The sequence below is a fragment of the Parashewanella curva genome, assembly GCF_003675895.1.
GTDB lineage: Bacteria > Pseudomonadota > Gammaproteobacteria > Enterobacterales > Shewanellaceae > Parashewanella > Parashewanella curva.
Window position 1 is genome coordinate 1 of the sequence record NZ_ML014755.1, and the last position, 57,671, is coordinate 57,671.

Here is a 57,671-nt window from a genome sequence, read left to right on the forward strand (position 1 = left end):
TAGGAAGTCGAGCATCAATGCGCTCAACCAGTTTGAGTTTATCAATCAATCCAGCGGCAATACCAAGATGGTCTATGTTCTGAATCGTTAACTGATCTTCATCCAGCATTTCAAAGGGAGATTAGGTTAGGAATTAGGACATTCTGCTTAAAAATTGAAAGTTTGTCTGTGATCTTTTAGCTATGGCTCAGTGATCTATTTGCCATAATTGTTGTGATCTTTGTGTCTTGATTAGCCGTGAGTGATTATTGTTAAGTGTTAGGAAATATCAGTGCGAAATGACGGGTATAAATAAAATTAAACCTATCTATCGATAACCTAGAGGCCGTATATGGTCTCTAGTCATTCACCGAATGGGTGAAACGCTCGACTCCCACAAGCTTGCTAAAATGCCCGCTAGCTACGTTGTAACTTTTGCAAATAGAAACGAAGTAACGCCAGTTTTGTATGGCGGTAACAACTACTTGCAGCAAGCTACGCCTTACAAGCAATCATTTTTTCTACGCTTGAGAACGTAGCCAACTGATGTTTTTAAGATTAAACACCCTTCATATAACTTCAATTTATGAAAATATTGTATATAACATAGGTAAAAGGCCTAAACAGTTTCTCAACAAATTATCAAAAACTGATTAGACTGCAAAACGGGGGATATTTAAGTCATGTAGGAAAGCATTGTCTTAAATATAGTTTCAAACGTAAGACTATAATGGTTTTACTAAGGATACGTTATGGTAACTTCAGTACGCTCTGGTATCGCTCCTTGTGAACGAGCCGTCGAGCTTGAGCCACGGAAAAGACGGGAAGCGAACTCTGGCTTTTTTGTTGAAGGAAAAGATTACTTTATCGAGAACCTGTTAGATGAAGATAAAGAGCAAGGAAGTAATAAGCAGTCACAACAAGAATTTGGTGGTTTTCACGAGTCTCTCGAACAAGGCGAGCCTTCATTTTGCCAAGCCTTGAAGCAAGGGTTCTCCATCAAACGACTGAGTGATGGATTCATTGCCAAAGCGCTAAAACGGTTAATACGCATTTAGCGAATATTCTGGGCAATAGACTTATTCATTTCTTGCAGCATGGTTTGCATACTGTTAATCATGCTGACACTAACATTATAAGTCTGCATAATTTTTTGTAGTTGTAATTGCGCTTGCGATACAAAATCAGAGGCTCGATTAGAAACATTTTCTAGCGCATCTTTTACAGCTTCTAATTGACCTTTATTTAATTTTACTTCTGCTAACCCATCGCTGCTATCGTCATAACCAAGTTCACTAAGGGATTGATAGTCAGGCACAGTCCCAGTATAGGTAACACCATCTTTTACGAGAGTTATCGGTTCCCCTGGATTATCTCCGGCTGAAAAGGATGTTATTTTTCCATCTTTGATTTTATCCGAAATTAAAGTATATCCCTTATCCCCATCCATAGAATACGTATAGTATTGTCCATTAGAATGTGTAATATCGAGCTTCTGACCGTCTGAAGACGTCAAATGAACGACAACATTCTTCATTGGACTTTGAGGGTGTTTAAGATAATCATCAATGGATTTTCCATCGACCTCTATGCCATTTTCACGCATATAATCGATCACATCTTGTGGTAACGGTTCTGCACCTTGATCACCTTCTTTTGAAACTTTAGCAATCACTTCATTAACTTCATTGGCTTTATCTTGAGCGTCACGAGAGACTTTGGCTTTTTCTTGCATCTCAAGATATTTTTGATTAGCAAGCTCTGATAGCAGATCCATAAACAAATAGAGAATAGCGATGCCACCTGATAATACGGAGTCACCGTTAAAAGCTAGAGTGTAATCAGTATCAGGACTCGGCATACCTAGTCCTACAGAAGCTCCAACGCCAAAATGTGAATTTACATAGTCAACATTGGAATGAGCAAGCACAGGGCCTCTAGATGAATCAGACATAGCATAACCTCATTGATGTATGGTTATGCCATTATGCTTATGTGACAATTAGAAAGATTTTAAAAAGAAGCAACTCCCCCACCAAACTGGTCTAACCAGCTAACCTAGTAGCGCCAAAATGGAATCCAAGCCTAAATGATTAATAGACACTTGCGCCTGCTGCTGCACCGCTGGTTTGGCATGAAAAGCCACACCCCCCCCCGCAGCTTTCAACATAGGAATATCATTCGCGCCATCACCCACAGCTATAGTCTGATTGATTTCAACATCATATTGTTCAGCTAATGCTGTTAAAATATCGGCTTTTGCTTGAGCATCAACCACTCTACCGATTACTTTTCCAGTTAACTTACCATCAATGATTTCTAATTCATTGGCAAAAGCGCCATCTAGACCTAGTTTGTTTTTTAAATGATTAACAAAAGGCGTAAAACCACCTGATGCAACAGCTACAACCCAGCCATGTGCTTTCAACTCCTTAACCATAGACTCCAAACCTTGAGTTAATGGTAATTCATCACACAACTGCTGAATTACACCAGCATCCAGCCCTTCTAACAATGCTACCCTCTGACGCAAGCTTTGTTCAAAATCTAACTGCCCTAGCATCGCTAATTCAGTCACGTCCGAAACCTTGTCACCAATACCCGCTAATTTAGCCAGCTCATCAATACATTCGATTTGAATAGCAGTGGAATCCATATCCATCAGTAATACACCTTTATGCTTAAGCTTAGGTGTCACTAATGACAATGCGGCCACTTCAATATCAGTATTGGTAAATCGACTCTCAATATTAATACCGCTTGAACAAACAATATCGATATAACCTACCCCTGATTGAGTTCTTCCATGATGTATTTCCTTAGCACCTTGTATTTGACATAGCTGAGCTTCAATTGCATCAAGCCCTGTACAATTTTGGTAAATCAGTCGGTAAGTTTCCGTGGTATTCATCTTATAGCTTTTTCCAAGTGTGTAATGGTGGGTATTGATGGAGATAAACACAATAACAAAATATTCATACTAATAGTAAAAACAATCAATTGGGCACACTGGATAATTACATTGATTTAACATTTAAGTTTTGATACTTTCGACGACAATAAATTCAATGGAATGCATCAATGAAAACTTGGACAAAGACAGCCTGTGCACTGGCTATTTTGGCTATTTCACAAACAGCTTACGCTGAAGAAGCCCCTCAATCTCAACGCGAGCTTTTCAATCAAGCTTACAGCCAATATAAAGAAGCTATCGCTGAGCGTAAAAACTTCAATGCAGTTAAGTTTGCTAAACAATCATATCTATTAGGCAAAGTGCTTTATAAAGATTCACCAAAAGATTTAGCCGCTCTTACAGTCAATTATGCGACTTCACTTTCTAATATTCGTCAATCCGACAAGAAAAAAAGAAAAGTGACTCATAAAAAAGCTAAGGCATTATTTGATGAAGCGTTAACCATATATCAAGGCATCAAGCCTGCTCAAACAACAGCCATTATCGACACTCACCTAAAAAAAGCGAAAGTGATGCCAACAACTGGTGGCACAAAAGATGAAATCGAAAAAGCGTTAGAGCTAGCTGAAAAAAATGGTGATGAAGTCTTTGTCGCAAAGGTAAAAATGCTTGCTTTCGATACGCTAAATAGAGGTAAATATACTCGTCACTTACGTGGGTTAACTATTGAAGCGTTAGACACCTTCCAAGAAAAATTACCTGAAAATGCTATTGATAGAGTAATGGCTGAATTCAATGTGGCGCGCATCTACCAAGACGAAAAAAAATCCAATAAAGCAGAGAAACTGTATTTAAACGTGATCAAACAATTCGATACTTTGGATTACAGCCACCCATTTAAATTAGGTGCTCATTCTCGCTTAATTTCTATCTATGAAAAACGTGGTGACAGTGATAAATCAACCGAACATTGTATTGCCATTGGTAAAATGAAGCCTTGGCAAGAGGATCAAGATCCTGTACCACTATATCGCACAGCTTTAGATTATCCGACCAACTATGCAATGCTAGGAAAAGAAGGACATGTAGTTTTGTCATTCACTATATCTAAATCTGGTACCGTAAAAGATATCGAAGTACTTCAGTCTGAAGGTGGACGTAAATTTGAAAAATCAGCTAAAAAAATGTTGGCTGAGTGGCGCTATGCCCCTAAGTTTGAAAATGGTGAAGCCGTTGATGCTAAGAATATGAAAATCAGATTGGATTTTACTTTGGGTTAAATTTTTCTTTCCTGCAAATAATAAAGGCCGCAAATGCGGCCTTTAATCTAGGACGTGCCCTAAACAACTTTAAGCAATTACAGTTCAGCAACCGCATCCAAAGTCATTTCAATCATTTCGTTGAACGTAGTTTGACGCTCATCAGAAGTGGTTGCTTCACCAGTACGGATGTGATCTGATACCGTTACAACACACAATGCTTTTGCACCATATTCGGCTGCAACACCGTAAAGGCCTGCTGCTTCCATTTCAACACCCAGAACGCCCATTTTTTCCATTTTGTCGAACATTTCTGGTTGAGGTGTATAGAAAAGATCCGCAGAGAATACGTTACCAACGCGGTGCTTAATGCCACGCTTATCAGCTGCATCAACAACAGCTTTTAGAAGACCATAATCAGCGATTGCTGCGAAATCTTGGCCACCAAAACGCATACGGTTAACTTGTGAATCAGTACAAGCACCCATACCAACAATAACGTCACGAACTTTAACATCAGTACTGATTGCACCACAGCTACCAACACGGATCAGGTTCTTAACACCGTAATCTTTAACAAGCTCAGTGGCATAGATAGAGCAAGAAGGAATGCCCATACCAGAACCCATTACCGATACACGAGTACCTTTGTAAGTACCAGTAAAACCAAGCATATTGCGAACGTCAGTCACTTGCTCAACATTCTCTAGGAAAGTTTCTGCAATGTATTTTGCACGTAGTGGATCACCAGGAAAAAGAACGGTTTCTGCAAAAGCGCCATCGGCCGCATTAATGTGTGGTGTAGCCATTGTTTATAACCCCTATATTTTTTAATGTCTTTCCAAACTAAATTAGGAAACTCTAAATTAATTTGGTGTAATTTAACGACTTTATTTATTTTTTTCACTTAAATACAGCCCAATTGCTGTCAATTGGACAGTCAGTATTCAAATTCAGCTAGCCAACGAAAGACGTGCCGTATTCCATTGGTTCTAATTGGTAATAAGTGGCAATGGATTGCCCCATATCAGCGAACGTTTCACGTCCACCGAGAGAACCAGCTTTTAGACCCGCACCCAAAGCTAATACAGGTACGTGTTCACGAGTGTGGTCGGTACCCGTCCATGTTGGATCACAACCATGATCGGCGGTCAGTAATAACAGATCATCATCTTCTAAAATTTCTAATAGCTCTGGTAAACGAGAATCAAAATATTCTAGCGCGCGAGCATAACCCGCCACGTCACGACGGTGACCGTAATGAGAGTCAAAATCTACAAAGTTAGTGAATACGATCGTACGTTCACCCGCTTGCTTAACTTGCTCTAACGTTGCATCAAATAAGGCTTCTAATCCATTGCCTTTCACTTTTTTAGTGATACCGCAATGAGCGTAAATATCAGCAATTTTACCGACACTCACCACCTCACCGCCTGCTTCTTGCAGCTTTTGTAATACGGTTTTTGAAGGAGGCTCGATTGAATAGTCACGACGGTTACCTGTACGAGCAAAGTTCTTCGCATCAGGACCGTTAAACGGACGAGCAATAACACGACCGATAGTGTATGGCTCTAACTCTTCACGAACGATCTCACATAATTTGTATAGGTTTTCTAAACCAAAGGTATCTTCATGACAAGCGATTTGGAATACTGAGTCAGCTGAGGTATAGAAAATTGGCTGACCGCTTTTCATGTGCTCTTCACCGAGCTCTTCAAGAATTGCAGTACCAGAAGCATGGCAGTTACCTAAAAAGCCATCTAATCCGGCACGTTCAAGAATTTTATCAGTCAATTCTTTAGGGAAAGAGTTTTGTTTATCGTGGAAGTAACCCCAATCAAACAATACAGGTACACCCGCGATTTCCCAGTGACCACTTGGTGTGTCTTTACCAGAGCTGATCTCTTTAGCGTAACCGTATGAGCCTGTTACAGTGATATCGTCACCAAAGCCCATCGGAAACTCACCCGTGCTTTCTTTAGCGGCATGAGCTAAGCCAAGCTTTGCAAGGTTTGGTAGCTTCAGCGGCCCTTCACGACCATCATTAGCGCGACCTTCTGAACACGCTTTGGCAATATGACCAAAAGTGTTAGAACCAACATCACCAAACGCTTCAGCATCACCGGCCGCGCCGATGCCGAAGGAGTCCAGCATTAAAATTACAGTACGTTTCATTTTATAAATCCTCTGCGCGAATGGCTTTGTATACTTCAACTTGTTTTTCAGGTCGAGTATCACTTACTTCAATCGCAGCTTTAACCGCAGCAGCGGCTTCTTCAAATCCAGCTTCTGTTTGTGCATGAACCATAGCTAATGGTTTATCTGCATTGATTTCATCACCTAATGCACAAACTTCTGTTAGCCCTACACTATAGTCTAACGCATCACCCGGTTTAAGGCGTCCGCCGCCTAACGTCACAACTGACAGACCTAATTCTCGTGTATCCATACTATGAGCAAAACCAGCTTTTTCAGCGTATACAGGACGAATGATTGATGCCTGTGGTAAATACTTATCGTACGCTTCGACAAAATCAGCAGGGCCGCCTAAACCAGACACCATTCTACCAAAAATTTCAGCCGCACGACCATTATCAAGTACTGCATTCAGTTTCGATCTAGCTTCAGCTTGAGAACTGGCAAGTCCACCCAGCAACAGCATTTCTTCACACAGTGCCATGGTCACTTCATATAAACGTGGGTTGCGATAACGACCTGTCAAGAAATCAATGGCTTCTTTCACTTCTACCGCATTACCCGCAGAAGATGCTAGCACTTGGTTCATATCAGTCAAAATAGCCGTAGTCTTAGTCCCAGCACCGTTTGCTACAGCAGTGATACTACGAGCCAACTCTTCCGATGCTTCATAGGTTGGCATAAATGCACCAGTACCCACTTTAACGTCCATCACAAGTGACTCTAATCCTGCTGCAAGCTTTTTAGAAAGAATCGAAGCAGTGATTAACGAAATTGACTCAACCGTCGCGGTATTATCACGAATCGAATAAAAGCGTTTATCCGCAGGAACTAAATCACCCGTTTGACCAATGATTGCAACACCCACTTCTTTTACCACTTTACTCAGCAGCGCATTATCAGCTTCAGTATTGTAGCCAGGGATAGCATCAAACTTATCTAACGTTCCACCTGTATGACCTAAGCCACGACCCGAAATCATTGGTACATAACCACCACATGCTGCCACCATTGGGCCAAGCATTAGACTGGTTACATCACCCACACCGCCAGTACTGTGTTTGTCGACAATCGGACCATCTAGATTTAAATGATCCCAGTTTAATACGGTACCTGAATCACGCATAGCAGATGTAATAGCAACTCGCTCATCCATGTTCATATCATTAAAATATACGGCCATACCTAAAGCGGCGATTTGGCCTTCGGAAACGGCACCATTAACAATACCATTTACAAAAAATTGAATTTCTTCCGTGCTTAACGCTTCTCCGTTGCGCTTTTTACGAATAATTTCCTGTGCTAAAAACATACAGCTACTCCGAAGTACCTTCACACCGCTTGATGCCAGATACAAAATGCAAGATTAAAGACAAAATGTAGTAATTTTTCTAAATAGTATCGAAGTTTTATTGGGGCAAAAGGGAGTTAGATCACAGATATACATACCAGCGTCATCGAATCTGTCATTATGAGATCAAATGACGCTGGGCTATTCAGCCTTACTGTTTAGTAACCTTGATTTGCCGCTGGAGCATCAGCTAATTCAAGAGTATGTAATAAGCTGTTTAGTAGACTTGAAGCACCAAAACGGAAAGTACGTGGAGTGATCCACTCATCACCTAGAATGTCAGCCGCCTTACCTAAGAACTCAGCAGTTTGCGCCGCATCACGTACACCACCAGCAGGCTTGAAACCAACTTTAGTGTTTTTCTCTTTGATCACAGTTAGCATGATTTCTGCAGCTTCAATTGTAGCATTTACAGGTACTTTACCAGTAGAAGTCTTAATAAAATCTGCACCCGCATCGATTGAGATTTCAGACGCTTTACGGATAAGCGCAGGATCTTTAAGCTCACCTGATTCGATGATCACTTTTAAAATAGCTTTATCACCACAAGCTTCTTTACATGCTTTAACTAATTCGAAACCTACTTCTTCGTTGCCAGCCATTAATGCACGGTAGGGGAATACTACGTCCACTTCATCTGCGCCATAAGCAACAGCAGCTTTAGTTTCAGTTACAGCAATCTCAATGTCATCGTTGCCGTGTGGGAAGTTAGTTACTGTTGCAATTGGCATGTGCTCTGCACCTAGCTCACGGAATGTTTTACGTGCGATAGGGATAAAACGTGGATAAATACAAATTGCAGCAGTATGACCAGCAGCCGTTTGCGACTTTTTACAAAGCTCAATCACTTTTTGATCGGTATCGTCATCGTTAAGCGTTGTAAGATCCATTAAAGAAATGCCACGTTTTGCAGCCAGTTTTAAATCAGTCATGATGTTTCTCCATCCAAAAAATATTCTGATCTGCACACCTAATATCGAGCTAGGCGCACCGTAAAATAAATAGGTTACTTATAGCAGTACCAAATTTTGTTATTGGTATGGATTGTTGGCACTTATAAGTATTCAATACCTTACCTACATAAGTAAGGCTATCTTGACTATTCAGTCACGACTTGAATCCTTGAAGACCGGAAGAGAAGAAATAACTCAGTTACGAGAGAAATGATGTCCTACTTCCGCGAAAAATCCATCTTAGCGCGAGAAATCTTTATTTAAATTACGATTAATTGAAATAAAGACTTAGAAACTCAAAGGAGCCGCATAGTGCGACTCCAAGCACAATTCTAATTTAGATTAGAAGTTGTATTTAGCAGTGAAGATTACTGCGTCATGGTATGCAGCAGTACCTAGCTTTTGATCAGCATAACGGTATTGAACACCCGCAGTAAATTTCTTAGTTGCATTCCACCATAGCGCAACTGCACCGTTTTGCCCCATTTTATCTAGCTTATGAGGAGTGCCGTTTGAACGGAACTGATCTTCACGAGCAAACTCAGTTTCATGCCAGTTACTAACCATAAAGTTCTGGTTGCCAAGTTTGAAGTTATAACCTAGAACCCAACCAGCCATGTAGCCGTTAAAGCCTGCGCCAGCGAAGCGTTGGTTCTCATAATGCAAACCGATGAACGGCTTCATCCAGAAACCTGAGTCAGTATTGATGTCATAACTAACACCAAGTACTACGTTTTGGTCAAAGAAACCACCGTGGAAATCTCCACGAGCTTCAGTGAAGCTGTAAATATGGCCGTAAGCATTCCAGTTGGTTTTACCAATGTTATAAGCAATAGAACCTTTAGCTGCAATACGGAAAGAGCTAGGAACAGCTACACCACGTTCCTCAACAACTTTATCACCTTCTTTTCTCTCATTCTGAGATTTATTGATATTTCCTGGATTTTCAATATCAATGAAACCGTAAACATCACCCCAGTCGTAACCAGCGCCACCTTCAAGCTCTAAGAATAAGAAATCTTTTTTAGTACCACCTAAACCTTGACCACCTTGATCCACAGTAGTAGTACGATCGATAGTCTTTTCAGTCCAGTCTAAGTAGTTAACTGAAGCAGTCATAAAACCGTAGTATTGCTCAGCTTGAGCGGTTCCGGCAGTCATAGCTGCAGCAGCTGCACCAGCGATAGCTAACATTTTAAAGTTTTTCATCATCAACCCCATATTATTTGAGTTCTGCCTTTGTTTGGCAGTGTTTTTATTTGCACTTGTATTTTACTAAATTCCGAAAGCATCACCAACGGTTAACAAGCAAAATACAAACATAAAATCCCGAAATGTGAACAATATCTTGTTTTTTTAATTAGCTAGACATGTGATTGTTAGAAGGATGTAAAAAGACATGAGCTTTAGAAAAATAGCTATGTCATCCTTGAACTCAACACAGCCTATTTGAATTTGGTTAGTCAACTTGAAATGGATAAAAAAATGGCGACCCTTAGGTCGCCATCATTTTGAATTACAGTGCTAAGAATAGACCTGCAATTGTTGCACTCATAAGGTTAGCTAGAGAGCCAGCAACTACCGCACGTAGACCTAGACGAGCAAGGTCGTGACGACGGCTAGGAGCCATTGCACCTAGACCACCAAGTAGAATCGCGATAGAAGATAAGTTAGCGAATCCACATAGAGCGAAAGAAATAATCGCTTTAGTACGGTCAGTCATTGGTAAACCAGTTTCAGCTACAGCTTTAAAGCCTTCAGTAGCAGGGTCTAGCATGTATGGAGCGAAGTTCAAGTAAGCTACGAACTCGTTCACAATTACTTTCTGACCGATGAAAGAACCAGCAACGAAAGATTCGTTCCAAGGCACACCGATTAGGAATGCTAGTGGCATGAACACATAACCAAGGATCATTTCTAGGCTTAGTTGTGGGAAACCGAACCAGCCACCGATACCACCAAGGATACCGTTCATCATAGCAATCAGACCAACGAATGCGATAAGCATTGCACCAACGTTTAGTGCTAAGTGCATACCAGAAGAAGCACCACCAGCTGCAGCGTCTAGAACGTTAGCAGGCTTGTCAGGATCTTCTGGAAGATCTTCCATGTCATCTTTAACTTCGTCAGTTTCAGGGTGCATCAGCTTAGCCATTAATAGACCACCTGGTGCTGCCATGAACGAAGCCGCAACAAGATACTCAATCGGTACACCCATTTGAGCGTAACCCGCCAATACAGAACCCGCGATTGATGCAAGACCACCAACCATGATAGCGAATAGCTCAGATTGAGACATAGATGCAATGAAAGGACGTACGATAAGTGGTGCTTCCGTTTGACCTACGAAGATGTTTGCTGTTGCAGACATAGACTCAGTACGTGAAGTACCTAGTGCCTTTTGTAGACCACCACCGATAATACGGATAACCCACTGCATGATACCTAGATAATAAAGTACCGCAATAAGAGAAGAGAAGAAGATAATAACTGGCAATACGTTGATTGCGAAGATAAAACCTACTTTGAAGTTAGCAAGATCACCAAATAGGAAACCGATACCATCTTTTGAGTAACTGATGACGCTAGAAACACCATCTGAAACTGCTTTAAGAATATCTTTACCTACTGGTACATATAGAACAAAACCACCGAAAGCCGCTTGAATAGCTAACGCACCACCAACGGTACGATAGTTAATTGCTTTCTTGTTGTTTGAAAGTAGAAATGCAATACCTATCAGGACTGCAATACCTACAAGACTCATTAGAATTTCCATGAACCATCACCCTCAATTGTTAACGTTTATTATTTTGTTGTTAACCAACCATTTCGAATAGCGATTATACCTAAGCCATAAATAAAAAGCGTTGTATTGATCATATTTTTGAAATCTAATTTAGCGAAAATAACACGACGTTAACACCCCATACCCATCAGTGTTTTTATTTAAACCTTTTACACTCAAAAGCCTGAGCGTAATTTAACCTTAGCTGTTCTGAAATTAAGGTAACTGATTTAGCTGACAGTTTGCTTAATTTAGAAACAATTTGAGGGAGAAGAAGTGGAGAATTTCGAACTTGATCACTATTTTTTGGTAACATTGACGGAGAATCTGTTTCAATTAAAAAGTTTTCTAGAGGAATATCTTTAACTGTTTGATGTAATTTTTTCGATTCATCATTCAAAAGCAAGCCACCAATCCCAAGCTTAAAACCTAAGTTAATGTATCGCAGTGCCAATTGAGGAGAACCATAAAAGCCGTGGATCACACCGGTGAATTTAGGTCGATAGCTCTGTAATAACTCAATGACTTCGTTATGAGCTTTTACCGCATGAATAATCAAAGGCTTTTCTAGCTCAACCGCAAGTTGAATTTGCTTTTCAAAGCAATTTAATTGTTGAGCCCAATTACGCTTTCTAATCTTATCTAACCCCGCTTCCCCAATAGCCACAAATGCAGGGTTATTTAATTGATGCTGACACTCCTCTTTTAATAATGCAATGTCGTATTCAACATCATCACCAACAAACCAAGGATGAACCCCTATAGCATATGAACACTCATATTCGTTAGCCACATGCAGTTGTTTTTTCCAGTGAAGCGGAGAAATACCAGGGATCAATACTCCTTCAATCCCTTGAGCTTTCATCTTCGTGAATAACTCTGAGCGATCATCATCAAAAGCATCAAAGTCTATATGAGCGTGGCTATCGATTAATATAATTATCTCCTATGGCAAGCTATTTTGATAATGTTGGATATAAAGGTAACACTATCTCATAAGCTCCTAATTTGGAACCCAATATCTGTAAAGCTATATTCAATCGACACCATTTTTGATGCAAAATTTTTTCATCGGAGCACTGTTCAAGAAAATCTTTTAGTATTTTAACCCTCTCCTCCAGCGTCTCTGGAGAGCTTTGATAAAACGCTTTACAATTGTTATCAATAACAGCTTCAAGCGAGTCTAATTCCTCTATTTTCAACCCTTCATTTTTAAAAATATCACTAATCTGGTTGGCTACTACAACGACAGCTTTATCATAATCAACGACTCTAGCCTGCCATTTTTCTAATGCCGTCTTACACGAATGATTAGATAAGTGTTTATCTAATTCAAAAAAATCATTACATCTTGTGCACCTGGCTGCAACACAATATTCCTGACCCTCTTTAAGTTTAAAAGTAAACTCATTTTTGTCATTAACAGCCGAGATTACCAAATGCTTAAGCTGTTCAGCTAAATGTGCCCCTTGCGAGGCCACCTCTGTAGATACTACTTTTAAAGATGAATCTATACTCATAAGTTATTTCGCAAAAATAAGAACTACTGCTCTTTTTGAAACTGGGTAAAAGCACAATCATGAGTAGTGACTTGATTATTTAAATTCAGCACCTTCTGACATGCATCACATTGAACTTTGAGATAATATTTAGTGTTATTTGACGTTATAAATTGCCGAAGTTCATTATTTTTTCTTCCAACCATCTCAGATAAGCTTCTGCTTATCTGTACTTCAAAGCCTTGATTATCGCGTGTAATGCTCATGGTTTGTCTCACTCGCCATGTCCAACACAGTTCAACATTACTCATGTTGTCTGAATTAAGGCTGAATTTCCCATAAAAAAAGCCGCAGTTGCGGCTTCACAAAATAACAATAATTAATGTTCGCGTGTCTTAGCAAACTTGATGTCAGGGTAGCGTTCCATACTCAAGCTTAAGTTCACCATGGTTGGTGCAATATAAGTTAGGTTATCACCACCATCGAGCGCTAGGTTAGCACTGCACTTGCGACGGAAGTCTTCCAGCTCGCGCTCATCGTCAGCATAAACCCAACGAGCAGTCGCTACGCTCACTGACTCATATATGGCTTCTACGTTATATTCGGTTTTTAAACGCCCAACAACCACTTCAAACTGTAGCACACCCACTGCGCCTACAATTAAGTCATTAGTATCTAATGGACGGAATACCTGTACTGCACCTTCTTCAGACAATTGAACCAGACCTTTAAGCAATTGCTTTTGCTTAAGAGGATCACGCAAACGAATTCGACGGAAGAGCTCTGGCGCAAAGTTAGGCACACCAGTAAAGCGCATCATTTCACCTTGAGTGAAAGTGTCACCAATCTTAATGGTTCCGTGATTGTGTAACCCAATAATATCACCCGGATATGCGGTTTCTGCACGTTCACGATCGCCAGCCATAAAGGTTAGAGCATCACTGACATTGATGTCCTTACCAAGGCGCACATGACGCATTTTCATGCCTTGTTTGTATTCACCAGAGCAAATACGCATAAAGGCGACACGGTCACGGTGCTTGGGATCCATGTTGGCTTGAATTTTAAACACAAAACCTGAGAACTTTTCTTCGTTTGGTTCTACGTTTCTTTCCTCAGTCTCACGAGGTTGAGGAACAGGCGCCCATTCAACAATGCCATCAAGAATGTGATCAACACCAAAATTGCCCAGTGCTGTACCAAAATATACAGGCGTCATTTCACCTTTTAAGAAGGCGTCATGATCAAATTCAGGACAAGCACCCACAACTAACTCAAGCTCATCACGTAAATCTTCAGCGTATGAGCCAATCGCTTCATCAAGCTCTGGATTATCTAAGCCTTTGATCACCACCGAATCTTGAATTGTATGCCCCATACCCGTTTGATAAAGCACGGTTTCATCACGCAGAATGTGATACACACCTTTGAACTCTTTACCACAACCAATAGGCCAAGTGATTGGAGAACATGAAATTTTCAGTACGTCTTCTACTTCATCCATCAATTCAATAGGATCACGAATATCACGGTCAAGCTTGTTCATAAAGGTGACGATTGGGGTATCACGCAATCGAGTGACTTCCATTAGCTTAATCGTACGTTCCTCTACACCTTTCGCCGAGTCAATCACCATTAGGCAAGAATCTACCGCCGTTAAGGTACGATAAGTATCTTCCGAGAAGTCTTCGTGACCTGGGGTATCAAGCAGGTTTACCAAAGCATCAGCATAAGGGAATTGCATTACAGAAGTAGTGATAGAGATACCACGGTCTTTTTCCATCTCCATCCAGTCAGACTTTGCGTGCTGACCTGATTTTTTACCTTTTACTGTTCCCGCTTTTTGTAACGCCTGTCCGAACAACAATACTTTTTCTGTAATGGTGGTTTTACCCGCATCCGGGTGAGAGATGATCGCAAAAGTGCGACGTTTAGAGACTTGCTCTGGCACTGACATCGACATGAATTATTTCTTCTTTGGCAATTTGAAATTTTGCGCGTATTTTCGCTGAAATTCGCTAATGAAACAATCAAGAGTCGAAATTTATCGCCTAAGCAACACAACTAACTTCTAGAAAACCACTATCTTGACTCTCTTCGACACGCTGGTATAAGTCATCAGATCGCTTTTCAAGTATTTGCAATGTAAATCTTTTAAATTCATCATACTTATTCAAACGTTGAAAGCACTGAACCCTTTTTTCATCCAAAGCAAATAAATCAATTTCCTCATGTCCGATCAAACCATAAATTACACGTTGTCGTTGATGAGTTTTACCAAACTTTTCATACAAACGAAGCGCATAATGAAGCGGAGTCTCTTTTGCAGAGTTAAGTAAATTCGCTTGAGTAGCTGGCTGCTGAAGTACTAAAAGCATTAATGTTGCATTTTGCAAAGCAATCGCTAAAAAAAGCGGCGAAGCAAGGATTGTCCCGTATGAGTGTTCAGCTGATACATCACCATTTTCGAACAGCCTCATTGTAATCTTTACCGCATTTTGCTCAAAACAAAGACTGAGTAAATTCGAATGGTAATTAAATTTTTCTGCCTCCTGAGTTTGTTTTACCCCTGTTCTTACAAATTCATCAAATAAAAACGCATTAGCCCTCAACTTCTCATATATTTCTATATTATCAGTCGTAATAACATGTACGATGAATCGATTAAACGTGCTTTGATTCATGTGCTGAAGGTATTCAAGTAACTCAAATTCATTCCACCTATGTATAACCTGTTTGACTTCTGTATCAGATAAAAAAGCGTTGGATTTTAATTTGACAATCAGTGTTGTTTCCTTCCGTGCCTCAGGCGTTAAATATTTAAAATATTTTTCACAAAACTTAAGGTTCAAACAATGAGGTGTTGGGGGGATTTGTAATGACGCTGCAATTTGAGACTTCAAAAATGGTTTTTTATCAATTAACCAGTCCATTTTTTGAGTAACAACGGTTATAGGTAATCGGTCTGACTGTTTAGCACCTTGGTTTAAAGCTAAAAAACTTAACAAGTCATCAAAAGATTCAACGGTTTCTACTGTCATTTCAAAAAGATGATTTACCGCCTCATCCGACAAGCCATCCAAATGTAAGCCTTGGACGTCAGCCATAGTAACTGGTCTGGTAATAAAATTATCCACCACCCAGAAAAAACTTCCTTCTGGGGTATATTTAAGAACCTTTTCAGGCCTTCGACTTAAGTTGATTTCACAGTCCGCTCTTGTTTTTTCGAGTGCTTTGGCTGCTATAGCAAGAAGATTTAACTTAATTTCTTTGACTGAGATACTCACTAACGTATTTGCGTCCATAAGATCAGTTTCAGTACAAACCTCCTCATTTCCAGCAATGCGTTGTAATGGGCCACAAATTTGTTTGAATAACTCTTTTTGTAAAGAATGTAGCTTAGCGACTTTAGACTCTGCAAAGATTGCTTCTTGAAAGTAATCAAGTGGAATATATATCGCTTCAGTCCAATGCTCATCACTGCATACTATTTCTGTTAATCTTTGCAATATAAAGTCTTTGTTTTGTATTTCTAATTGAGTCAATCGTTCACTGAGGGCTTCTAAGGAGAGAACTGATCCATGACAAAAGTCACTTGTTAATTGCCTGTTTAGTTCATCATTACCAATTTGCGTTAATTCTGCTTTTAATTTTTCCTGCGTGTAGAACGATAATTCAGATAAACACACCCAATCTGCTCTTAATGCTTGATATTCTTTCAACGCTTTACTTAGTTCTGATGTAAGTTGCCCAAATACGTATTGTGTTAATCGAATTGGGTGTAAGGCTGCTTTAACTTTAGCTTCATATCCTTTTAGGAATTTATCTTTAAAACCAAAATGTGCCGCACTATTAGTAAATTTGGGGACATCAAACTTTTCAGAAAAATAGTTAACTAGACCATGTTCAACATGTACATAATTACCTTTTAAATCCTGTATAGATGCACTATCCGTAAATCCAATTAAATGCCGCCTAGCGACCGCTTTCATTACCTCACGCTTATAAAGCTTCAATGCTTGTAAGTTAAAGTTACTTTCCATATCTAATGCTTCATGAATATTATTCACAACTTCTTGAATCCCTGGCATACAGAGCTCTATAGCGTGTATTAAATCGTCAAATAATCGCTTCTTTTGATTAAGGGACAGAGTATTTGCTTCAAGAATCTCAATCGCACCTCTAAAATCATCAGTAAAACCAGAAAAAGCAATCTCTCTGAATTCTTTGGCTTGCATGTATGTGACTTTTTCATCATCACTAATCTCGAAAAGGTGAGACCAAAATGCCTGCTGAGCAACTTCGAACCTTCCGCAATGAAACTCTTTATCTAAGACTTTCAAGCGTTCTATATCTTGTTTATATTGCGCTTTTAACCCCATAAACCCTTTTGTTTGTCTATAAGTACATAAGTCTCCGTGCACAGAAGGGGTATAAAGCACAACTTGAAGTTCTGCATTCTCTGCTTCAACATTCTCATAATGAGTAGTCATTCTAGGGGTAACATTTATATCAACTGCAGCTGCACACATATAAATCTCCAACAACCTTCAGGGTTTAGTGCAATTTGAATAACACAAGTCTTTAAAGTTCAAAAAACAACCGAGAGGTAATTGGAATATGTTATTCCAATATATATTGAAGAATGCATAAATGAGCTTTTCACCTTAGGGCGTGTTGATCTTTCGTGATTGTTTTTGCAGTGATAAATTGGTTATCTTATGCAAGGCAGAGTTTGTGAGGTGTGGTTCTTCCACATAAACAAACGATAACGCAGCAGAAGTGACCAATTTACGCTGTCTTCGATGCTTTTGAGCACTTCCTGTTTTGTGTTGTGATCAGCTTACTTAGATGGCTAAGCTTCACTGCTCATGCCTTGAACAGAAAAGTGCTCAAATAGCACAAAATTTAATCCTGAAAGATCAACACGCCCTAGATAGATATGCGTTTGCTTTTTGAGCACTCTAACTGGTCTGACGAATGATTAATTGAGGTTAATCTTACTATTAAGTAACAGTTAGGTTTCTTGCTCGAAATATTTATGAAATTCTTGTAAGTAAACCGGCAATATAAATGATGTAAGAGCTTAAAAGCTTTAGGGGTTTAAAATGAAAACAAGAGATATGGTCATTCATGCTAGCTTAGAATTGTTTAATGAGCACGGTGAACGTACCATTACCACAAATCATATTGCGGCACATTTGGGGATCAGCCCAGGCAATTTGTATTATCATTTCGCCAATAAGCAAGACATCATTCAAGAGATTTTTAGCTTATTTGAAAAGCATATCAACGAAAATATCAAACCTTCAGAAGAAAAAGAATTTCATGCCGGTTCAATGATGGCCTATTTAGATGCGGCTTTTGTGGCTTTATGGAAGTTCCGCTTTTTCTACGTAAATCTGCACGACATTTTGCTCAAAGATGACCAATTGAAAAAGCGCTATCTGAAACTTCAGCAAAGCACGACTCATTCAATTAGCCAAATATTGCAGCAAATGGTGAATGCCGGATTACTATGTATACCTGCGGAAGATGTCGAGCGACTTGCAGACACCATTAGAATTCTAATGGGCTCATGGATTGGCCACAAATTAGTTCAATCAAATCAGAAAGAAATTAAGCCATCAGAACTTTTTGATGGAGTGTCACGCATGATTTTAATAATAAAACCTTATGCTACCGAAGCTTCATCAGCCATGTTTTCACAAATGGAGTCTCGTTATCAATCATTAATCGCGGAAGATGGGGCTGCTCTGAACGCCATTTAGCAAAACTGGCTGCATTTTGATTTCAAAAATAGAACAGCACATTCAATCTACAACGCAATAGAGGACTCATAAGTCCTCTATTTCATCCCTATGTTCAAACTTTGTCTATACTGTTGATAAAACTTATACAAAGTCAGGCAAATGTCACAGTTATCCATATCAAACAATGCCCCCCGTCAAGCAAACATTAATTTAGAAGCATTCAAAAAACCGAGTGTCGATAGTCAAGGTTCTGAGTCTGGAGTCGCAGAAACAGGTGTTGTGGCCAAAAGTACATTCAGGCAAATTTTCGATCGTATTTGGAATGGAATAAGATCAATTGGAACTGGCATTTCGATAAATGACGTTGAAAAAAAATTAACCCAAATATCCAAAGCAACAAACTATGGCGAATTGAATGCTTTGACCAATGAGCTAAATAGTATGTACGAAAGTGAACAACAACACTTTTACCTTAAGGTTGTGGAAGATCCCATCAGTGGCGTTTCGTTTATGCAATGTCATGCAAGACTAGATAATGGGGATGAACTAGCAATCTCAAACCCAGTTGCTTTCAAGCCTGTTAATGCACATCAATCAGGGAGGAAGTACGAAACACTCAAAGAAGACTTTTGCAATAACTAGATACCTAAAGCTTCTGCTGATGTTAAAAACAAAGTTCGCACAGCAATAGATGTCTTAGCATTAACAAAAGAAGAAGCCATAGACCAGCGTGACAGTGCCGTTAGGCAGATTGAGGACTTGGTTGCTGAACATGGGTTTAATTATAACAAATTTGTTTTTGAAGTCGTTGACAGAGAACCGCTAAACGATCAAGGCAGTTTTGTTATGGATAACAATGCTGGATTACAATATAAATTACGCTTAGCGCCCGACGGTAACTCGATAGTTCTTCACCAGCCCATAAATAGATTAAAACCAAGCTAGAGTAGCAATCGCTACTCAAACTCTCCCTCAAGTTTTGAAAGCTCAAATCCAGCAAGGCGGTATTCGACAAAATCATAAACGTCTGTGGCAAGGGCTAACCTAAACAATTGAGTAGCCGCTTCGAGGTGCCCTTGGTGTAAAGCTTGCTGAGCGATATAAAAATACGCTTCACATAGATGCTCTGTATATTCACGTCGATGATTTTTGGAATCAAGGTATTCATTGGCCTTACTTACTAATTTATCTGCACTTAGGTTGCCAAGTAAATACTCAGCTATTTGAGTGGACCACAACTCTTTATCCAGTTTAGAAACCCGTTGAGTTAGTTCTATTTTTGCTTTTTCAGGGTTAAACTTACGATGCGCTAAATAAAGCCAAATTGAACGGTACGCATCGTCAGGTGCTTTTGTATAGAAAGTGGTGAGATCATCTTTGGAAAGTTCAAACCGGCCTGCATAATATAAAGCAATACCACGATTTAAGTAAGCATATTCATAGCTAGGGGCTAACTCAAGGACTGAGTCAAAAGCATCATACGCACTGTCAAAATCACCCTCCAACGTCGAATAAATACCAAGAAAATTATACGCATCGGCCAAACGAGGATTTAAATTTAGTGCTTGTCTAAAATCGTAACGGGCAGACAACTGCAAACCAACTCGATCGTAAATCACACCTCGCTCATACATAAAGCGAGCACGCTGTTCGTCAGTTAACTTAGCACGAGAAAGAATATCGGAGCTTTTAAGTAGATTTAACTCATCTTGATACAGAGGAGTAGTTGGCTCAACTAATAATCGGGTGGGATAATGGTTTTTTAAGGTGGTGGATGCACAACCAGAAAGCAATGAAACGACCAATGCAACTTTAAGAATGCGCCAATTAACTGTCATTAAAAGTGAGCCTTTGTAAAATACGGAAACCGCTTAATCATATCAACCCCAATCATAAACGGCTATCACTGATTTACGATCTTAAACAGCTAAACTGTCACAAAGTCGTTTTGAGCTTTGAATAAGCTTTGTCGTTACGTCATGAAGGTTGAGCAACAACATCGACTTTGACGTTAAGTAGTTGGCATAAATTCCATAGCAAACCAGTTCAATATCATCGGAATTTGCATGGGGGTATTCTGAAGCTAATATTTGGCTGCAGTGTTTAATAAATTCAGCCATATTTTGCTCTTGATCCAGTTTAACTGGTTCCAGCCTTTTAGATTCAGAAAAGAGCTCATGGCTAATAATATTATCTCTATTATCTTCTGTTGAGCCAATATAGAACAGCATCTCTAATAAAGTGTCTATAGAATCGGTTTCAGGAAGCTGAGAAATCGCTTGCAGCCATTGGTCTGAATAGATGTTGCGCCAACGCTCACTCAACGCAGTAATGATTTGATCTCTATTACCAATATAATGGCGTAAAATGGTGCGCTTTACTCCAGCGGTATCGGCAATATTCTCTAAAGACGTATCTTGAAGTCCTTGTTTGAGGATACATTCCTCTAATGCATCAAGGATTTCTGTTCGTCTTTGCTCCACCATACTGGGTCTAGCCATTATCACCTCTATATTGATATTTGCCGTGTTGATTTGTCAGGACATGCTCTAGATTTAAATTTTAGAGTAATTGTACTCTGTACAATCATATTATATTTTCACAGTGAAAACATAATATATACTCGTGATACCTGAAGATGCAGGATTTCAGCGAGAATTAATTGCCATTTAGGCAAGGCACTTTCCTGTAGTAATAGTTATTCTATTATAAGGGAAAGTAACGCAGTATAAAGACAATTAAACTCGCACTACGTGGGCTTTTCAGCATTGATTCTTCTTTGTTGTGAAAGCTTAAATTAGCCCGCTAGTTCTTCACTTTCACGCCTAGAATAATGCAACGCTGAACAAGCCCTGAAAGTTGCATCTTCAAGTATCACGAGTATAAATAGCATGAATTTGTAATTCTCTCACAAAAAAGGAAAACGATTAACCTTGTTGGTGTGATACAAATATTACTTGCCTATTTATCATTCAGTACCTTGGTTAAAAACTACAAAAAAAGAGAGCTAAAAAGCTCCCTTAGATTTGCTATCTAAAAAATAGATTATTCAGCAGCTGGTGCTTCTTCTTTTGCATTCGCTTCTTTGATAGATAGACGAACGCGACCTTGACGATCCACTTCCATCACTTTCACGTCAACTTCCTGACCTACTGCTAGGTGATCAGATACGTTAGCCACACGTTCTTCACTGATTTGTGAAATGTGTACTAGACCATCTTTACCCGGAAGGATATTTACGAACGCACCAAAGTCAACGATACGGTTGATCTTACCTTTATAGATACGACCAACTTCAACTTCAGAAGTTAGCTCTTCAATACGACGAATTGCTTCACGAGTAGAGTCACCGTCAGAAGACGCAATACGTACAGTACCGTCATCATCAAGTTCAATCGTTGTGCCAGTCTCTTCAGTAAGAGCGCGGATAGTCGCACCACCTTTACCAATCACATCACGGATCTTCTCAGGGTTGATCTTGATGCTCGTGATACGAGGCGCGTGATCAGAGATATCGTCACGGTGAGAACCGATTGCACTGTCCATCACGTTTAAAATGTGTATACGAGCGCCCATGGCTTGTTGCAGAGCAATATCCATGATTTCTTTAGTGATACCTTCGATCTTGATATCCATTTGCAGTGCAGTAATACCGTCACGAGTACCTGCTACTTTAAAGTCCATATCACCTAAGTGGTCTTCGTCACCTAGAATGTCAGAAAGAACGACAAAGTCATCGCCTTCTTTCACAAGACCCATTGCGATACCCGCAACAGATGCCTTGATTGGTACACCTGCATCCATAAGCGCTAGAGAAGTACCACAAACCGAAGCCATCGAGCTTGAACCGTTAGATTCAGTGATTTCAGATACTACGCGAACTGCGTATGGGAATTCAGCTTCGGTTGGCATAACCGCGTTGATACCACGCCAAGCTAGTTTACCGTGACCAATTTCACGACGCTTAGGCGAACCAACCATACCAGTTTCACCTACAGAGTAAGGAGGGAAGTTGTAGTGCAACATAAAGCGGCTGGTTTTCTCGCCCATAATACCATCAATCTTTTGTGCATCACGCTCAGTACCTAAAGTTGCAGCAACTAAAGCCTGAGTTTCACCACGAGTGAAGATTGCAGAGCCGTGAGTACGTGGCAGTACACCCGCTTGAACATTAAGCGCACGAACCATATCAGGCTCACGACCATCAATACGAGGCTCACCACGGATGATGCGACCACGAACTACGTTCTTTTCTAGGCTACCTAGTAGACCTTCAACTTCAGACACATCAATGCCTTCGTTTTCAGCGACTAGCTTCTCAACAGCAGCAGATTTAACCGCCGCTACAGCGTCACGACGCTCTTGCTTATCAACCACTTGGTAAGCTGCACCCATGCCTTCTTCTGCTAAATCTTTGATTTTAGCAACAAGATCTTGGTCTTTTTCTTCTGCAGTCCAACCCCAAGCAGGCTTACCCGCTTCAGCTTTGAATTCTTCAATAGCATTAACAACAACTTGTTGCTGGTCGTGACCGTAAACCACCGCACCTAGCATGATTTCTTCTGGTAATGCCTGCGCTTCAGATTCAACCATTAATACCGCAGACTGAGTACCAGCAACAACAAGGTCTAGTTGGCTTTCTGGCATTTGATCTACGTTAGGGTTTAGGATGTATTCGCTACCCGTGTAACCAACACGTGCCGCGCCTAGTGGACCATTAAATGGAATACCAGAAATCGCTAATGCCGCAGAAGTACCAATCATCGAAATGATGTCTGGCTCAATATTAGGATCAACAGAAACAACAGTGATGATCACTTGAACTTCGTTTTTGAAGCCGTTCGGGAAAAGAGGACGGATCGGACGGTCAATCAAACGTGCAATCAGAGTTTCGTCTTCAGATGGACGACCTTCACGCTTGAAGAAACCACCAGGGATCTTACCCGCTGCGTATGCTTTTTCTTGATAGTTAACTGTCAGAGGGAAGAAGTCACGACCTGGGTCTGCGTCTTTCTTACCTACTACAGTTACTAAAACCGTGGTGTCGCCCATGCTTGCCAACACAGCAGCGTCAGCTTGACGTGCAATCACTCCGGTTTCTAGAGTTACGGTGTGTTGACCGTATTCAAAACTCTTTACAATTGGATTCACTTGACCAATTCCTTAATTAATTATCTTAAATTTCGCTCGGTATTATACGTTAACAACCGTCATTAGATAAAGCGTCTATACTTCACAAACACCATTATCACAAATATTTCATGTATAAATCGGCTGACAAACGGATCTTGTGAGCTTAAAAAATCATAGAGGGTTGAATTCAGGGATGAAATTACGCTTTAGTTCTCTCACATTAAAGCAAACTTTTTTAGTGTCTATAACGGTATTTTGTTTTGCCGTGGCACTGCTTTTTATCGAATTCATTTCAGTAGTTCATACTGAAAAACGACACCTCAAGCAGCAAGGGGAAACCCTGATTCATACATTGGAACAAAGCGCCAAAGCCTCTTCCCTAAACGACAACACGCTCTTAGCACAGCAGTTATTAAAGCAAAGCTTTGATCTGCCTTGGATCCAAAGCGTCAGTATCGAACTAAGAGAAACTGGACGCATATTTTCAGCCAATAAACCGTTAGATGCAGAAACTGGAATTTGGCATGATTTGGCTCAGTGGTTATTTCAAAATCAACAACATAGCACTCGATTACTTTACCGAGACAACTCACAGCCTTTTGCAAGGCTTAATCTTCACTATGATCTTAAAAAGATCAGCCAGACGCTTCAAAGGCATTTTACCCGCACCTTTATTTTTTCTTTAATTGGTACGCTTGTGCTCACGGTATTACTCACTTGTGTATTTCATTTGTTTTTAACCAAGCCAATGCTCATTTTGAGTCAAGCCATAGATAAAATCACTCCAGATACCCCTAAAGATAATTTATTACCTCGTATTCCTTTTCACAACAATAACGAATTATCCAGAGTACTGACTAAGTTCAATCAAATATTGATTCAGTTTGATATGGCACAACTCAAGTTACGAAAAATGGCAACAAAAGATCCACTGACCAGCTTGCCCAATCGCGTGTTGTTACTTGAAACCATCAACCTGAGTATTCAGCGTTCTAGTCAACAAAAACGCAGTTTTGCTCTGTTTTATATTGACTTAGATCGCTTTAAAAACATCAACGATTCGTTGGGGCACCAACTCGGCGATCGATACTTACTGCGTATCGCCCGCGTATTAAAGCGAGTTGTAGGCGAAAAAGGCACTGTAGCTCGCCTTGGTGGTGATGAGTTTGCGATCATTGCTAATGATCCACAGACGCTTCCGCAAGCAGGGGAATTTGCACAAACCTTAATTAAAGAAATCAAAAAGCCCCTGTTTTTAAATGAGCATAAACTTCACCCCAATGCCTCTGTGGGAATCGCTCTCTATCCTGATGATGGCCACAACGCAGATGATTTGATCCGCCATGCTGAAATCGCCATGTACAGTGCCAAAAAGCAAGGCTTAGGTAATTGGGCGTTTTTCAATAAAAAAATGACCGAAAAAGCCATCGCTCATTTGCGCATTGAAGCCAATCTTTATAATGCTATTCGCAATGACAACCTATCCTTATTTTTCCAACCAAAAATAGAATTAGCTACCGGAAAAATGAAAGGAGCTGAAGCCTTAATACGCTGGCATCAAGGTGATAAAGTTATCTCTCCTGGAGAGTTCATTCCGGTGGCAGAAGAGTCGGGGTTGATCGTTACTTTAGGTAAATGGGTGATCAATAAAACCTGTGAAACACTAAGAAAATGGTGTGACGAATTTAATCAAGTGCCTTCTATTGCTATCAATATCGCCGCCAAACACTTTATTGATCCAAAATTCGTTGAACAACTCAAAAGCTGTGTCAGCAGTTTTCATCTTGATCCTTCCCTAATAGAAATTGAAATTACAGAAAGCTCATTTATTCATGATATTCAATTAGCCATCGCTGTGATAGAACAGCTTAGGAAATCCGGCTTTAAAGTCTCCATTGATGATTTTGGTACCGGTTATTCGTCGCTCTCATACCTAAAAGTATTGCCTATCAATACCTTAAAAATTGATCGCGCTTTTGTTGAAGGACTGCCCGAAAATGATGCCATTGCATCTACTATCGTTATGCTCGGTCAACAAATGGATTTGGAAATTGTTGCAGAAGGTATTGACGAAGCCAAACAACTAAAATGGTTACAAGCGCATGGCTGCGCTTTAGGGCAAGGGTATTTATTCAGCCGTCCATTACCACAGGAAGAATTTGAAAATCAGTACCTTGAACCAGAGCAAACGGTTTTAGAAATTGAATAGCCATATTGAATTAACAAAATAACCACCCCCACTTTAGACATCTAAACATCTTGACACCTTGACGGCTTAATGTTTATTATCTATGCATTAAGTAGGATTTTTTATGCAAATCCTCTTTCAATATGCATAGGGATAACAGGATGACAACTGCAGTATTGCCTTCTTTCTTTGAGGCATCAGCAAGGATAGATAGTCGCGGCTTCTTTCAATTACCAGAAAAGCACCCCTTGTTTCATGGTGGAACTGTCTTTCATGGACAAGTTTCATATTATCTTAGAGGACCTAGCCTTGCACCTGTCATCATAGTGCTCGGGGGGATCTCGTCAGGGAAAGAAACCGAGCTGTGGTGGCCAGAAATGGTGGGAGCTGGATTAGCGATAGATACTGACCGTTATCAAGTGTTAAGCATCGACTTTCTTGGTGGAAACCATGACTCTAGTGGTCCAGATGCTAATGAACATTCAAGCCAAGCCGCTGCTATTGATACAAGAGATCAGGCAAAAGCCATTTCACTCTTATTGGAACATTTAAACATTGATGTGGTTCACAACTTTATTGGTGCATCCTATGGCGGAATGATCGCCCTTGCATTCGCTGAATTATTTCCTAATAAAGTAAAACAACTTTGTATTTTATGTGCGGCTCATAAAAGCAGTAACCTCGGCATTGCTTGGCGATCGATACAACGTCAAATTATACAACTTGGCGCTGATACTGAGCAGGAAGAACAGGCCATCGCGCTTGCTAGAGCGCTAGCGATGACGACCTATCGTTCATTTATAGAGTTTGAAGAAAGGTTTTCTACAGCACCGTATGTCGTTGATGGTTATTTTCAATTTCCAGTTAATGGGTATTTGACCTCTAGAGGTGAAGCATTCAAAAAGAATTTCTGTTGTCGTGCTTATCTTTGTTTATCAGAATCTATCGACTTGCACCATATCCTGCCTGAAAACATAAAAACACCAATCACTTGTATCAGCTTTGACACTGACCAACTCATCCCTAAAAAATTGATGCAAGAACTGGCTGAGTATAGCCAAGGAAAAAGCCAACATTTCCATCTCACTTCGCTATACGGCCATGATGCCTTTTTAAAAGAAACTCAAGCCATAACCCCACTTATTCAACAAACGTTAGAGTCCAATAGCCATGCCCAACACTAAAGAACATTCTGCCTACTCACATACGCAAACAACAGCCGTTCGCTCTGGTTTAGATACAGATATGGCTCACGGTGCAGTAATGCCTCCAATCTATCTGTCTAGTAATTTTAGCTTTGAGTCATTTAATCAACCACGCAAGTATGATTACACTCGCTCAGGCAATCCTACTCGTGATCTTCTAGCCGAAGCATTAGCAGAACTCGAAGGCGGTCATAACGCGGTGATCACGCCCACAGGCATGGCAGCAGTTAACCTCGTACTCCAATTATTAACACCTGAAGATACTCTCCTCGTTCCCCATGATTGTTATGGTGGTAGCTATCGTTTATTTGAACATGCTTCAAAACGTGGCTTGTTTAACCTAAATATTGTTGACCAGAATGATCAGCAAGCCCTACAACAAGCGCTTGAACAGCAACCTTGCTTAGTGTGGGTCGAAACACCGAGCAATCCATTACTTCGGATTTATGATATTGAAGCCATTTGTCAACAAGCTCATCAAGTCGGTGCTTTAGTTGCAGTTGATAACACCTTCTTGACACCACTATGGCAAAAGCCGCTTGAGTTAGGCGCAGATATCGTTATCCACTCCACCACTAAGTACATCAATGGTCACAGTGATGTGGTTGGTGGTGCCGTCATTGCAAAAACTCAAGAACTCCACGAGAAGTTAGCGTGGTGGGCAAATTGTATCGGCGCGACTGCGGCACCTTTTGATAGCTACATGACTTTACGTGGTGTTCGTACTTTACATGCACGTCTACAAATTCATGAGCAAAATACACAATCATTGCTGGATTACCTGAAACAGCATCCAACTATTAAAAAGGTCTATCACCCAAGCTTAAAGAGTCATTCTGGGCATGAAATTGCGGTAAAACAACAATCCGGTTTTGGTGCCATGCTGAGTGTCGAATTAGATTTAGGTACAGAGCCACAATACTATCCGCAACTTCTCAATCACTTTTTTAGCTCATTAAATATGTTTACGCTTGCCGAGTCTCTTGGTGGTGTAGAAAGCTTAGTTTGTCATCCAGCTACCATGACTCATGCAGGAATAAGCGAAGAAGCCCGTAAATCAGCAGGGATTTCAAGCTCTTTATTACGATTCTCAATCGGCATTGAACACAATGAAGACTTACTAGCAGACTTATCACAAGCTCTTGAGTCTTTCAGTGTTTTTCGACAAAAGCTCACTACGAAGTAATCTGTTCCTAAAAAAATGGCGCAGAAAAATCTGCGCCATTTTTTCACTTTCGCCTTCACAAGACTATTTTTTCAAATTTTGCTCAAAAAGCTTATAAATACGGTTGTATTCATCTAACCAGCTTGAAGGTTGTTTAAAGCCATGGGGCTCTACCGGATAAATCGCTGTTTCAAACATTGGTTTTTCCAGTTCAATTAAGCGCTGAACTAAACGTACACTGTCTTGGAAGAATACATTGTCATCCAGTACACCAGCCATAATAAGCAGCGGCTTCTTAAGACCTTCAGCATGTTCAATCGGAGAGCTACGCTCGTAAGCAATTGGATCAACATCAGGTGTATTCAAAATATTAGAGGTATAAGGAGCATTATAGTGTGCCCAATCGGTAACAGGACGAAGCGCCGCGCCAGCTTGGAATAAATCAGGTTCAGTAAACAACGCCATAAAGGTTAAGAAGCCACCGTAAGAACCACCATAAGTTCCCACACGCTTAGCGTCTACGTTGGCATTCTTAGCCATCCATTTTACGCCATCTTCCAAATCTTCAACTTCTGGATGACCCATATTGCGGTAAATCGCAGTTCGCCAATCACGCCCATAACCTTTAGAGCCACGATAATCCATATCCATTACTACATAGCCTTGTTGAGCTAATAGGTTATGGAACATGTATTCACGGAAATAACCAGAGAATCCATAATGTGCGTTTTGAAGATAACCTGCACCGTGATTGAAAATCACTGCTGGGTATTTATCAGCGTTATTTTTATCAAATCCTTGAGGTAAATACACACGAGCATAGACTTCACCAGCGCCATGAGTTGATGGAACAGCTACGACTTCAGGGGCTTGCCATTGGTAATCAGCAAATGCTTTGCTGGTGTAATTGGTCAGTTGCTTCAACTCTCCACCAATTTTTTGAACATAAAGTTCATTTGGACGAGTTCGAGTTGATGCAGTTAATAGTAATGACTCACCATCAGGGCTTAAGCGGTAATCGAGTACCCCTTTCCAGTTCGTCAACTGTTCACTTTTACCCGATGCGATATTCACCCGATACACGTTGTACATTCCAGGGTGCGTTTTATTTGCTTTGTAGTAAAGGTATTGACTACGAGGACCAACCGTCACTTCGCTCACCACGTACTTGCCTTTGGTTAACGCTTTAGCGGGTTTGCCTATTTGTTTTAGATAAAGCTGTGAGTAACCGCTTTTTTCAGATAAGAAATAATATTGGTCACTGTCATCAATCCATCCGTACTGATTATGAGTGTAATTGATCCACGCATCATCATGCAGGCGATCTTCAGTGCTGAAACGACCATTTTTTAGATCAACATTAGCAATCCAACGATCTTTGTTATCAACGGCTTCAATCATCACCAACAGTTTATCTTCTGATGGATGCCATTGAATAGGACTTTGGCTCCAGCCCCAATCCACCATTAATTGCAATTTACGAGGTGTCTTTTCACTGTCGTAAGCTTTGCCTTCTTTCTTAGCATTTTCAGCTTTGACTTTAGCTAACACATCTTGGTTGTAGCCTGTTAAGCCTTCAATCGTGATTGCACGCTTTTGATGGGTCTTAAGATCAAGCACCATAAAATCTTGACCTGGATACTTGTCTTCCGCGACTCTTGCACGCGCTGGCACAGCATCTACATAACCATCTTTGCCAATGTAATTAGGCATGATGTCATGCTCACTGCGCCACTTATAGTTTTTATCGACCACAGCTACAAATAGATAACGGCCGTCTGGTGATAAGCTTGATTCGACTACACGATTATTTTTACCCAAGTACCAAGCTTTAGAGGCGACAGTTGGATCTTGCTTAGCCAATTGATCATTAAATTGTTCTTTTAGCACTGCATCTTTATGTTGCTTAGCTACGTACTTGATCAAACGTTGCTGCTGCTTAGCTAAGTAAGTCGATGGCTGCTGAACACCTTTAGGCGCATTTTCCATCTTGATGTCAGCCAGCTGCTCGATTAAGCCACTGTTTGCATGAATACGGAAAATTTGATTACCTTGCCAATAGGCTAAGTCACCGTTGCTAAGATAACGCACACCACTGATACGGCGGTTTTGTTTAGTAACTTGCTCAACATTACCGGTTTCAAGGTTTTTAACGAAGATGTTACCTTGGTACAAATACGCTTTTTTGGTGTTTTCGATATTGAAAACACCATCACGTTGGTCCGCTAGGTGGTAGTCAGCAATATTCAATTTTTTGGCTGTACCATTAACAGCTTGCTGATAATAATCTTTTAATGGCGAACCATATGCCTGACGCACAAAATATACAGAGCTACTATCATCTGACCAATAAGCTTGTTTGGCTAAAATACCCATCCAGTCTGGATTAGCCATGATTTGTTTCATGGTAAGCTGTTGTCCCACTTTAGGTGGAGCTGTTAGTTCAACGGCGGATGATGTAGTTTGTAGTTGAGGTTTAGGAGTAATTGGCGCAGATGCACATGCCGATAAAATCGCCACGCTCAATGTCCCTAAGGCAAGATTTCTAGTCAACAAGTTCATGCTTGTTCCTTTATTTTTAAAAAGTTATTGAGCAAATCCAAACCTTGCTCAGTCAAGATAGATTCTGGGTGAAATTGAACACCATAAATAGGCAAAGAATTATGACTCATTGCCATGATTTCACGCCCGTGATCTGGATCATCAAACCATGCGTCCAGTGTAAAGCTTTCAGGTAGGGAATCAACCAACAGGGAATGGTAACGAGTAACTGTGAGTGGATGATTCAACTTAGAAAATAATCCTTGCCCTTGATGTTCAATATTACTGGTTTTTCCATGCATAACTCGCTGAGCACGAATAACATTAGCACCAAAAACCTGAGCTATGGCTTGATGCCCAAGACAAACGCCTAATATTGGCAGCTTTCCGTGAAAATACTCGATGGCTTGAAGTGATATTCCAGCTTCATTTGGGGTACAAGGACCTGGTGAAATAACCAAATAGTCCGGGGCAATATCTTCGATATCATCAATGGTTATTTCATCATTACGTTTAATCAATACCTCTTGCCCTAACTGTTGAAAGTACTGCACAAGGTTAAAAGTAAACGAATCATAATTATCAATCATCAGTAGCATATAAGTGCTACCTGTTGTTGTTGTTGCATAAATTGAATAAGGATAAATATTGATGGGGTATTCTATGATCAAAAATAAGTAAAGTGCAGGATTTTAAGGTTTTTGACAGACTGTTTTACAAATTTGATGCAGTTAAGCAGCTATCATTTTTTACAAAAAAAGCCCTTATCGGGCCTTTTATTGAGAAGTTTAATTAAAAACGATATTGAATACCAACATTGAATACTGGGTAAAACTTATATTCTTTAATATCATCTTCAAATTCTTTCTGCTCTGCGACAACGTTATCTAAAAGAACATCACACTGACTGGTTGAAAGTGCTTGCCCACAGGTCACATTGAGTTGAGTTTGAGGTGTGTTGTGATAATAAGCACCAAGCTCAACATTGAAACCCCAATTTGAAGTGCTTGTTGGTGCAAAAGCCCAACCTAGACCAAGATAGGGAGCAAACTTTTGAAATTCGATTTGACCTTTAGCACTGCCAACGTCTTCAACTTTATATATTTGACCGTTAAATTCGAATTCACCATTAACTGCCAAGGCCTCTAAATTAGCCTTATTACCATTATAAAAAGCACCAGCACTCATACGGAAGCCAGATGAGTCAAATGGATGATAATCAAAAATCAATGATGCAGATCGAAGCTCAAGCTCAGCATCATATTTAAGTGAGGCTTCTTCAAATTCACCGTTTGCATTAAATGCATTTACACCAAGTCGTACATTTACGTTATCAGTTAGACCATGGTAATACTCAATACCAGCACCTAAGGTACCAGCTTTGATTGCTATTCCATTTGATGAATCGGCCATTGCTGGCATAGAAAGGCCTAAGAAAGCCAGTAGTAATGGAGCTCTGCTCAATTTCATGTTTACATCCTCATATTTCAATATCACTCACAGTAATAAGTGATATTAAGCAGTATCCTACAGTGAATTTGTTATCCGACATGGCAACAAACGTTTGTTCATTATAGAATGATGACAATGATGTTGCGAATTATGGTTTCAAGTTTGAGGGAAAATATTCCCCCCCATAAGTGTATTAACTTGTATCCCCTTTGATGTAAATGGAGTTAACATTGGCTGATATAGTTTTACGAGTGCGATCAGTTTTACTCCCAATGCTATTGACTGGTATCGCTTTTTTTCTGGTACTGAACGTTCAAGAATATTGGCAACATTGGCGTCCAGTCACTCGCGAACTCCCTCTATGGCTTTTTCCAATTGCCGCCTTAGTTTCTCTGCAATTCAATCGCAGTCGATTAGCCTACTTAGCTATACTGCTCGTTACTTTTTATTGCATGAACCGAAGCATTATTATTGATAGTAAATACCTGCTTACCTATAAAGTGCCTATCTTTTTATTCGGTAGTTTAAGTATGTCATTATTGCTATTGATGAAAGATAGAGGGATAGCATCGATTCATGGATTTCTAGCCTTTTTCACCTTCATGGCTTGTGCAGGCCTAACGTTTAACATCGAAACGCTGCTTAACCACAGCAACAAATTGCTTACAACGCCATTAGCAATTGATGATGTTACACTTACTTTTTGGGCTGCTACTGCCATTATCATTAGTATTGGTATGCTCGTTAAAAATACATTAACAACAACTACTATTTCGCTTGCCTTTATCTTATGGTCATTACTGTATTTTCAGCCACATACAATCCCAATAGATATTGCATTGCTAGGAATAGCGGTATTAATCTTCCTGAGCGTGTTATTCGACTCTTATCACTTAGCCTATCGAGACGAACTCACGGGGCTCCCATCGCGCAGAGCGTTATACAATTTAGTATTATCTCTAAGTAACAAGTATTGTGTTGCCATGATAGATATTGATCACTTTAAAAAGTTTAACGATACCTATGGCCATGACGTTGGAGATCAAGTACTGAAACTGGTAGCGAGTAGGCTGTCAAAAGTCACTGGAGGTGGAAAAGTATTTCGCTACGGTGGTGAAGAATTTACTATCATTTTTCCGAGAAAATCAGTTGAGCAAACACTTGAACATCTCGAAGCCGTGCGTGAAGAAATCCAGAACTACGAAATGGTGATCAGAAACGAAAACCGTAAAAATACAGATAAGAGTGCTAGGAACAAGGGAAACAGTAAAAATAAAACCGTGAGTGTGACTATTTCGATAGGTGTTGCGCAACACGAACGTAAGCAAGATTTTGATAAAACACTTAAAGCTGCTGACGTAGCGCTATATAAAGCCAAGAAGCAAGGCCGAAATCAAGTTTGTTCATAGAGACCATATACGCCCCCTAATCAAAACGCCGAGTTAACCAGAGTACAAAAGTATCCGAGGTCTTATCCTCAACGTACTCTCGATGTAATTGCGTTAGGACGTCGTAATTTACTTCATGATCAGTACATAAGCACCAAGGTGCTAATTGCCATCGTTTAGGGTGTATAACCGACAGTCGAACGTTAAAGTCTAGCGCTCTCCTTAAATAGCCTTGCTCTATAAGATACTCAAAAACTTGCCCTGCCAAGTCAGCTGTTTTATCGCTAGCCTTATTTTCTAAAGCAATTAACTTTTGCGATAACTTAATGATCACTTCCTCAGATTCCGGAGTATTACCCTGCAAGCGAAATAGACATTGTATTTGTCCACTGTAGCGCGTCACTAGAGACACTGCCTCACTATTTTCCTTATCTGTATTAGCAGGCTTTTCAAGCTGGCTGATAATTGTGTCGAATAGTGCCACAGCTTGCTCTAAATTTTTTGGAGACACTTTATGGATCATCAACTCAGTATGATTGACCCATGCTAACCGTCCCTGCAACTTTTCAGAAAATAACCATAATTGCGCCCTTAATTCGCGAGAATATTCAAAGCAAGCTTGATTAGAAAGTGCCAGTGATATCCTTAAGACGGTCTGCTCTGTTGAAAGTGGACTTGATACCACAGCATCAATATTATGTTCAGTTACCAAGGCCTTATCAGCCAAAACCAGCACATCACAATCTGATTCAAGTTTTGCTAATTTTATCTTCTGTTGAAGTAAGCTCAACTCTATAACATCACTGATCATATCTATCACTATCAAGATGCGACCTTCGCACCGCTGACTTCGCTCTATCTGTTTAAGTTGTATTGTTAATTCAGCATTTCCTACATTAGCTCTTATCCAATAGATTCCAGCAGCATACTTCTGATAGTAAGCACTAATGTATTCATGACAAATCGTCGTTATATCACCGGCTCTTTCTCCAGAAAGTAATAATAAGCATGATGAGTTGTTACATTGCAATTGATTGAGCAACCGTTGAATCTTCAGAGTTTCAGGAGCATGAGAGGCTGATGCTTGTAGAAATTCTAATAGCAAAGGCTCTGGAATATAGGTGATGTTTTTACCAATATATTGGTAACAAGCCCAATCCTGTGACGATGGATGAGAAATCACTCTAAACCAAATACTGGCTTGGTGCTGGCTATCTAACGTTGAGCGACCTCGGCTCACCTGTGCGTAAAAGAATAAAAAGAAATACTCTTTTTGCTTGGCATTTAGCTCCCACCTTGGAGCTAATATTGCACCCGCTCCACTTAGCAGTAACCTATCCGCAAGAGACATTGGATCTCTATCAACATCGCTAAATGACACCTGAGGAACTTTTTGTCCCGTAATCACGACCAATGGCATTTGCAATCTTAAGGATTTCCATTGGCTTAATGAGAAAATATCAATCGCCCCTGCTTTAGTACCTTCATCACCAGACTTAAGTTGCGGCATTGAAAATAGCAGCTCACCACCACTTGTATAATGATTTGTGAGATGAATTAAAGAAGCATTAGAGGCTCTTTCTGCAAATTCTCCACTAGACAATGGTGTTAATTTTGTTTGCAACAAGCGGCAGATATCCTCACTCTGATAGTAATGTTCGCCCCGAATATTCAACTGAGAAATTCCAGCCACCACCGAACCGGTTAAAACTCTAACATCACAATCATCTTTAAAGTGATGGTAGGTCATTATTGAAGGAATATAGCGGATAAATGGGTGCATAAAGGGGGTTAATTCATCTGTAGCAATATGATCAATCAAAATCTCAAAAGGCACACTGGTGCAGCATTCATCAACGACTAACGTTAACGGCTCTCTTGTTTTGAATACGCCTTGCTTCAACATCTCGCTCAAAAGTTTACCAATAGACTCTAGTGTGATTTGCAACAAATCATAAGGGAGAGGAAATCGGCAAAATTGTGATTGATTCAATTTATCCAAGCTAGCAATAAATTCCGATAACGTATTTTGTCGACCAAATCGCATTGCTCCGAGAATTGGAGCACTAAAGTGGAATCTTTGCTTCTCTGAAACTTCCCAGCAACACAAGGCATAATCAGAAAGAAATAAAACGACTAGCGGTGCTTTGACTTGAGTATTGATATAGCCGTCTAGTACATCTGTATGTTCACACTCAATGAGTTCATTAAAATCAATTACTGAGGATGCACTTTTTTCCTCTACACATGCGGATAGTATAGGCAAAGCACTACTTGTCGATTCATGCTCCACCATTGAGCAAATACAGACTGCCATTCGAAGTTTTGTTGACAAGTTAAACATGGCAAGCATGACTTGTGTAGATTCAGGATTTCCAATCACATAGTGAGCATAAATCGTCTGTGTTGTTGTTTCACGTATAAATCCAAATTTAAATTTATCTTCTAGTGTGCAATTTGGTTTACTTGGGTATTGAATTGCACCATAAAGCTCCAAACAACTTTTCCGGGCTTTATTAAGATCTTTCAATCCATGATAAGCGTGTTTTTTATCTTCCGTCTTAGTGATGGTTCTGGGTATCAACTGCAAATATGATTTTCCACGATTTAACCTTGCCTGTAACTTTAATGCTTTACAAGAAGGGGAAATCAAGTAAGAACGTAAGACTTCTGAATAATGAGGAACAGCGCGATCGGGTTGTCCGCAATTCAGATAATGTTCACCAATAAAAAAATACGACTGGTCTCGTAAAAAAACGTCTTCACGAAATACACCACATCCCAACATGTCATCTTGTTGCTGCCGCATTTTCTCGTACTCTCTTAAAGATAACCAATACTCACCGATAGCCCTAGCCCAGATTAAAAAAGCAGGCTTAGTAATAGCTTGGTCAGAACTTAGAATTAACTTTTCTTGCTCAGATAAGGATTTAAAACATAGGGCTGCTTGTTCCGTTTGCATTGATCTTGAGTAAGCAATCAACTGGTAACTTAGAGCAGTAACTCTGAAATCTAGAGATATATCCTCAAAAGTAAGAGCACGTTGAGAGCATTCAATCGTCAAATGGTAACAATTTGCCATCAGATAGACTTTTGATAGCTGAATCAATGCAGCACACTCAGTGTTATTCTTTACAGTTTCTTTGCTCTCAATGCATCTTATAAAGCAGCCCTTCGCCTGTTCTAACTCAAACAACTCAACATGAATGCCCCCTTGTTTAAACAAAAATAACTTTCTGTTTATTGGTTTGTTATCATCCTCACCAAATATCCATCCCGTGCTTAGAGTAACTCCTTCACTGCATTCAAATGCACGTTGAAAATGAAATATTGATTGCAGCTTGTCTTTTAACTGATACGCATCACCTAAATAGTAGTGCGCCCAAATCAATGTAGTAGGATGAGCCAGCTTTGATTGTATACAGTAGTTCAAAAGCTTAATTGATTGAGGCGTTTTCGAAGTTTTTAACAAGGCATAAGCAAGCATTAACAATACTCGAGTATCATCAGGTTTCACTGAATGAATAACGATATGGATAAACTCATCGAAATACTCTGCATGTAATAACTGCTGTAATCTTTCTAGTGGTAGCTCATAATGCATCACTTGCGGTTCAATAGTGACTTTTAACCTTTCTCCTACTTCACTTACATTTATCGGAACCATCATTGAGTTTTCACTACTTTTTGTTTCATCGAACAGGTGGGCAAAATCAAATTCATCATCTAAGTTCGACTCTTCCAATTCACCCAACTCATAATTATCTTCATATTCAGATTCAAGCAGAGCGTCAGAACTGGTGTGTGATAACGGTTCGCTTGATTTAGTTTCTGGTGCAAGCTTAGTTGATTCAATTTCGAACGGTGCATTAGGCTCGGGGTTGCTACACTCCTTAACCTCCTTACCCGAGAGTACAATTTGATTTTGTGTCGTTACTTCGGAACGATTGGCTAAATCTGCAACACTGCTGGCACCTTGTTCATTATCACCAATCGAAACTGACTTATTAAAGTGCTTATTCAATGCGGATGGAGAAATTCTAAAACCACGATTTTTAATTGGATTCAAAGATGCTTCGGCACTTTCTTTGAAATTATTATCTTGCTGGTCTGCCACATTATCAGTTTTAGATTGAGCGCTTGCAGCTGTATTTTCAGACTTCGAGTAAGTTGAAGATTGCTCAATGTACTCTGTTGTTTGCTCTAAATTGATTGTTTCTGAATCATCAGGGTTACTTTGGTAATCAAATAAAGAAAGATTTATCTGAGGAATGGGTAAAAATCGAACGCAAGTTTTATTTTTAATCGGCTGAATATAGTTGAATAAATACTGTCGAGGGACAATAAGTGATATTTCAGGAGATGAAAGTTCTCGCTGTACATTAAGTCTTACTTCATTGGTTTCATCAATGGCTCTATGAAAGTCACAAACGGGTTCAAAAGTTATCGTTTGAGACTCTATGTCACCCAAACTGACAAAATAAGTAATATTTCCTTGGCTAGATTTATCGTAAATTCGAGAAAAATTGGCACCAAGAATTGATGACTCAATAGTAATGGTCTGTATTTTTTTTAACGCATTGATGTTTACGACTTGATATTCTGGATATTTTTCGGCAGCCGTAGAAGCTTTAGCCATTAAATAAATACAAAAAGGAAGTGGTTAAAAAAGAGTAGGAAAATAACCAGCTTGACTCAATTAACTTTAAGAAAAATTAATTTCTGGCATAAAAAAGGCTACACGAATGTAGCCCTAATCAATTACTTAACAACAGTTAAATGCCCACGTTTTTTGGGTGGTTTTTTCTGCTTTGAAGCTTCAGCTTCAACAACGTCAGGCTCTTCAGCCTGTTCCTCATTTGTATCAGCTTCGACACTAGTTAATGCTAACTCTTCATCGTCCTCTTGAGGAGCCATAAAGGCTTCTTCCATATCGAAAACACTACCTGCACCATTTTCACGAGCATAAATTGCAACAACAGACCCCATAGGTAATAGAATATGATGCGGAACTCCGCCAAATCGTGCATTGAATTCAACGTAGCTGTTACCCATTTCAAGGTTCATCACAGCTGAAGGTGCAACATTCAGTACTATTTGCCCATCTTTAACGTATTGTTGAGGAACCTGAGTACCAGGAACAAACGCATCAACAACTAAATGAGGAGTCAAATCATTATCGAGTAGCCACTCGTAATAAGCTCTTAATAGGTAAGGACGATTTGGAGTTAACATAAATTAGATCCCCATACGCATTTCACGTTCAGCTTCAGTTAAAGAAGCCTTAAATGATTCACGATCGAATATACGTGTCATATAAGCATGAATATGCTGGCTAGCTTGAGAGCTTAATTCGATATTTAATGTCGGTAAACGCCACAGTAAAGGAGCCAAATAACAATCAACTAAACCAAATTCTTCACTCATAAAGTATGGCATTTCAGCAAATACCGGAGAAATTGCCGTTAAACTTTCTTGCAGTTCCTTGCGAGCTTCATCTGCATTATCATCGCTACGAATACGCTCAGCTAATTGATACCAGTCGGTTTCGACACGGTGCATCATCAACCGGCTTTGACCACGAGCTACTGGATAAACAGGCATTAGTGGTGGATGTGGAAAACGCTCATCTAGGTATTCCATGATGATGCGTGATTGATATAAAACTAACTCACGGTCAACGAGAGTTGGTACAGAATTATACGGATTAATCTCTAACAGATCTTCCGGCATCTCATTAGGGTCGACCTGTAAAACATCAACAGATACACCTTTCTCAGCCAAAACAATACGTACTTGATGGCTATATAAATCATCAGCCCCAGAAAATAGGGTCATGATAGAGCGTTTGTTGGCAGCAACAGCCATTGATACCCTCCAGAATCGAAAAAACTAGAAAACTGCAATTCATCGTAACTTGCGATAGACATTGCATACATTCTAGACAAAAAACAAAACAAACGAGGGGCAAAGCCCCCCGTTAACTATGGATAACAGTACATTCTACCCGTAAATTAACGGTTAGTGTACATCTCTCCAATATTCTTTTTTCAAGAAGTAAGACAATACGAACAAGAAAAACAAGAATCCTAGTACGTATTTACCTAACGCTTCACGTTCAAGACGAACAGGCTCAGCTGAATAAACCAAGAAACCAGTAATGTCTTTTACCGCTTGATCATATTGCTCAGGCGTCATAGAACCTTCTTTTCCTTTAGGAATAACCAGTTCACAAATCATTTTTGGTTCTTTAGTAACGTCATCAGTAATAACTTTACCATTTTCATCTTTCGCTTCTTTACAAACCTGTTCTTGAACACCTTGAAGGTCTTGAAGCACGTGTGGCATACCCACTGATGGGAATACAGTATTGTTCACACCAAATGGGCGGCTAGAATCTTTATAGAAAGTTTTTAGGTAACTATAAAGCCAGTCTTCACCACGAACACGACCAACAAGTGTTAGATCGGGTGGTGTAGCACCAAACCATTTAGCCGCTTCTTTACCAGGAATGGCGTTAGTCATTAATTCACCAGGCTTAGCACCATCAAGGATATACTTAGCACGCATATCATCAATAGAAATACCTAGGTCATTCGCTACACGCTCATAACGCTGATACTCAGTGCTGTGACAACCAGAGCAATGCTTTTGGAATAAATCCAAACCACGCTCTAACGAAGCCTTATCATGCAAATCAATGTTTGCTTTATAAGGAACTGGAGCGCCGCCAGCGGCTATCGCCATCATTGGAAATAATGAGGCAAATGCAATCAGTAACTTTTTCATTAGTGAGTCAACCTCTCTGGCACTGGCTTAGTCTTTTCGTTCTTACTGTATAGCCACAAGAAGAAGAAGAAAGCAAAGTAAGTGATAGTGAATACACGCGCTGCAATCGTTAGCTCAGGTGTTGCTGGTACGGCACCTAAGTACCCAAGAATAATAAATGAAACAGCGAATTGACCGATGTTCAATTTATGGAACATGCTACGATAGCGAACAGATTTCACTTTACAGCGATCTAACCAAGGCAGAACAAATAGAACTGCGATAGATAGACCCATCATCACAACACCACCTAACTTGTTAGGTACTGCACGTAGGATTGCGTAGAATGGTGTGAAATACCAAACTGGTGCAATATGCTCTGGTGTTTTCAGAGGGTTAGCAGGCTCAAAGTTTGGACGTTCTAGGAAGTAACCACCACCATCAGGTAGGTAGAATAGAACCCAACAGAAAGCAATCAAGAAACCAGCCACACCCATAATGTCTTTAACAGTGTAATAAGGGTGGAATGGAATACCATCTACAGGCCATCCGTTCTCGTCTTTGTTCTTCTTGATTTCAATACCGTCAGGGTTGTTAGAACCCACTTCGTGTAGAGCAATCAAGTGTAAGAATACAAGTACAACAAGAACTAGTGGCAGAGCGATTACGTGTAAGGCGAAGAAACGGTTTAGCGTTGCGCCTGAAATAACGTAGTCACCACGGATCCAAAGAGTGATGTCATCACCGATAACTGGAATCGCACCAAATAGAGAAATGATTACTTGCGCACCCCAGAATGACATTTGACCCCATGGTAGTAAGTAACCCATGAAGGCTTCAGCCATCAATACTAGGAAGATAAGCATACCGAACAACCACAATAGTTCGCGTGGCTTTTGGTAAGAACCGTAGATAACACCACGGAACATATGCAGATAAACAACGATGAAGAACGCCGAAGCACCAGTAGAGTGCATATATCGGAGCAACCAACCGTATTCAACATCACGCATGATGTATTCAACAGATGCAAATGCACCTTCAGCACTTGGTACATAGTTCATGGTTAGCCAAATACCAGTCAGTAATTGGTTAACAAGAACTAATAAAGCTAGAGAGCCGAAGAAATACCAAAAGTTGAAGTTCTTCGGAGTCGCATATTGCCCAACGTGACGGTTATACGTCGCCGTCATTGGGATACGCGCATCAATCCAACCTTGTAAATTCTTTAACATGGTCATCATAATTACGCTTCTCCTTTATCTTTACCGACAAGGATAGTGTTATCGTCGACGTAGTGATGCGGTGGGATCACTAGGTTCAATGGTGCAGGTACGCCTTGGAAAACACGACCTGACATATCAAATTTAGAACCGTGACATGGACAGAAGAAACCAGACCTAATACCTTCAACATATTGCTCAAACTTGTTGTGCTCATAGGTTGGAGAACAACCAAGGTGAGTACAAATACCTACTGCAATAAAGAATTCTTCTTTAATTGAGCGATAGATATTTTTCGCGTATTCAGGTTGTTGGTCTTCTTCAGAGTTTGGATCACGTAATTGATCATTGTGCTTTGGCAGTTCTGCCAAAATGTCATCAGTACGACGTACAACCCATACAGGTTTACCTCGCCATTCTACACGGATCAACTGACCCGGCTCGACTTTACTGATGTTAACTTCAACCGGCGCACCTGCAGCTTTCGCTTTGGCACTTGGATTCCATGACTTAATGAAAGGAACCGCTACAGCGACGGCACCGGCTCCACCTACTACGGCGGTTGCGGCGGTCAGAAATCTGCGACGTCCGGTATCGACTGGCGCATTGCTCATCCACTTATCTCCCAGAGGGTGTTGGAATTATTCTTAATTAAAGACGTTAATCTACATAATTGCTCAAAATTTTAGCAACCAAAGATTGAGGCGATGCTCATTATAGCTAAAATTTAGAAATAGATCATAGTTAAAACACATAAAGTGTATGGGGATATTTTGTTTTTTTGCGCTTTAGTCAGCTAAAAAATAGACAAACGCTCAAAATTTAATATCAGCAGACAAAATTTAAACATTTAGATTGTGTTAAAAACAAAAAAGCCCGATGTTGTTCGGGCTTTTTTACAGTTAAGGCTTTTGATGCCAAAAAGTGTCTGTAATTGATAACACTCTTGGCTAATTACTTTTTGTCAGAACCTTTAAGATATTTGAAGAAATCGCTGTCAGGAGACAATACCATCACATCAGAATGATTTCCGAAACTTTCACGATAAGCTTCTAAACTACGTAAGAAAGCGTAAAACTCAGGATCTTTCTTATAAGCGTTAGCAAATATTTTAGCCGCTTCTGCATCACCTTGACCACGAGTGATCATGGCTTGACGATTAGCATCAGCAATGCGTACTGTCACTTGAGCATCTGCTGTCGCTTTAATCACTTCTGATTGCTCTTGACCTTCAGCACGATGCTCTTTGGCAACCGCTTCACGGTTAGCTCGCATACGCTTATAGATACTGCTACTAACACTGTCAGGTAAGTTGATTTGCTTAACACGAACATCTACAACTTCGATACCTAAGTCTTTCGCACTTTCTTGTGCATTTTTTAGTGTGTTTATTTGCAGTTCGTCACGGCTACCAGAAACGATTTCCTTGATAGTACGACGACCAAACTCGATACGAAGATCATTGTTCACTTTCGCTAACAGTCTATCAACGATTGGACCAACCTGAGTTCTTTCGTAATACTTCTCGAAGTCTTGCACACGCCACTTAACGTATGAATCAACCATCAAGTCTTTTTTCTCAGACGTTAAAAAACGGTCAGCATCACTGTCTAAAGTTTGAATTCGCGCATCCATATAACGCACTTTATCAATCACAGGGATTTTGAAGTGTAACCCTGGCTTGTAAACCTCAGTGATTGGTTTACCGTCAATTTCAACCTTATTGACTTTACCGAAGCGTGACACGATTGCACGCTCGCCTTCATCCACTTTAAACAGTGAAGAAATACCTAAACCAATAAATATAGCGATAATAACTAGTACTATTCTGTTCATCATTATCTCCCACTCTGACGCATGCTTTCTTGACGAGACAGTCGAACACTACGAGTTGTTGTACTCGGTTGAGAAGAGTGCGATGGAGTTGTCTCTATATTTGGAACTACCGAATGGCTCATTGGCGCCTTATGGGTAGAACTTTGCATCATTTTATCTAATGGAAGATACATCAGGTTATTACTGTTCTTGTTATCAACAAGTACCTTACGATTACCTTTTAGTACCTCTTGCATGGTTTCAAGATACAAACGCTCACGAGTTACTTTAGGAGCCGCTTTGTACTCAGGCAATAGGCTTTCAAAGCGTGCAATTTTACCTTGTGCATCTAAGATAGCTTGCTCTTTATAAGCTTTAGCTTCACGTAAAATACGTTCAGCTCTACCACGAGCTTGTGGCTCAATTTGGCGAGCATAAGCTTCCGCTTCTAAAATAGCACGCTGTTCATCTTCTTGAGCCGCAATCGCATCATCAAAAGCATCTTTTACTTCTTCTGGCGGACGAGCTGGAAGTAAGTTTACGTCACCAATCTTAAGACCTAAGTTATAAGGCTTGATAATACGCTCAATTTCACTACGTGTAGCAACAACGATTTTGTCACGACCGGTAGTCAAAATGTCATCCATATTGTTGTGACCAATCACATAACGAAGCGCACTATCAATGGCTTCTCTTAAACTGGCATTGGCATCAACAACACTAAACAGGTACTTGTACGGGTCTTCAACTTCATATTGAACTTCAAGCTGAACACGCACTACGTTTTCATCCGCCGTTAACATGCTTCCAGAAGCTGGAATCGAACGAATTTGCTCAACGTTTACCGGATATACTTTATCAATAAAGGTCGCTTGCCAGTGTAAGCCTTGAGTTTGGATGCTATGAAGCTTACCAAAACGCAAAACAACACCTCGCTCAGCAGGTTTGATGGTATAAAAACCAGACAATCCCCAAACGACAAGAGCAATTACGATAAAAATTCCTATCGCAGTGCCGCTGACACCTGAGCCATTGCCTTTACCGCCAAAGCGTTTTGACATGCCACGAAAGATATCGTCTAAATCAGGTGGTCCTTTATCGTTACCACCACTACCTTTATTTCCCCAAGGGTCTTTACCCTTATTTCCGGGCTCATTCCAAGCCATTTAACACTCCGTAACAGAATGAAACAATGAAAAGCCGTATGACTGTTTAAGTAACAAAATTTACAAACAGTCAGAACGACAATCTAATTAACTTAATACTTTATCAGTGCTTGATTCCATAATAAAGGTCTCAAGCTCACCTTGGCTTTGCTTTAATAGCCGTTTCCAATTAGACATCGGCAATCGAACCGACAAAATACAATTGCCAAAGTCGTCATATTCCTGCTGTTTTAACGCATCAAGACGATAAAACTGGCCAAGATAGTGCCCTGAAGAAGCTGGGATTTTTAGCTGATATTCAGCAACTTGCTCGCCAACCAGTTCCTCAATTGCATCTTGCAATAATTCAAAGCCTAGATTGTGATGTGCAGAAACCCAAACTCGATAAGGCTCACTATTTTCATTTCTATCCACTTTTGGTGTCACATCATCTAACAAATCTATTTTGTTACAAACTATGAGCTGAGGAATTTCTTTGGCATCAATTTCTTCTAATACGGCTTGAACTTGCTCAAAGTTCTCACCCATATTCTCATCCGCACAATCAACCACATGCAATAATAAGTCAGCATTGCGCGTCTCTTGCAACGTTGCTTTAAATGCTGCAACAAGATCATGAGGCAAGTGACGAATAAAACCGACCGTATCCGCTAAAATTACGCTGTGATCTTTTAAATCCAGCTTGCGCAATGTCGGATCAAGTGTGGCAAATAACTGATCTGCCGCATATACCTGTGATGTGGTCAGCGCATTAAATAATGTAGATTTACCCGCATTGGTATAACCGACTAAAGAAACCGTAGCTAGATCACTTCGCTTTCGAGCTCGACGGCTTTGTTCACGCTGCTTATCTACTTTTTCCAAGCGACGATTAATAGACTTGATCCGCCCTCTCAATAAACGACGGTCGGTTTCAAGCTGAGTTTCACCAGGCCCTCTTAGACCAATACCACCTTTTTGCCGCTCTAAGTGAGTCCAGCCACGAACCAGCCGAGTAGACATATGACGCAACTGCGCCAACTCCACTTGGAGCTTCCCCTCATGTGTACGAGCTCTTTGAGCAAAAATATCTAAAATCAGCGTAGTACGGTCTAATACTCGACATTTACAAATCATCTCAAGATTTCGCTCTTGAGCTGGTGACAATGCATGATTAAAAATAACGACATTGGCATCAGTTCCGGCCACCATTGCAGCCAGTTCTTCAGCCTTGCCTGAACCAATAAAAAATTTCCGATCTGGTGACTTTCGGCTACCCGTGATCACGCCCACGGACTTAGCTCCAGCAGACTCAACTAAAAGCTGTAATTCAGTTATATCTTCTCGACGTTCTTCATCCGCAAAGTCGATATGGACAAGGACAGCTTGTTCACCCGCCTCATAACGGTCAAACAAAAAAACTACTCCTCAATTATTCAGCGCTAGCTTCTGATTGCTCTGAGCTTCCTGCTTGAGGTGTTTGAGTTGGATTTACATTAAACGGACGAGACGGAACCACTGTTGAAATGGCATGCTTATATACCATTTGACTGACCGTGTTTTTTAATAAGATCACGAATTGATCAAATGACTCTACTTGCCCTTGGAGTTTAATACCATTGACCAAGTAGATTGATACAGGAACGCGCTCGCGACGAAGTGCATTTAAGAATGGGTCTTGTAATGATTGCCCCTTAGCCATTTTGGTTTCCTTTTTAATTTATAATTGAATCTATATTTAATATTTATACTGGGTTCGAGTTACTGCAAATAACAGTATGATACAACAATAGTAAATTGGCTAATCAAGATATTGGGCAACGTTTTTTACATTCTCTTCAGCACCCGTTTCCAACCAATTTAATTCTTTCCAACTACGTAGCCATGTTAATTGACGTTTGGCCAATTGCCTAGTAGCTGCAACACCTTTTTCAACCATTTCATTATAGTCATAGTCTCCATCAAGGTATTGCCAACATTGACGATACCCTACACATCGCATTGATGGTAGATTTAAATGAAGCTCTTCTCTCGCCTTTAACGCTTTAACTTCTTCAACAAATCCTTGTTCAAGCATTATTTTAAATCGTTTTTCTATCAGTTTATGCAGTTGTGCTCTTTCATTTGGAGCAATCGCAAACTGAATAAATTCATACGGTAAAGCTTCGGCTTTAGTCTGAGTTAACTCTGTCAGGCTTTTACCGCTAATTCTGTATACTTCTATTGCTCTAGATAAACGCTGCGGATCATTCGGATGAATCCGCTCAGCCGAAACGGGATCAATCTGCTTCAATTGATCATGTAATGCATCCCAGCCTAACTGCCCAGCTTCAGCTAAAATTTGTTGCCTGATTTCTGGTACCGCTTCTGGTAATGGCGATAACCCTTCAATTAATGCTTTAAAGTACAACATAGTACCGCCTACAAGCACTGGCGTTTTACCTCGAGCAATAACTTCATCAATTTCTCGAATCGCATCAGATCTAAAATCGGCGGCTGAGTAGCTTTCTGTAGGGTCAAGTATATCAATTAGCCTATGCGGTGCTATCGCCAACTCTTCAACCGAAGGTTTAGCTGTGCCAATATCCATTCCTTTATAAATTAACGCTGAATCCACAGATATCACTTCACAATTGTGGTTCTGAGCTAATTCTATTGCCAAAGATGTTTTACCTGAAGCTGTTGGCCCCATTAACAAAATGACTTTTGGATACTTGCTATTTGTCACTTAACTTCTCTTGTAATTCAATTAGACATAAGTCCAATATTAATGCTCATTCAACCAGCGCTGCCACGGCAAGTCGATAGCCTGTTTGTGCAATTCTTTTTGCTGCTCTTGAGTCAATTGTAGATACATCAACCATACTTGTTTAGCAGATACAAAACCTTGAATACTGATCTCTGCCAACCATTGTACAAGAGCCTCATCAGCTGGTTGCTCACTTTGCAACCACTGTAATAACATGGGTATCACTTCAACCAACTGGCAGTCTCTAAGATATGAGGGCACTTTTTTAATTATCAACTGCTGAGCACGAAATGTTAGCTCTAAGCCTAATTTTCTTAATAAAACTTGATTTGTGTCCACCAATTGCGGCCAATCGGGTAGTTGAGTAATAGAAACAGGCATCAACAAAGGCTGGGGAACTAAGCCTGTTGCTAGCTTTTGAGTAATTTGCAGTTTATTGCATAACAAGGCTGCTTTTTTCACTTCAAGCAATTTTATGTGATTATCTTCTGTAAATAACCAATACTCACCATCTAACAAAGGTGGCATCGCCTGAACGTCTGTCGCAACCCCCGGTTCCGCAATCGCTGAGTCTTTTATCGATTCGTTAGTAGACAACAAGTCTGCATAGGTTTTTACTGCATTAACATTTAGTTGATCGCTATAATATCTCGGTTGATAAAGCCTAGAGCCTCCTCCAGAACCCGAAGAAATCGCTCCAGAATTAGGCATAGCACCTCTTGATGTATGCCCACTATCATTGTCAAAGGCTGAATCAAAATGAGTAGCAATATAGCTTTCTTCGTTAACCCTATCGTCATCTAACTCTATGGGTTCAGCAAGCTGACTTAGTGCCGATTGTAGCGCTTGAAGAATAAAATCATGCACATAGCGACTTTGATGAAAACGCACTTCATGTTTAGCGGGATGAACATTCACATCCACTTGATGAGGATCTAAATCGAACTGTAATACGTAATTCGGTTGTAACTCAACGGACAGTTCTCCAAACGCTTGTCGCACCGCGTGATTAACCAAACGATCTCGAACATAACGGCCATTCACATAGAAATAATGCATGTTTAGGCTTGGCTCAGGCACGGTAGGGGACTGTAAATAACCACGTAATCTCATTCCGTCATGCTCACAATCTACCGCAACAGCATGTTCAGCAAATCGATTGCTAGCCACTTGCCCAAGTCGTTTAATATATTGGCTTTCATTACTTGCAGGACGGTAATTTCTCACCATTTTTCCGTTATGCTGCAAAGTAAAGTGGATATCACTTCTCACCAAGGCCATGCGTTTCAGCCATTCATCAATGTGGGTGAATTCTGTCTTATCACTCTTTAGAAAGCGTCGACGTGCAGGCGTATTAAAAAATAAGTCATGAACTTCAATGGTGGTTCCGACAGGGTGTGCAGCAGGAATCACCTTAACGGCCATTTGTGAACCTTCTGCATAAGCTTGCCAAGCTTCGCTTTGTTCCTCAGTTTTAGAGGTGAGGGTTAACCTTGCAACTGAACTGATTGATGCCAGAGCTTCACCACGAAAACCAAAGCTCATTATGGCTTCTAAATCATCTAATGTGGTTACTTTTGAGGTAGCATGACGCGCAAGGGCAAGCTCTAATTGCTCTTTAGCAATACCACAACCGTTATCACGAATTCGAATTAATTTGGCGCCGCCTTTCTCAATCTCAATATCGACACGAGACGCCCCTGCATCTAGGCAGTTTTCAACAAGTTCTTTAACTACAGAGGCGGGTCTTTCTACCACTTCCCCAGCGGCAATTTGGTTTGCAAGCTGAGGTGGCAAAATTTGGATTGGCATAGATTACCTTAGCTACGTGGAATTGTGAGATTTTGACCAATTCTAACGGTATTTGATCTCAACTTGTTGGCTTTTTTTATACTGTTTACAGAAACTTGATAACGCTGGGCAATTTTAGATAATGAATCACCTCTCACCACTTTATATTTAATGGTGACCTGACTGGCTATTAAGGTATCGGAAGGCGCATTTTTCTTAAAATACTGATAGATGCCTTTATGAATAGCATTCGCAAGTCTATATTGATGATTATTCGAACGTAACAAACGCTCTTCTTTAGGGTTCGAAATAAACCCTGTCTCAACCAAAATGGACGGAATGTCCGGTGATTTTAACACAGCAAAACCTGCTGATTCAGTGTGCTTTTTATGAAGTTTGGTCACACGCCCCATCTGTTTTAGTACATCACTAGCAACGGTATGACTAATGGTTAATGACTTGTCTGATACCATTTCAATCAATGCTCTTGCGAGGTATTGTTCATTATCCGTGTTTTGAATGATCTCACCAGCACCGCCTAATAATTCAGAGTGGCGCTCTTTCTGCTCCAGCCAGCGACCCATTTCAGTTTCTGCTCGACCTTTTCTTAATACCCATACCGAAGCACCGCGCGGTTTAGGGGTGGTAAAGGCATCAGCGTGAATGGACACAAGTAAGTCCGCTTCTCGTTTACGCGCAATCTCACTACGGCGATTAAGATTGACAAAATAATCACCAGTTCTTGTCATTACCGCTTTCATTCCTGGGGTTTTATCAATAAGGGACTTTAAGCGCTTCGCAATTTGCAGAACCACCTTCTTCTCATGCATACCAGAAGGGCCAATTGACCCCGGATCATCACCACCGTGTCCAGCATCAATGGCAATGATAATATCTCTCAGTGCTGTTTTGGGTTGATGAACGATTTTTTTGGCTGTTTTTACCGCAGGCTCTAAATCGATTACCAAACGATTTCCATACGGTGCGGTTGGCTTAAGCGAGAATAGTTTTGCTTTGACTGACTTTTTCAGGTCAATAACCACTCGTAAGGTGCTTTTTTTAGGAGGCTTACTGACACGAACTCGTTTGATCAGCTTACTGCTATTTTTAATCTTACTAAAATTAAGCTTAGTTTTACTGTTGGATAAATCGATAACCAATCGATCAGGTTTGGAAAGGGTAAAATCATTAAATTTAGGCTTACTGCTGAGATCAAACACCACTCGTGTTGAATCAGGTGCCGCCCATATTCGAACACTTTTCAAATTATTGGCGGCTACAGCTTGCAAAGGCAACGTGAACAGCACCATTAAAACTAATTGTTTGCAGTAAGCTTTTATCGACATATTATTTTAATTGTTCTATTAATATCTTACCTTTAGAGGTAATTGCATCCATTCTTAAAGTTCGCCCCTCTTCCATATAATCAATATGTAAGTGTACATCAGCTTCTGGCAATAAGCCGTGACCACGATCAGGCCATTCCACAATACACAAACAATCATCAGAAAAATAGTCGCGGATCCCCATAAATTCCAATTCTTCGGGATCCATTAATCGATATAAATCAAAATGAAACACTCGCATTGATGGCAATTCATATGGTTCAACCAAGGTATAAGTAGGGCTTTTTACAGCACCTTGATGACCAAGTGATTGAATTAGACCACGAGAAAACGTGGTTTTTCCTGCACCTAAATCCCCTGTTAAGTACAAGGTTAAAGGCGGAGTGATCAAAGCTGAGAGTTGGCGACCTAAAGCCACAGTTTCGTCTTCATTTGTTAACGAAAAAACACGTTGACTCATTGAGTTATTTACACTTCAAAAAAAGAAAATAATTATACAGAAAAAAACCGCGTTCAAAAACTCGGCTTTTCTAGGGCTTATTGATCTTTCAGGCTTAAATTTTGTGCTATTTGAGTGCTTACCCTTGCTGTCTTTGCAAGTTTAATAACCACTTACCGTAAACATAAATACCGACTGCTGAAATACTTCCTATTGCAGCAATAATGTACCAAGCCATTCCGATATTATGGGTTTCGTACAAATATTGAGTCAACGCCTGTGGCGTATCGCCTGTGTAACTCACCAGAGTTTTGAAGGCTTCACCATGAGGAATTTTCTCCATATTTGCCACTGACATTCCACGCTCTACCAATAGCTCACGAGAGAATAATTCTTTCGAGGCATACCACTCATATAACTTAGGACCAAAGTAACCTTCTAAACCCCAGCCAATGCCTTGTGGTAGCATAACAAATCCAAGGTACATGGCTTTTTTGCCTTCTGGCGCAATATTCCCCATAAATTCATTCTTTTTAGGGCTGATCATCATTTCACCTAGCGAGAACATAGCAATAGCAAAAACCATTATCCAAGCGGCGTGGTACGACCCAATTAATAGGAATGCAAAAATACTCAACAAACAACCGCCTAACATTGCAGTCGTAACGCGAACTTTCGCCGTCAAACCCGCAACCAAGAAACAGCAAGTCATGATCAATGCCGCATTAATGTTCACTAAACCTTCAGGCAAAATCTTGGTTCCAGCAAAATCCATTGCCAACAAACCTCGCCAGAATGCACTCGGGGTTTCACCACCAAACAAACTGCTTACGATAACACTGGTATCAACCCACTCTTTAATGTGAATGGGCAATACGTCAAACAGAGAGTTAAATAAGAACCAAAAACCTGAAAATACCAACATGTAGTAAATCACAATGGGCTTTTTCAATTCATGCCAAGCGTCTTTCCAAAGCACATCTTGTTTAACTTCACCACTTTTGATTTGTGCCATACGTGCAAGACGAGCTTCTTTACCCGGTTCTTTGTAAGCAAGTAAAAGTACGAAGTTGAGAGAAATAATCGCGGCGCAGGTGAAGAATACATTTTCCCATGATAGCTGGCGCATATAAGCTGCGACGATAGGGCCTAAGAAGCCGCCAATATTCACAATCTGATAAAACAATCCCCATGCCATCGAGGTATTATTTCGATTAGTCGATAAAACCAGCGTCCCTTGAATACCCGGTTTGAAGATCCCTGTACCACCAGCAAGTAGCATAGCTCCAATTAAGAATCCCCAAAATGACGGGAAAAAAGCCATGACTAAATAAGCGGCAATTTTAATGACGGTTGAAGCAAAAATCGTCTCTTTGTAGCCAACACGGTCTGAAATACCGCCGGTAAAAACAGGTACAAAAGTTTGGGTTATCGCAAACCAAAACATAATAATACCGTAATCACCAAGACTAATACCTAAACCGCCTTCTGAAGCAGGTGCTTGGGCATATAACGAAGCTGTTGTTTTTACACCATAGTATGAAAGCCTTTCAACCAACTCCATACCGCCCACCAGCCAGAAAACATAACTAAGGCTAGCAATTGAAGCCCACATGCCCAATTGTTTTACTTCGCGCAGATCATTGCCCGATGTAGCATTCCCATTATCCATAATTAATCCTTATGGTTATTTTTGTTGTTATTTACTCGTTATCCTCGTAGATGCAAGACTTCTGCGAGGGTAAAAATATTACGAGTATATACCACTAAGACGGCCATCACGGATTTTACATGAGTAAAAATGCGAACATCAACGCAGATTTAACGAAAAGAAATAAATTAACTGCGTTGCAGTTTCAATAACCACTTGCCATAAAAATAAATGCCAACCGCCGAAATACACCCTATGACTGACATTATGTACCAAGCCAATCCGATATTATGGGTTTGATACAAAAATAACGTTAAGTCCTGCGCGGATTCACCTGTAAAGCTCACTAAAGCGCTAAATGCTTCACCTTGAGGAATGGCTTCCATATCATCAATTGACATACCACGCTCAACCAACAACTCACGAGAGAACAACTCTTTTGATGCATACCATTCATAGAGCTTAGGACCAAAATAACCTTCAAGTCCCCACCCAATACCTTGTGGCAGCATAACAAACCCAAGATACATGGCTTTTTTGCCTTTTGGAGCAATATTCCCCATAAACTCATTCTTTTTAGGGCTTATCATCATTTCGCCTATTGAAAACAAAACAATGGCAAATGCCATTACCCAAGCGGCCGTATAAAAACCAATAATCGCAAAGGATAAAATACACAAAATGCAGCCAATGAGCATGGCATTGGTAGCTCTAAATTTTGCCGCTAAACCAGCGATTAAAAAACAAGTGGTCATGATCAAAGCAAAGTTAATGCTGATCATTCCTTCTGGCAAAATTTTGGTGCCAGCAAAATCCATCGCCATCACTTTTTGCAAAAATACACTCGGCGTCTCTGAGCCAAAAATACTGGAAACAATCACGCTAGTATCCACCCATTCTTCGATATGAATCGGCAACACATCAAATAGTGAGTTGAACATAAACCAAAAGGCTGAGAACACCAGCATGTAATAAATCACAATCGGCTTTTTTAGTTCATTCCATGCATCTTTCCATAAGACTTCTTGTTGTAACTCACCGCTTTTCACTTGAGCCATTCGAGCTAAACGCTCTTCTTTACCGGGTTCTTTGTATGCAAGCAGCAGTAAAAAGTTGAAAGAAATAATAATGGCACAGGCAAAGAACACGTTTTCCCATGCCAGCTGCCTCATGTGCGCCGCCAGAAGCGGCCCAAGAAATCCACCAATATTGACCAGCTGATAGAAAATGCCCCATGCCATCGAAGTATTATTTCGATTAGTGGACATGACTAAAGTGCCTTGAATCCCCGGTTTGAAAATACCCGTACCACCAGCAAGTAACATTGCACCAATAAAGAATCCCCAAAACGAAGGATAAAAGGCCATAACTAAGTAACCAGCGATTTTGACAATGGTTGAGGCAAAAATGGTTTCCTTATAACCCACTCGATCTGATATGCCGCCAGTGAACACCGGAATAAAGGTTTGCATAATGGCCCACCAAAATAAGATGATGCCATAATCTCCAAGGCTAATTCCCAATCCTCCTTCTGAGGCTGGAGCCTTAGCATAAAGGCCTGCACTGGCTTTAACGCCGTAATAGGCCAACCGCTCAACGACTTCCATGCCACCGACAAGCCAAAACACATAGCTTAAGCTGGCAATAGATGCCCACATTCCAAGCTGTTTTACTTCCCTTAAATCATTGCCAGATGTCGAATTATCCTTTTCCATAATTGATCCCTATGGTCGTTATTTGTTGTTATTTACCACTAACAATCATGTTCAAATAACATCCTTGCATAAAATATACAAAGTAAAAAGTAATAGGATGGACTTAAATGTTGTTTTTGATCAGCTTAGATACAGAATCGATGCAAATGTCCCTGTTCTTAGTTAATGATTTTAGGCAGACTATATAGCCATACATCAAGGCTTCATTACCTTCTTAACTTTATATACTCGTGATACTTGAAGATGCAGGATTTAAGCGAGAATTAATTGCCATTTAGGCAAGGCACTTAACCGTAGAAATAGTCAGTCTATTTTAAGGGTAAGTAACGCAGCATAAATGGCAATTAAACTCGCACTGCGTGAGCTTTTCAGCATCGATTGTTCTTTGTTGCGAAAGCTTGAATTAGCCCGCTAGTTCTGCACTTTCACGCCTCGAATAATGCAACGCTGAACAAGCCCTGAAAGTTGCATCTTCAAGTGTCACGAGTATAAATGGGTGCTGTATGAAATATCTCAGTATTCTTATTTGCCTGTACTCTATGTGTGTGCATGCTTCGACACTTCATCTGCAAAATAATTTTGCTCAAACTTCTAGTTCCAATACCTGTGGAGTTCCATGTCAAAAATTTTTTATTAATAACCAAGAAGATGCAGACAATTTTAAACTTGAGTATGGTCAATGCACGGCCTTTGCAGGCTCTATATTAATCGATAGTGATAAAGTGGATAACTTAGAGGGCTTATCAAATCTCAACTCTATATCTGGAGATTTGCTGATAACAGACACAGTAGATTTAACTTCATTAAAAGATTTAAAAAATTTGACAAGCATAGGCGGCTCACTAGACCTTGAGGCCAACCAAGCATTAAGCGGCTTAGACGGATTACAACAACTTACTGATTTTCAAAGTCTGATTCTTGTTGGCAATAACATTTTAAAAGATATCAGCCCCTTAAAGGTTTCCAATGTCGCAACCATGGGTTTTATCTCAAATAACCCACTTTTACGAAACGTTACAAGTGCCACAGCTGCCTTGAGTAAAGACGCATCTAATCTATTTCAAGTAAATAATAGTCCCACTCTAACTACAATTGGTTTGTTAACTTCGAGTGATGGTGTATTTAATGGTGACATGTCTCTAGATAATGACGACGATATCAAACAAAGTGATTTCTTATCGCAATTTAAGAAAATAAATGGTCATTTTGGACTCTTCGATATGAAAAATTTAGCGTCACTAGACGGCTTTAAAAGCCTAACCGATATCAATGGTAGATTGATCATTGATAACCTTGCAAAGCTTACTAACCTAGATGGACTACAAAACATAAACCCACACTTTTCGGGGCAGTTAGGGATTTACGATAATTCTAACTTAGTGGATTGCAAAGCTCTTTGCCCTTTAATAGCGAACAAAAAGCATATCGAACTTACTGGAAACAATTCAAAATGTATTGAATCACTGAGCCAATGCAGTTAATCGAACACGCTCTCCCAAAAACTATATAAATCGAATGCTGCTCTTTAATAGAGCAAATCGATCTAATCAATTTTCTGGATAAGCGGTACTATCTTTCTTTGGCAAAAATACAGAAGAAACACAATGGCTCTACAATCTATCGCAAGAATACTCCCCATTTCCCAACGAGCATTTTCAACTACCAACGGGCTTGCCCGAGAAGTTCCTAATCAGGTACGACAGTTTATTGTAAAAGTAGGTGAACGTGAAAAGCTTTGGGCATTAGAGCAAGATGCAGAAAAAATGAGTCAGTGCCTTAGACAGAAGACTTCCTGGACAACCAACTCAACAACCACAGTAAAAACAGAAGAAACATCCTTGCCTAAATATCACGTAACAATCGCTAAATTCGGAAAGCCCAAATAGTTTATCATTGATCTTGAAGACATTTATCTTTCACAAACACAAGAAGAATGGGGATGTTCATTACCAGTCCGTAAGTCATGGGCAGCAAGGTCCATTCAGGCTGCTTCAAAATAACGGCGGCAATGAACATACCAGTACCCGCATTTTGAATACCGACCTCAATCAATAAGGTTCGACGATAGCTAAAATTCAGCTTAGCCTGTTTGCAGATCAGCTGAGTCACTAACATGGCCAGAATACAAACGCTCAAGCACATAAGCACCATTAACCAGCCTGATTTTAATAAATCTTGCTGAAAGCGCCATGCCATAAACACCACCAGCCCAAAAAATAAGATTGTCGCTATGCGGGAAATATAAGGCTGTGCTTTTTCCACTCCTTGTCTAAAAAAGGCTCGGATGATCATACCTACAATCACAGGTACGATAGTAATTGAAAGCAATTTTTGAAAGGTGATAAGAAAAGGCAAACTGACTTGTGAATCAATACCTAACCAAGACAACTGCCAAGATAGGCTTAAAGGAAGAATTACGGGCATCACAAGGCTTACAAAAGCAGTCATGCTCACCGAAAGTGCAGCGTTACCGCCTAATAAAAAAGCAATTAAATTTGACGTTGCTCCTCCGGGGCAAGAAGCCAAAATCACTAATCCAACCGTGACTAGCAGAGGTAACTCAATAAACTTACCAATCAGCAAAATATGCAACCAAGCAATCAAGGGTAATAGAAGAAGTTGAAGCGTAACTCCAAAGATAAAGGGCTTTGGATTAACTAAAGCTTCTTTAAAATCACGAATAGATAAACTCAACCCAAGCGTTAGCATCATCATTGCCAGAGCCAATGGTAATATCAGTTGAGTAAGTGTTGCTAATTCCATTTATATTTTCTTCTAATAAAAAAGGCAGCTCTTAAGAACTGCCCTTTATAGCAATAATTTATGACAAATTATGCGTCAAGTGCTGCAAATTCTGCTTTTGTTTCTTGAAGCTTGTCCATATCACGCTCAAGATCGGCCAGTTTTGCACGCTCTTTTTCAATAACGGCTTCAGGTGCTTTCGCCACAAAGCCTTCGTTAGAAAGTTTGCCTTGAATACGGCTCACTTCTTTCACGAGCTTTTCAAGCTGCTTGTCGATACGTGCCATTTCAGCCGCGACATCAACCAAACCAGCCATTGGGATAAGCAGCTCCATTTCACCTACTAATGCAGTAGTAGACATTGGCGCTTTTTCATCAGCGGCTAGAATCGTCATTGATTCAAGCTTAGCTAGAGTCGTAAAGAAGGCTTGGTTAGCTTCTAAACGTGCTTTGTCTTGCTCAGATACATTCTTAAGCAATGCATTTAGCGGCTTAGAAGGTGCAATGTTGAGCTCAGCACGAA

48 protein-coding genes (1 of these 48 running past the window's edge) are annotated in these 57,671 nt (G+C 40.2%); 10 read left to right on the forward strand and 38 right to left on the reverse strand.

All coding sequences use genetic code 11. The features are described 5' to 3' along the window. Positions 1-109: DUF4277 domain-containing protein (locus D5018_RS22360; protein ID WP_121837317.1), on the reverse strand; the 109-nt coding region annotated here is incomplete at its 3' end. Positions 110-731: 622 nt separating this feature from the next. On the opposite strand from D5018_RS22360, the gene D5018_RS02035 reads away from it, so the two are divergent. Next, positions 732-1,037 carry a hypothetical protein gene (locus tag D5018_RS02035; RefSeq protein ID WP_121837318.1) on the forward strand — a complete coding sequence of 102 codons (306 nt, stop codon included), beginning with the start codon at positions 732-734 and terminating at the stop codon, positions 1,035-1,037. Here the strand turns inward: D5018_RS02035 and D5018_RS22075 are convergent. Further along, positions 1,034-1,933: a secretion protein EspA gene (locus tag D5018_RS22075; RefSeq protein WP_243637360.1), complete on the reverse strand. Its 900-nt coding sequence runs from the start codon at positions 1,931-1,933 to the stop codon at positions 1,034-1,036. The two genes, D5018_RS02035 and D5018_RS22075, sit on opposite strands and share 4 nt — an antisense overlap. 99 nt (positions 1,934-2,032) lie before the next feature. Next, positions 2,033-2,890: a phosphoserine phosphatase SerB gene (gene serB / locus D5018_RS02050; protein ID WP_121837319.1), complete on the reverse strand. Its 858-nt coding sequence runs from the start codon at positions 2,888-2,890 to the stop codon at positions 2,033-2,035. Between the two features lie 170 nt (positions 2,891-3,060). Between serB and D5018_RS02055 the strand changes: the two genes are divergently transcribed. Continuing rightward, positions 3,061-4,173 (forward strand): energy transducer TonB, encoded by a 1,113-nt coding sequence (locus tag D5018_RS02055; protein ID WP_121837320.1) that lies wholly within the window; start codon positions 3,061-3,063, stop codon positions 4,171-4,173. A gap of 77 nt (positions 4,174-4,250) precedes the next feature. Here D5018_RS02055 and deoD read toward each other — a convergent pair whose 3' ends face one another. The 11 genes from deoD to D5018_RS02110 all read right to left on the reverse strand — a co-directional run bounded on the left by deoD (position 4,251) and on the right by D5018_RS02110 (position 17,483). Next, on the reverse strand, positions 4,251-4,961 hold the full coding sequence (gene deoD / locus D5018_RS02060) for a purine-nucleoside phosphorylase (protein WP_121837321.1): 711 nt from the start codon (positions 4,959-4,961) through the stop codon (positions 4,251-4,253). A 148-nt stretch (positions 4,962-5,109) separates the two neighbouring features. Further along, on the reverse strand, positions 5,110-6,327 hold the full coding sequence (locus D5018_RS02065) for a phosphopentomutase (RefSeq protein WP_121837322.1): 1,218 nt from the start codon (positions 6,325-6,327) through the stop codon (positions 5,110-5,112). 1 nt (position 6,328) lies between these two features. Then, positions 6,329-7,660, reverse strand: coding sequence for a thymidine phosphorylase (gene deoA, locus D5018_RS02070; protein WP_121837323.1), 1,332 nt, complete (start codon positions 7,658-7,660; stop codon positions 6,329-6,331). A gap of 197 nt (positions 7,661-7,857) precedes the next feature. After that, positions 7,858-8,631 carry a deoxyribose-phosphate aldolase gene (gene deoC, locus D5018_RS02075; RefSeq protein WP_121837324.1) on the reverse strand — a complete coding sequence of 258 codons (774 nt, stop codon included), beginning with the start codon at positions 8,629-8,631 and terminating at the stop codon, positions 7,858-7,860. A 363-nt stretch (positions 8,632-8,994) separates the two neighbouring features. Then, on the reverse strand, positions 8,995-9,864 hold the full coding sequence (locus D5018_RS02080; RefSeq protein ID WP_243637361.1) for an outer membrane protein OmpK: 870 nt from the start codon (positions 9,862-9,864) through the stop codon (positions 8,995-8,997). A gap of 304 nt (positions 9,865-10,168) precedes the next feature. Beyond that, a complete protein-coding gene (locus D5018_RS02085; protein WP_121837326.1) occupies positions 10,169-11,431 on the reverse strand; it encodes a NupC/NupG family nucleoside CNT transporter in 1,263 nt (420 codons plus the stop codon). A 166-nt stretch (positions 11,432-11,597) separates the two neighbouring features. Beyond that, complete coding sequence (locus D5018_RS02090) at positions 11,598-12,383, reverse strand: TatD family hydrolase (protein ID WP_121837327.1); 786 nt, start codon at positions 12,381-12,383, stop codon at positions 11,598-11,600. 13 nt (positions 12,384-12,396) lie between these two features. Further along, positions 12,397-12,960, reverse strand: coding sequence for a hypothetical protein (locus D5018_RS02095; RefSeq protein ID WP_121837328.1), 564 nt, complete (start codon positions 12,958-12,960; stop codon positions 12,397-12,399). A 23-nt stretch (positions 12,961-12,983) separates the two neighbouring features. Further along, positions 12,984-13,205 carry a hypothetical protein gene (locus tag D5018_RS02100; protein WP_121837329.1) on the reverse strand — a complete coding sequence of 74 codons (222 nt, stop codon included), beginning with the start codon at positions 13,203-13,205 and terminating at the stop codon, positions 12,984-12,986. Positions 13,206-13,318: 113 nt separating this feature from the next. Next, on the reverse strand, positions 13,319-14,896 hold the full coding sequence (gene prfC, locus D5018_RS02105) for a peptide chain release factor 3 (RefSeq protein WP_416351524.1): 1,578 nt from the start codon (positions 14,894-14,896) through the stop codon (positions 13,319-13,321). 94 nt (positions 14,897-14,990) lie between these two features. After that, on the reverse strand, positions 14,991-17,483 hold the full coding sequence (locus D5018_RS02110) for a hypothetical protein (protein WP_133309219.1): 2,493 nt from the start codon (positions 17,481-17,483) through the stop codon (positions 14,991-14,993). 564 nt (positions 17,484-18,047) lie between these two features. On the opposite strand from D5018_RS02110, the gene D5018_RS02115 reads away from it, so the two are divergent. Both D5018_RS02115 and D5018_RS02120 read left to right on the forward strand, forming a co-directional pair. Further along, a complete protein-coding gene (locus D5018_RS02115; protein ID WP_121837332.1) occupies positions 18,048-18,710 on the forward strand; it encodes a TetR/AcrR family transcriptional regulator in 663 nt (220 codons plus the stop codon). A gap of 141 nt (positions 18,711-18,851) precedes the next feature. Then, entirely contained in the window at positions 18,852-19,334 is a 483-nt protein-coding gene (locus D5018_RS02120) for a hypothetical protein (protein WP_121837333.1), read from the forward strand. Between the two features lie 314 nt (positions 19,335-19,648). Here D5018_RS02120 and nlpI read toward each other — a convergent pair whose 3' ends face one another. The 3 genes from nlpI to pnp form a co-directional block, all read right to left on the reverse strand. Continuing rightward, positions 19,649-20,530 (reverse strand): lipoprotein NlpI, encoded by an 882-nt coding sequence (gene nlpI / locus D5018_RS02130; RefSeq protein ID WP_121837335.1) that lies wholly within the window; start codon positions 20,528-20,530, stop codon positions 19,649-19,651. Between the two features lie 81 nt (positions 20,531-20,611). Further along, positions 20,612-21,193 (reverse strand): TetR/AcrR family transcriptional regulator, encoded by a 582-nt coding sequence (locus tag D5018_RS02135; RefSeq protein ID WP_121837336.1) that lies wholly within the window; start codon positions 21,191-21,193, stop codon positions 20,612-20,614. A gap of 544 nt (positions 21,194-21,737) precedes the next feature. Continuing rightward, on the reverse strand, positions 21,738-23,843 hold the full coding sequence (gene pnp, locus D5018_RS02140; protein ID WP_121837337.1) for a polyribonucleotide nucleotidyltransferase: 2,106 nt from the start codon (positions 23,841-23,843) through the stop codon (positions 21,738-21,740). A 175-nt stretch (positions 23,844-24,018) separates the two neighbouring features. Between pnp and D5018_RS02145 the strand changes: the two genes are divergently transcribed. The 3 genes from D5018_RS02145 (at position 24,019) to metB (ending at position 28,404) form a co-directional block, all read left to right on the forward strand. Continuing rightward, positions 24,019-26,034 (forward strand): EAL domain-containing protein, encoded by a 2,016-nt coding sequence (locus D5018_RS02145; RefSeq protein WP_121837338.1) that lies wholly within the window; start codon positions 24,019-24,021, stop codon positions 26,032-26,034. Positions 26,035-26,174: 140 nt separating this feature from the next. Continuing rightward, entirely contained in the window at positions 26,175-27,197 is a 1,023-nt protein-coding gene (metX, locus tag D5018_RS02150) for a homoserine O-succinyltransferase MetX (protein WP_165904979.1), read from the forward strand. After that, positions 27,184-28,404: a cystathionine gamma-synthase gene (gene metB / locus D5018_RS02155; protein ID WP_121837340.1), complete on the forward strand. Its 1,221-nt coding sequence runs from the start codon at positions 27,184-27,186 to the stop codon at positions 28,402-28,404. Before metX ends, metB begins: the two co-directional genes overlap by 14 nt. Positions 28,405-28,467: 63 nt before the next feature. On the opposite strand, the gene D5018_RS02160 is transcribed toward metB, so the two are convergent. From D5018_RS02160 to D5018_RS02170, 3 genes are all read right to left on the reverse strand, one after another. Then, positions 28,468-30,945, reverse strand: a complete 2,478-nt coding sequence (locus D5018_RS02160; protein WP_121837341.1) for a S9 family peptidase — start codon at positions 30,943-30,945, stop codon at positions 28,468-28,470. Next, positions 30,942-31,523, reverse strand: coding sequence for an anthranilate synthase component II (locus D5018_RS02165; protein ID WP_121837342.1), 582 nt, complete (start codon positions 31,521-31,523; stop codon positions 30,942-30,944). Before D5018_RS02165 ends, D5018_RS02160 begins: the two co-directional genes overlap by 4 nt. A gap of 193 nt (positions 31,524-31,716) precedes the next feature. Next, a complete protein-coding gene (locus D5018_RS02170; protein WP_121837343.1) occupies positions 31,717-32,394 on the reverse strand; it encodes a hypothetical protein in 678 nt (225 codons plus the stop codon). Between the two features lie 212 nt (positions 32,395-32,606). Between D5018_RS02170 and D5018_RS02175 the strand changes: the two genes are divergently transcribed. Continuing rightward, on the forward strand, positions 32,607-33,785 hold the full coding sequence (locus tag D5018_RS02175; RefSeq protein WP_243637362.1) for a GGDEF domain-containing protein: 1,179 nt from the start codon (positions 32,607-32,609) through the stop codon (positions 33,783-33,785). A gap of 16 nt (positions 33,786-33,801) precedes the next feature. On the opposite strand, the gene D5018_RS02180 is transcribed toward D5018_RS02175, so the two are convergent. The 16 genes from D5018_RS02180 to D5018_RS02255 form a co-directional block, all read right to left on the reverse strand. Continuing rightward, positions 33,802-38,403, reverse strand: a complete 4,602-nt coding sequence (locus D5018_RS02180; RefSeq protein WP_121837345.1) for a hypothetical protein — start codon at positions 38,401-38,403, stop codon at positions 33,802-33,804. A 122-nt stretch (positions 38,404-38,525) separates the two neighbouring features. Further along, complete coding sequence (locus D5018_RS02185; RefSeq protein WP_121837346.1) at positions 38,526-38,999, reverse strand: ClpXP protease specificity-enhancing factor; 474 nt, start codon at positions 38,997-38,999, stop codon at positions 38,526-38,528. Between the two features lie 3 nt (positions 39,000-39,002). After that, positions 39,003-39,632, reverse strand: a complete 630-nt coding sequence (gene sspA / locus D5018_RS02190) for a stringent starvation protein SspA (protein WP_121837347.1) — start codon at positions 39,630-39,632, stop codon at positions 39,003-39,005. 153 nt (positions 39,633-39,785) lie between these two features. Beyond that, positions 39,786-40,553: a cytochrome c1 gene (locus D5018_RS02195; RefSeq protein ID WP_121837348.1), complete on the reverse strand. Its 768-nt coding sequence runs from the start codon at positions 40,551-40,553 to the stop codon at positions 39,786-39,788. Further along, positions 40,553-41,767 carry a cytochrome b gene (locus D5018_RS02200; RefSeq protein ID WP_121837422.1) on the reverse strand — a complete coding sequence of 405 codons (1,215 nt, stop codon included), beginning with the start codon at positions 41,765-41,767 and terminating at the stop codon, positions 40,553-40,555. The genes D5018_RS02195 and D5018_RS02200 overlap by 1 nt, the downstream gene beginning before the upstream one ends. Before the next feature lie 11 nt (positions 41,768-41,778). Then, positions 41,779-42,369, reverse strand: a complete 591-nt coding sequence (gene petA, locus D5018_RS02205; RefSeq protein ID WP_121837349.1) for a ubiquinol-cytochrome c reductase iron-sulfur subunit — start codon at positions 42,367-42,369, stop codon at positions 41,779-41,781. 340 nt (positions 42,370-42,709) lie between these two features. Next, positions 42,710-43,591, reverse strand: coding sequence for a protease modulator HflC (gene hflC / locus D5018_RS02210; protein WP_121837350.1), 882 nt, complete (start codon positions 43,589-43,591; stop codon positions 42,710-42,712). 2 nt (positions 43,592-43,593) lie between these two features. Further along, positions 43,594-44,736, reverse strand: a complete 1,143-nt coding sequence (gene hflK / locus D5018_RS02215; RefSeq protein WP_121837351.1) for an FtsH protease activity modulator HflK — start codon at positions 44,734-44,736, stop codon at positions 43,594-43,596. Positions 44,737-44,823: 87 nt separating this feature from the next. Continuing rightward, positions 44,824-46,131, reverse strand: a complete 1,308-nt coding sequence (hflX, locus tag D5018_RS02220) for a ribosome rescue GTPase HflX (protein WP_121837352.1) — start codon at positions 46,129-46,131, stop codon at positions 44,824-44,826. A 16-nt stretch (positions 46,132-46,147) separates the two neighbouring features. After that, positions 46,148-46,417: an RNA chaperone Hfq gene (gene hfq, locus D5018_RS02225; protein WP_121837353.1), complete on the reverse strand. Its 270-nt coding sequence runs from the start codon at positions 46,415-46,417 to the stop codon at positions 46,148-46,150. Between the two features lie 99 nt (positions 46,418-46,516). After that, positions 46,517-47,443, reverse strand: coding sequence for a tRNA (adenosine(37)-N6)-dimethylallyltransferase MiaA (gene miaA, locus D5018_RS02230; protein WP_121837354.1), 927 nt, complete (start codon positions 47,441-47,443; stop codon positions 46,517-46,519). A 39-nt stretch (positions 47,444-47,482) separates the two neighbouring features. Then, positions 47,483-49,276, reverse strand: a complete 1,794-nt coding sequence (gene mutL / locus D5018_RS02235) for a DNA mismatch repair endonuclease MutL (RefSeq protein WP_121837355.1) — start codon at positions 49,274-49,276, stop codon at positions 47,483-47,485. 8 nt (positions 49,277-49,284) lie between these two features. After that, positions 49,285-50,601 (reverse strand): N-acetylmuramoyl-L-alanine amidase, encoded by a 1,317-nt coding sequence (locus D5018_RS02240; RefSeq protein WP_121837356.1) that lies wholly within the window; start codon positions 50,599-50,601, stop codon positions 49,285-49,287. A gap of 1 nt (position 50,602) precedes the next feature. Further along, on the reverse strand, positions 50,603-51,061 hold the full coding sequence (gene tsaE / locus D5018_RS02245) for a tRNA (adenosine(37)-N6)-threonylcarbamoyltransferase complex ATPase subunit type 1 TsaE (RefSeq protein WP_121837357.1): 459 nt from the start codon (positions 51,059-51,061) through the stop codon (positions 50,603-50,605). 118 nt (positions 51,062-51,179) lie between these two features. Continuing rightward, a complete protein-coding gene (locus tag D5018_RS02250) occupies positions 51,180-52,712 on the reverse strand; it encodes an MFS transporter (RefSeq protein ID WP_121837358.1) in 1,533 nt (510 codons plus the stop codon). A gap of 167 nt (positions 52,713-52,879) precedes the next feature. Further along, positions 52,880-54,406: an MFS transporter gene (locus tag D5018_RS02255; protein ID WP_121837359.1), complete on the reverse strand. Its 1,527-nt coding sequence runs from the start codon at positions 54,404-54,406 to the stop codon at positions 52,880-52,882. Positions 54,407-54,909: 503 nt separating this feature from the next. On the opposite strand from D5018_RS02255, the gene D5018_RS02260 reads away from it, so the two are divergent. Both D5018_RS02260 and D5018_RS02265 read left to right on the forward strand, forming a co-directional pair. Beyond that, entirely contained in the window at positions 54,910-55,887 is a 978-nt protein-coding gene (locus D5018_RS02260; RefSeq protein WP_121837360.1) for a hypothetical protein, read from the forward strand. 123 nt (positions 55,888-56,010) lie between these two features. Further along, a complete protein-coding gene (locus tag D5018_RS02265) occupies positions 56,011-56,292 on the forward strand; it encodes a hypothetical protein (RefSeq protein WP_121837361.1) in 282 nt (93 codons plus the stop codon). A 4-nt stretch (positions 56,293-56,296) separates the two neighbouring features. On the opposite strand, the gene D5018_RS02270 is transcribed toward D5018_RS02265, so the two are convergent. Together D5018_RS02270 and D5018_RS02275 are read right to left on the reverse strand one after the other, a co-directional pair. Further along, a complete protein-coding gene (locus D5018_RS02270; RefSeq protein WP_121837362.1) occupies positions 56,297-57,169 on the reverse strand; it encodes a bile acid:sodium symporter family protein in 873 nt (290 codons plus the stop codon). Positions 57,170-57,237: 68 nt separating this feature from the next. After that, positions 57,238-57,671 carry the end of a valine--tRNA ligase gene (locus tag D5018_RS02275; protein ID WP_121837363.1) on the reverse strand. 2,443 nt of this gene lie beyond the right edge of the window, so only the last 434 of its 2,877 coding nucleotides appear in the window; the start codon falls outside the window, past its right edge; the stop codon is at positions 57,238-57,240.

Excerpts from the sequence above, each read along its gene's own strand:
- D5018_RS02180 (WP_121837345.1), bottom strand. The coding sequence starts at position 38,403 with ATGGCTAAAGCTTCTACGGCTGCCGAAAAATATCCAGAATATCAAGTC.
- nlpI (WP_121837335.1), bottom strand. The coding sequence starts at position 20,530 with ATGACAGTTAATTGGCGCATTCTTAAAGTTGCATTGGTCGTTTCATTG.
- mutL (WP_121837355.1), bottom strand. The coding sequence starts at position 49,276 with ATGCCAATCCAAATTTTGCCACCTCAGCTTGCAAACCAAATTGCCGCT.
- deoC (WP_121837324.1), bottom strand. The coding sequence starts at position 8,631 with ATGACTGATTTAAAACTGGCTGCAAAACGTGGCATTTCTTTAATGGAT.
- tsaE (WP_121837357.1), bottom strand. The coding sequence starts at position 51,061 with ATGAGTCAACGTGTTTTTTCGTTAACAAATGAAGACGAAACTGTGGCT.
- D5018_RS22075 (WP_243637360.1), bottom strand. The coding sequence starts at position 1,933 with ATGTCTGATTCATCTAGAGGCCCTGTGCTTGCTCATTCCAATGTTGAC.
- metX (WP_165904979.1), top strand. The coding sequence starts at position 26,175 with ATGACAACTGCAGTATTGCCTTCTTTCTTTGAGGCATCAGCAAGGATA.
- D5018_RS02200 (WP_121837422.1), bottom strand. The coding sequence starts at position 41,767 with ATGTTAAAGAATTTACAAGGTTGGATTGATGCGCGTATCCCAATGACG.
- D5018_RS02255 (WP_121837359.1), bottom strand. The coding sequence starts at position 54,406 with ATGGAAAAGGATAATTCGACATCTGGCAATGATTTAAGGGAAGTAAAA.
- D5018_RS02100 (WP_121837329.1), bottom strand. The coding sequence starts at position 13,205 with ATGAGCATTACACGCGATAATCAAGGCTTTGAAGTACAGATAAGCAGA.
- D5018_RS02145 (WP_121837338.1), top strand. The coding sequence starts at position 24,019 with ATGAAATTACGCTTTAGTTCTCTCACATTAAAGCAAACTTTTTTAGTG.
- D5018_RS02195 (WP_121837348.1), bottom strand. The coding sequence starts at position 40,553 with ATGAAAAAGTTACTGATTGCATTTGCCTCATTATTTCCAATGATGGCG.
- D5018_RS02165 (WP_121837342.1), bottom strand. The coding sequence starts at position 31,523 with ATGCTACTGATGATTGATAATTATGATTCGTTTACTTTTAACCTTGTG.
- D5018_RS02260 (WP_121837360.1), top strand. The coding sequence starts at position 54,910 with ATGAAATATCTCAGTATTCTTATTTGCCTGTACTCTATGTGTGTGCAT.
- prfC (WP_416351524.1), bottom strand. The coding sequence starts at position 14,896 with ATGTCAGTGCCAGAGCAAGTCTCTAAACGTCGCACTTTTGCGATCATC.
- D5018_RS02265 (WP_121837361.1), top strand. The coding sequence starts at position 56,011 with ATGGCTCTACAATCTATCGCAAGAATACTCCCCATTTCCCAACGAGCA.
- D5018_RS02080 (WP_243637361.1), bottom strand. The coding sequence starts at position 9,864 with ATGATGAAAAACTTTAAAATGTTAGCTATCGCTGGTGCAGCTGCTGCA.
- D5018_RS02120 (WP_121837333.1), top strand. The coding sequence starts at position 18,852 with ATGTCACAGTTATCCATATCAAACAATGCCCCCCGTCAAGCAAACATT.
- D5018_RS02170 (WP_121837343.1), bottom strand. The coding sequence starts at position 32,394 with ATGAAATTGAGCAGAGCTCCATTACTACTGGCTTTCTTAGGCCTTTCT.
- hflK (WP_121837351.1), bottom strand. The coding sequence starts at position 44,736 with ATGGCTTGGAATGAGCCCGGAAATAAGGGTAAAGACCCTTGGGGAAAT.
- D5018_RS02115 (WP_121837332.1), top strand. The coding sequence starts at position 18,048 with ATGAAAACAAGAGATATGGTCATTCATGCTAGCTTAGAATTGTTTAAT.
- metB (WP_121837340.1), top strand. The coding sequence starts at position 27,184 with ATGCCCAACACTAAAGAACATTCTGCCTACTCACATACGCAAACAACA.
- deoA (WP_121837323.1), bottom strand. The coding sequence starts at position 7,660 with ATGTTTTTAGCACAGGAAATTATTCGTAAAAAGCGCAACGGAGAAGCG.
- D5018_RS02185 (WP_121837346.1), bottom strand. The coding sequence starts at position 38,999 with ATGTTAACTCCAAATCGTCCTTACCTATTAAGAGCTTATTACGAGTGG.
- D5018_RS02055 (WP_121837320.1), top strand. The coding sequence starts at position 3,061 with ATGAAAACTTGGACAAAGACAGCCTGTGCACTGGCTATTTTGGCTATT.
- D5018_RS02095 (WP_121837328.1), bottom strand. The coding sequence starts at position 12,960 with ATGAGTATAGATTCATCTTTAAAAGTAGTATCTACAGAGGTGGCCTCG.
- serB (WP_121837319.1), bottom strand. The coding sequence starts at position 2,890 with ATGAATACCACGGAAACTTACCGACTGATTTACCAAAATTGTACAGGG.
- hfq (WP_121837353.1), bottom strand. The coding sequence starts at position 46,417 with ATGGCTAAGGGGCAATCATTACAAGACCCATTCTTAAATGCACTTCGT.
- D5018_RS02085 (WP_121837326.1), bottom strand. The coding sequence starts at position 11,431 with ATGGAAATTCTAATGAGTCTTGTAGGTATTGCAGTCCTGATAGGTATT.
- D5018_RS02240 (WP_121837356.1), bottom strand. The coding sequence starts at position 50,601 with ATGTCGATAAAAGCTTACTGCAAACAATTAGTTTTAATGGTGCTGTTC.
- D5018_RS02135 (WP_121837336.1), bottom strand. The coding sequence starts at position 21,193 with ATGGCTAGACCCAGTATGGTGGAGCAAAGACGAACAGAAATCCTTGAT.
- D5018_RS02160 (WP_121837341.1), bottom strand. The coding sequence starts at position 30,945 with ATGAACTTGTTGACTAGAAATCTTGCCTTAGGGACATTGAGCGTGGCG.
- petA (WP_121837349.1), bottom strand. The coding sequence starts at position 42,369 with ATGAGCAATGCGCCAGTCGATACCGGACGTCGCAGATTTCTGACCGCC.
- deoD (WP_121837321.1), bottom strand. The coding sequence starts at position 4,961 with ATGGCTACACCACACATTAATGCGGCCGATGGCGCTTTTGCAGAAACC.
- D5018_RS02270 (WP_121837362.1), bottom strand. The coding sequence starts at position 57,169 with ATGGAATTAGCAACACTTACTCAACTGATATTACCATTGGCTCTGGCA.
- hflC (WP_121837350.1), bottom strand. The coding sequence starts at position 43,591 with ATGAACAGAATAGTACTAGTTATTATCGCTATATTTATTGGTTTAGGT.
- D5018_RS02065 (WP_121837322.1), bottom strand. The coding sequence starts at position 6,327 with ATGAAACGTACTGTAATTTTAATGCTGGACTCCTTCGGCATCGGCGCG.
- D5018_RS02035 (WP_121837318.1), top strand. The coding sequence starts at position 732 with ATGGTAACTTCAGTACGCTCTGGTATCGCTCCTTGTGAACGAGCCGTC.
- sspA (WP_121837347.1), bottom strand. The coding sequence starts at position 39,632 with ATGGCTGTTGCTGCCAACAAACGCTCTATCATGACCCTATTTTCTGGG.
- D5018_RS02250 (WP_121837358.1), bottom strand. The coding sequence starts at position 52,712 with ATGGATAATGGGAATGCTACATCGGGCAATGATCTGCGCGAAGTAAAA.